Origin of the sequence: Frigidibacter sp. MR17.14 (assembly GCF_037095735.1) — a bacterium.
GTDB lineage: Bacteria > Pseudomonadota > Alphaproteobacteria > Rhodobacterales > Rhodobacteraceae > Frigidibacter.
In genome coordinates, this window is the sequence record NZ_JBAWKD010000002.1 from 1 (window position 1) to 55,235 (window position 55,235).

At 64.6% G+C, this 55,235-nt stretch carries 58 protein-coding genes and 1 tRNA gene (1 of these 59 running past the window's edge); 13 read left to right on the forward strand and 46 right to left on the reverse strand.

What is annotated here, in order from left to right:
* From V8J36_RS05120 to V8J36_RS05155, 8 genes are all read left to right on the forward strand, one after another.
* Positions 1-308: hypothetical protein (locus V8J36_RS05120; RefSeq protein ID WP_336466198.1), on the forward strand; the 308-nt coding region annotated here is incomplete at its 5' end.
* The gene (locus tag V8J36_RS05125; RefSeq protein ID WP_336466199.1) at positions 305-760 is read left to right on the forward strand and encodes a DUF2924 domain-containing protein; all 456 of its coding nucleotides are present in this window, start codon (positions 305-307) and stop codon (positions 758-760) included. The genes V8J36_RS05120 and V8J36_RS05125, both read left to right, overlap by 4 nt.
* A complete protein-coding gene (locus V8J36_RS05130) occupies positions 757-2,067 on the forward strand; it encodes a recombinase family protein (protein ID WP_336466200.1) in 1,311 nt (436 codons plus the stop codon). The genes V8J36_RS05125 and V8J36_RS05130 overlap by 4 nt, the downstream gene beginning before the upstream one ends.
* Positions 2,064-2,459, forward strand: coding sequence for a hypothetical protein (locus V8J36_RS05135; RefSeq protein WP_336466201.1), 396 nt, complete (start codon positions 2,064-2,066; stop codon positions 2,457-2,459). The genes V8J36_RS05130 and V8J36_RS05135 overlap by 4 nt, the downstream gene beginning before the upstream one ends.
* A 141-nt stretch (positions 2,460-2,600) precedes the next feature.
* Positions 2,601-4,235, forward strand: coding sequence for a DUF262 domain-containing protein (locus V8J36_RS05140; RefSeq protein ID WP_336466202.1), 1,635 nt, complete (start codon positions 2,601-2,603; stop codon positions 4,233-4,235).
* Between the two features lie 96 nt (positions 4,236-4,331).
* Positions 4,332-6,743 carry a DEAD/DEAH box helicase family protein gene (locus V8J36_RS05145; protein ID WP_336466203.1) on the forward strand — a complete coding sequence of 804 codons (2,412 nt, stop codon included), beginning with the start codon at positions 4,332-4,334 and terminating at the stop codon, positions 6,741-6,743.
* Entirely contained in the window at positions 6,740-7,882 is a 1,143-nt protein-coding gene (locus tag V8J36_RS05150; RefSeq protein ID WP_336466204.1) for a hypothetical protein, read from the forward strand. Before V8J36_RS05145 ends, V8J36_RS05150 begins: the two co-directional genes overlap by 4 nt.
* 2 nt (positions 7,883-7,884) lie before the next feature.
* Positions 7,885-9,834, forward strand: coding sequence for a class I SAM-dependent DNA methyltransferase (locus tag V8J36_RS05155; protein ID WP_336466205.1), 1,950 nt, complete (start codon positions 7,885-7,887; stop codon positions 9,832-9,834).
* A 39-nt stretch (positions 9,835-9,873) separates the two neighbouring features.
* Here V8J36_RS05155 and tcmP read toward each other — a convergent pair whose 3' ends face one another.
* The 4 genes from tcmP to V8J36_RS05175 form a co-directional block, all read right to left on the reverse strand.
* Entirely contained in the window at positions 9,874-11,025 is a 1,152-nt protein-coding gene (tcmP, locus tag V8J36_RS05160; protein WP_336466206.1) for a three-Cys-motif partner protein TcmP, read from the reverse strand.
* Positions 11,025-11,792 carry a DUF5131 family protein gene (locus V8J36_RS05165; RefSeq protein ID WP_336466207.1) on the reverse strand — a complete coding sequence of 256 codons (768 nt, stop codon included), beginning with the start codon at positions 11,790-11,792 and terminating at the stop codon, positions 11,025-11,027. Before V8J36_RS05165 ends, tcmP begins: the two co-directional genes overlap by 1 nt.
* Before the next feature lie 383 nt (positions 11,793-12,175).
* Positions 12,176-12,265 (reverse strand) — tRNA-Ser (locus V8J36_RS05170).
* 618 nt (positions 12,266-12,883) lie between these two features.
* Complete coding sequence (locus V8J36_RS05175) at positions 12,884-13,078, reverse strand: hypothetical protein (protein ID WP_336466208.1); 195 nt, start codon at positions 13,076-13,078, stop codon at positions 12,884-12,886.
* A 454-nt stretch (positions 13,079-13,532) separates the two neighbouring features.
* Here V8J36_RS05175 and V8J36_RS05180 point away from each other — a divergent pair, with 454 nt between their 5' ends.
* Positions 13,533-14,321, forward strand: coding sequence for an NF038132 family protein (locus V8J36_RS05180; protein ID WP_336466209.1), 789 nt, complete (start codon positions 13,533-13,535; stop codon positions 14,319-14,321).
* A 122-nt stretch (positions 14,322-14,443) separates the two neighbouring features.
* On the opposite strand, the gene V8J36_RS05185 is transcribed toward V8J36_RS05180, so the two are convergent.
* Positions 14,444-15,109 (reverse strand): hypothetical protein, encoded by a 666-nt coding sequence (locus V8J36_RS05185; protein ID WP_336466210.1) that lies wholly within the window; start codon positions 15,107-15,109, stop codon positions 14,444-14,446.
* 742 nt (positions 15,110-15,851) lie between these two features.
* The gene (locus tag V8J36_RS05190; protein WP_336466211.1) at positions 15,852-16,073 is read right to left on the reverse strand and encodes a hypothetical protein; all 222 of its coding nucleotides are present in this window, start codon (positions 16,071-16,073) and stop codon (positions 15,852-15,854) included.
* 449 nt (positions 16,074-16,522) lie between these two features.
* Between V8J36_RS05190 and V8J36_RS05195 the strand changes: the two genes are divergently transcribed.
* The 3 genes from V8J36_RS05195 (at position 16,523) to V8J36_RS05205 (ending at position 19,561) form a co-directional block, all read left to right on the forward strand.
* Entirely contained in the window at positions 16,523-16,645 is a 123-nt protein-coding gene (locus tag V8J36_RS05195; protein WP_336466212.1) for a hypothetical protein, read from the forward strand.
* A 2,136-nt stretch (positions 16,646-18,781) separates the two neighbouring features.
* Positions 18,782-18,904 carry a hypothetical protein gene (locus V8J36_RS05200; RefSeq protein ID WP_336466213.1) on the forward strand — a complete coding sequence of 41 codons (123 nt, stop codon included), beginning with the start codon at positions 18,782-18,784 and terminating at the stop codon, positions 18,902-18,904.
* Between the two features lie 519 nt (positions 18,905-19,423).
* Positions 19,424-19,561 (forward strand): hypothetical protein, encoded by a 138-nt coding sequence (locus tag V8J36_RS05205; RefSeq protein ID WP_336466214.1) that lies wholly within the window; start codon positions 19,424-19,426, stop codon positions 19,559-19,561.
* Between the two features lie 736 nt (positions 19,562-20,297).
* On the opposite strand, the gene V8J36_RS05210 is transcribed toward V8J36_RS05205, so the two are convergent.
* The 7 genes from V8J36_RS05210 to V8J36_RS05240 form a co-directional block, all read right to left on the reverse strand.
* Positions 20,298-24,245: a glycosyltransferase gene (locus V8J36_RS05210; protein WP_336466215.1), complete on the reverse strand. Its 3,948-nt coding sequence runs from the start codon at positions 24,243-24,245 to the stop codon at positions 20,298-20,300.
* Positions 24,246-24,629: 384 nt separating this feature from the next.
* Positions 24,630-25,253, reverse strand: coding sequence for a hypothetical protein (locus V8J36_RS05215; RefSeq protein WP_336466216.1), 624 nt, complete (start codon positions 25,251-25,253; stop codon positions 24,630-24,632).
* Complete coding sequence (locus tag V8J36_RS05220) at positions 25,250-27,634, reverse strand: hypothetical protein (protein WP_336466217.1); 2,385 nt, start codon at positions 27,632-27,634, stop codon at positions 25,250-25,252. The genes V8J36_RS05215 and V8J36_RS05220 overlap by 4 nt, the downstream gene beginning before the upstream one ends.
* Positions 27,634-27,867: a hypothetical protein gene (locus V8J36_RS05225; protein WP_336466218.1), complete on the reverse strand. Its 234-nt coding sequence runs from the start codon at positions 27,865-27,867 to the stop codon at positions 27,634-27,636. The genes V8J36_RS05220 and V8J36_RS05225 overlap by 1 nt, the downstream gene beginning before the upstream one ends.
* A 250-nt stretch (positions 27,868-28,117) precedes the next feature.
* Positions 28,118-28,435 (reverse strand): hypothetical protein, encoded by a 318-nt coding sequence (locus V8J36_RS05230; protein ID WP_336466219.1) that lies wholly within the window; start codon positions 28,433-28,435, stop codon positions 28,118-28,120.
* Complete coding sequence (locus V8J36_RS05235) at positions 28,435-28,743, reverse strand: DUF6527 family protein (protein WP_336466220.1); 309 nt, start codon at positions 28,741-28,743, stop codon at positions 28,435-28,437. Before V8J36_RS05235 ends, V8J36_RS05230 begins: the two co-directional genes overlap by 1 nt.
* Positions 28,740-29,465 carry a lysozyme gene (locus V8J36_RS05240; RefSeq protein WP_336466221.1) on the reverse strand — a complete coding sequence of 242 codons (726 nt, stop codon included), beginning with the start codon at positions 29,463-29,465 and terminating at the stop codon, positions 28,740-28,742. The genes V8J36_RS05235 and V8J36_RS05240 overlap by 4 nt, the downstream gene beginning before the upstream one ends.
* Before the next feature lie 676 nt (positions 29,466-30,141).
* Here V8J36_RS05240 and V8J36_RS05245 point away from each other — a divergent pair.
* On the forward strand, positions 30,142-30,345 hold the full coding sequence (locus V8J36_RS05245) for a hypothetical protein (protein ID WP_336466222.1): 204 nt from the start codon (positions 30,142-30,144) through the stop codon (positions 30,343-30,345).
* Positions 30,346-30,453: 108 nt separating this feature from the next.
* Here the strand turns inward: V8J36_RS05245 and V8J36_RS05250 are convergent, their stop codons facing one another.
* The 33 genes from V8J36_RS05250 to V8J36_RS05410 form a co-directional block, all read right to left on the reverse strand.
* A complete protein-coding gene (locus tag V8J36_RS05250; RefSeq protein WP_336466223.1) occupies positions 30,454-31,056 on the reverse strand; it encodes a hypothetical protein in 603 nt (200 codons plus the stop codon).
* Positions 31,053-31,346, reverse strand: a complete 294-nt coding sequence (locus V8J36_RS05255) for a hypothetical protein (protein ID WP_336466224.1) — start codon at positions 31,344-31,346, stop codon at positions 31,053-31,055. The genes V8J36_RS05250 and V8J36_RS05255 overlap by 4 nt, the downstream gene beginning before the upstream one ends.
* A gap of 98 nt (positions 31,347-31,444) precedes the next feature.
* Complete coding sequence (locus V8J36_RS05260) at positions 31,445-31,918, reverse strand: hypothetical protein (protein ID WP_336466225.1); 474 nt, start codon at positions 31,916-31,918, stop codon at positions 31,445-31,447.
* Positions 31,918-32,706 (reverse strand): hypothetical protein, encoded by a 789-nt coding sequence (locus tag V8J36_RS05265; RefSeq protein ID WP_336466226.1) that lies wholly within the window; start codon positions 32,704-32,706, stop codon positions 31,918-31,920. The genes V8J36_RS05260 and V8J36_RS05265 overlap by 1 nt, the downstream gene beginning before the upstream one ends.
* Complete coding sequence (locus tag V8J36_RS05270; RefSeq protein ID WP_336466227.1) at positions 32,703-35,867, reverse strand: phage tail protein; 3,165 nt, start codon at positions 35,865-35,867, stop codon at positions 32,703-32,705. The genes V8J36_RS05265 and V8J36_RS05270 overlap by 4 nt, the downstream gene beginning before the upstream one ends.
* Positions 35,864-36,283, reverse strand: coding sequence for a DUF6950 family protein (locus V8J36_RS05275; RefSeq protein WP_336466228.1), 420 nt, complete (start codon positions 36,281-36,283; stop codon positions 35,864-35,866). The genes V8J36_RS05270 and V8J36_RS05275 overlap by 4 nt, the downstream gene beginning before the upstream one ends.
* Positions 36,280-36,828: a hypothetical protein gene (locus V8J36_RS05280; protein WP_336466229.1), complete on the reverse strand. Its 549-nt coding sequence runs from the start codon at positions 36,826-36,828 to the stop codon at positions 36,280-36,282. The genes V8J36_RS05275 and V8J36_RS05280 overlap by 4 nt, the downstream gene beginning before the upstream one ends.
* Complete coding sequence (locus V8J36_RS05285; protein ID WP_336466230.1) at positions 36,828-37,412, reverse strand: hypothetical protein; 585 nt, start codon at positions 37,410-37,412, stop codon at positions 36,828-36,830. Before V8J36_RS05285 ends, V8J36_RS05280 begins: the two co-directional genes overlap by 1 nt.
* The gene (locus V8J36_RS05290; protein WP_336466231.1) at positions 37,412-39,307 is read right to left on the reverse strand and encodes a hypothetical protein; all 1,896 of its coding nucleotides are present in this window, start codon (positions 39,305-39,307) and stop codon (positions 37,412-37,414) included. Before V8J36_RS05290 ends, V8J36_RS05285 begins: the two co-directional genes overlap by 1 nt.
* The gene (locus V8J36_RS05295; protein WP_336466232.1) at positions 39,300-39,524 is read right to left on the reverse strand and encodes a DUF7697 family protein; all 225 of its coding nucleotides are present in this window, start codon (positions 39,522-39,524) and stop codon (positions 39,300-39,302) included. The genes V8J36_RS05290 and V8J36_RS05295 overlap by 8 nt, the downstream gene beginning before the upstream one ends.
* Before the next feature lie 83 nt (positions 39,525-39,607).
* Positions 39,608-40,000, reverse strand: a complete 393-nt coding sequence (locus V8J36_RS05300) for a hypothetical protein (RefSeq protein ID WP_336466233.1) — start codon at positions 39,998-40,000, stop codon at positions 39,608-39,610.
* Positions 39,997-40,935, reverse strand: coding sequence for a phage tail tube protein (locus V8J36_RS05305; protein WP_336466234.1), 939 nt, complete (start codon positions 40,933-40,935; stop codon positions 39,997-39,999). Before V8J36_RS05305 ends, V8J36_RS05300 begins: the two co-directional genes overlap by 4 nt.
* Positions 40,936-40,957: 22 nt before the next feature.
* Positions 40,958-41,377, reverse strand: coding sequence for an acyl-CoA transferase (locus tag V8J36_RS05310; protein ID WP_336466235.1), 420 nt, complete (start codon positions 41,375-41,377; stop codon positions 40,958-40,960).
* Positions 41,374-42,030, reverse strand: coding sequence for a DUF6441 family protein (locus tag V8J36_RS05315; RefSeq protein ID WP_336466236.1), 657 nt, complete (start codon positions 42,028-42,030; stop codon positions 41,374-41,376). Before V8J36_RS05315 ends, V8J36_RS05310 begins: the two co-directional genes overlap by 4 nt.
* Positions 42,030-42,341, reverse strand: coding sequence for a head-tail joining protein (locus V8J36_RS05320; RefSeq protein ID WP_336466237.1), 312 nt, complete (start codon positions 42,339-42,341; stop codon positions 42,030-42,032). Before V8J36_RS05320 ends, V8J36_RS05315 begins: the two co-directional genes overlap by 1 nt.
* On the reverse strand, positions 42,338-42,541 hold the full coding sequence (locus tag V8J36_RS05325) for a hypothetical protein (protein ID WP_336466238.1): 204 nt from the start codon (positions 42,539-42,541) through the stop codon (positions 42,338-42,340). Before V8J36_RS05325 ends, V8J36_RS05320 begins: the two co-directional genes overlap by 4 nt.
* A gap of 65 nt (positions 42,542-42,606) precedes the next feature.
* Positions 42,607-43,620 carry a major capsid protein gene (locus tag V8J36_RS05330; protein WP_336466239.1) on the reverse strand — a complete coding sequence of 338 codons (1,014 nt, stop codon included), beginning with the start codon at positions 43,618-43,620 and terminating at the stop codon, positions 42,607-42,609.
* A gap of 62 nt (positions 43,621-43,682) precedes the next feature.
* The gene (locus tag V8J36_RS05335; RefSeq protein ID WP_336466240.1) at positions 43,683-44,063 is read right to left on the reverse strand and encodes a head decoration protein; all 381 of its coding nucleotides are present in this window, start codon (positions 44,061-44,063) and stop codon (positions 43,683-43,685) included.
* Positions 44,064-44,155: 92 nt separating this feature from the next.
* Positions 44,156-45,484 carry a S49 family peptidase gene (locus tag V8J36_RS05340; RefSeq protein WP_336466241.1) on the reverse strand — a complete coding sequence of 443 codons (1,329 nt, stop codon included), beginning with the start codon at positions 45,482-45,484 and terminating at the stop codon, positions 44,156-44,158.
* Positions 45,481-47,097 (reverse strand): phage portal protein, encoded by a 1,617-nt coding sequence (locus V8J36_RS05345; protein WP_336466242.1) that lies wholly within the window; start codon positions 47,095-47,097, stop codon positions 45,481-45,483. The genes V8J36_RS05340 and V8J36_RS05345 overlap by 4 nt, the downstream gene beginning before the upstream one ends.
* Entirely contained in the window at positions 47,094-47,312 is a 219-nt protein-coding gene (gpW, locus tag V8J36_RS05350; RefSeq protein WP_336466243.1) for a gpW family head-tail joining protein, read from the reverse strand. Before gpW ends, V8J36_RS05345 begins: the two co-directional genes overlap by 4 nt.
* Positions 47,305-49,299: a phage terminase large subunit family protein gene (locus V8J36_RS05355; protein WP_336466244.1), complete on the reverse strand. Its 1,995-nt coding sequence runs from the start codon at positions 49,297-49,299 to the stop codon at positions 47,305-47,307. Before V8J36_RS05355 ends, gpW begins: the two co-directional genes overlap by 8 nt.
* A complete protein-coding gene (locus tag V8J36_RS05360) occupies positions 49,299-49,934 on the reverse strand; it encodes a hypothetical protein (RefSeq protein WP_336466245.1) in 636 nt (211 codons plus the stop codon). The genes V8J36_RS05355 and V8J36_RS05360 overlap by 1 nt, the downstream gene beginning before the upstream one ends.
* Before the next feature lie 401 nt (positions 49,935-50,335).
* Entirely contained in the window at positions 50,336-51,073 is a 738-nt protein-coding gene (locus V8J36_RS05365; RefSeq protein WP_336466246.1) for a hypothetical protein, read from the reverse strand.
* On the reverse strand, positions 51,070-51,666 hold the full coding sequence (locus V8J36_RS05370; protein WP_336466247.1) for a hypothetical protein: 597 nt from the start codon (positions 51,664-51,666) through the stop codon (positions 51,070-51,072). Before V8J36_RS05370 ends, V8J36_RS05365 begins: the two co-directional genes overlap by 4 nt.
* Positions 51,667-51,861: 195 nt before the next feature.
* Complete coding sequence (locus V8J36_RS05375) at positions 51,862-52,509, reverse strand: DUF1376 domain-containing protein (protein WP_336466248.1); 648 nt, start codon at positions 52,507-52,509, stop codon at positions 51,862-51,864.
* Positions 52,509-53,117, reverse strand: a complete 609-nt coding sequence (locus tag V8J36_RS05380) for a GapR family DNA-binding domain-containing protein (protein ID WP_336466249.1) — start codon at positions 53,115-53,117, stop codon at positions 52,509-52,511. The genes V8J36_RS05375 and V8J36_RS05380 overlap by 1 nt, the downstream gene beginning before the upstream one ends.
* Positions 53,089-53,454 (reverse strand): helix-turn-helix domain-containing protein, encoded by a 366-nt coding sequence (locus V8J36_RS05385; protein WP_336466250.1) that lies wholly within the window; start codon positions 53,452-53,454, stop codon positions 53,089-53,091. Before V8J36_RS05385 ends, V8J36_RS05380 begins: the two co-directional genes overlap by 29 nt.
* Entirely contained in the window at positions 53,451-53,660 is a 210-nt protein-coding gene (locus V8J36_RS05390) for a hypothetical protein (RefSeq protein ID WP_336466251.1), read from the reverse strand. The genes V8J36_RS05385 and V8J36_RS05390 overlap by 4 nt, the downstream gene beginning before the upstream one ends.
* Entirely contained in the window at positions 53,657-53,887 is a 231-nt protein-coding gene (locus V8J36_RS05395) for a hypothetical protein (protein ID WP_336466252.1), read from the reverse strand. The genes V8J36_RS05390 and V8J36_RS05395 overlap by 4 nt, the downstream gene beginning before the upstream one ends.
* The gene (locus V8J36_RS05400; RefSeq protein WP_336466253.1) at positions 53,887-54,381 is read right to left on the reverse strand and encodes a YfbR-like 5'-deoxynucleotidase; all 495 of its coding nucleotides are present in this window, start codon (positions 54,379-54,381) and stop codon (positions 53,887-53,889) included. The genes V8J36_RS05395 and V8J36_RS05400 overlap by 1 nt, the downstream gene beginning before the upstream one ends.
* Positions 54,378-54,677: a hypothetical protein gene (locus V8J36_RS05405; protein WP_336466254.1), complete on the reverse strand. Its 300-nt coding sequence runs from the start codon at positions 54,675-54,677 to the stop codon at positions 54,378-54,380. The genes V8J36_RS05400 and V8J36_RS05405 overlap by 4 nt, the downstream gene beginning before the upstream one ends.
* 286 nt (positions 54,678-54,963) lie before the next feature.
* Positions 54,964-55,235 carry the 3' portion of a hypothetical protein gene (locus V8J36_RS05410; protein ID WP_336466255.1) on the reverse strand. The gene runs 121 nt beyond the window's last position, so only the last 272 of its 393 coding nucleotides appear in the window; the start codon falls outside the window, past its right edge — the gene reads right to left on this strand; the stop codon is at positions 54,964-54,966.

The following is a 55,235-nucleotide window of genomic DNA, read 5'->3' on the forward strand; positions in this document are numbered from 1 at the left end:
ACAATCTCTTCCGGCTTGTGCTTCTTCTGTCCCATATTCCGTCCTCCATCTGGCTTGAAAGCCTACTTCAGGGAGGACCACTTTTCAGGGGGCAGACCACCCGCATGAAACGCCCCAATCCACTGCCACCCGATCAGATGACGCCCGCCGAACGCCGCGCCGAATTGTGCGGGCTGCTCGCCCTCGGGCTGGTCCGCCTGACGCGGCGCAATCGGAGCGAACCTTCTGACGATACTGGAGAAATTCGCCTACACTATCAGGCCGACCAATGCCGTCATGCAACCCGGAAGCCAACGGAGAAAGCATGACGACGCACGACCACATCCCCGCGCGCCTGGCCGCGCTGAAGACCACACCGACGCCTGACCTGAAAAAGCAGTGGCGCGATCTGTTCGACAGCGAACCGCCGCCGTTTAACCGGCGCTATCTCGAAAGCCGTATCGCCTACCGCATCCAGGAACTCGCTTATGGGGGCTTGAAGCCCGAGACGATCCGGCGGCTGGAACGGCTGGGCGAAGAACTGGACGGCGGCGACAAGAAGAAGCGCGGAATGCGCCTCGACCGCGATCGCCCCATCACCGGAACGAGGCTCCTGCGCGAATGGCAGGGCGTCGAACAGGTCGTCACGGTCACAGCCGATGGCTTCGAATGGCAGGGGCGGCCCTACAAGTCGCTGTCGGCGATCGCCCGCGCCATCACCGGCACGCGCTGGAATGGCTGGGTCTTCTTCGGTCTCAAGAACCATAGGGGGCGGACATGACGAAACCCGTCGTCCGCAAGCTCCGCTGCGCGGTCTACACGCGGAAATCTTCCGAGGAGGGGCTCGAGCAGGAGTTCAACAGCCTCCACGCCCAGCGCGAGGCTTGCGAGGCGTACATCGCCAGCCAGCGGTCCGAGGGCTGGGTGCTGGTTCGCGATCAGTATGACGACGGCGGCATCTCCGGCGGCACGCTGGAACGCCCCGGTCTGAAGCGACTGACGGCCGACATCGAGGACGGACTGGTCGATGTGGTGGTGGTCTACAAGATCGATCGCCTCAGCCGCTCGCTGGCGGACTTCGCCAAGTTGGTCGAGGTGTTCGACCGGAACGGCGTGACCTTCGTCTCGGTGACGCAGTCCTTCAACACGACTACCTCGATGGGCCGGCTGACGCTGAACATCCTGCTCAGCTTCGCCCAGTTCGAGCGCGAGGTGACGGCCGAGCGCATCCGTGACAAGGTCGCCGCCAGCCGCAAGAAGGGCATGTGGATGGGCGGCGTCCCGCCCTACGGCTACCGGGTGGAAAACCGGAAGCTGGTGGTCGACGAAGAAGCCGCTGCGCATGTGCGCTGGATATTCGACCGCTTTCTCGAGATCGGGTCCTGCACGGAACTGGCGCGGGAAGTCGGCATGCGCGGCATCCGGACGCCGCGCGGCAACTGGATCGACAAGAAATATATCTACCGCATGCTCAGCAACCGCGCCTACATCGGCGAGGCGGTCCACAAGGGCGATAGCTACCCCGGCGAGCACGACGCGATCATCGATCCCGAGATTTGGGACCGCGTCCACGCCATCCTGCAGGAGAGCCCGCGCAAGCGTGCCGCGCGCACCCGCGCGGAGACACCAGCGCTGCTGAAGGGGCTGCTGTTCGGGCCGGACGGCGCCGCGTTCTCTCCAACGCATACCCGCAAGGGCGACAGGCTCTACCGCTACTATGTCAGTCAGACCGTGCTGAAGCATGGTGCTGGTTCGTGTCCGGTCGGCCGCGTGCCCGCGGGGGAGATCGAGGGCGCCGTGCTCGATCAGTTGCGCGCCGTGTTCCGCCAGCCCGAGATCGTTGCGGGGACGTGGAAGGCGGCGCGGGCCCACGCCGACGACATCTCCGAGGCCGAGGCCCGCGCGGCCCTGCAGCAGCTCGACGCGCTATGGGGCGAACTCTTCCCCGCCGAGCAGGCGCGCATCGTCACGTTGCTTGTCGAGCGTGTCGACATCGGCACAGACGGCCTGAAGGTGCGGCTCCGGGTCGACGGCCTCGGGAGCCTCTCTCGCGAAATGCGGGCTGCCAGTATCGGAGAGGCAGCATGACCCGCAGCACGCCGATCCCCAACACTGTGACGTTGCACCTCCCGTTTCGTATCGTGAGGCGCGGCGGACGAAAGGAGATGCAACTGCCGGAGGGCGCCGCACAACTGCGGCGGATGGACAACACGCTGGTCAAGGCGCTGGCGCGCGCCTTCCGCTGGAAGCGCATGCTGGAGACCGGCGAGTTCGCCACCATCGCCGATCTGGCCAAGCGTGAAGGGATCGCCGCCCCATACCTGACGAGGACCATGCGCCTCACTCAACTGGCTCCCGACTTGGTTGAAAGTATACTTGACGGCAGTCAGCCGTCCGGTCTCAACCTGGAGGCGCTGCGGAGCACCCTGCCAATGGCGTGGTCCGAACAGCGAACCGCTCTGAGTACCCCTCTCGATTGAAGATGCTATCGGCGTGCAGCGGGCTTCATGCTTGCATCGTCCTAGGGCGGCAGCATAGTCTAGCACCGTAAACGGCGGTAATGTCAGCTCAAAATCGGGGCGCCCGGCAATCCCGTCGCCGTCCGATAATTGAGAGCGACGATGGAAGCGGCCGAGCGCACGATAAGTCAGATTCTGACGGAGCAGATTAGATACGAAATACCCGCGTATCAACGCCCATATTCTTGGGAGAAGGGTAACGTCGAGCAATTACTCGATGATGTTTGGGAGGCGTTTGCGGCCAATGATGAGGAATATTTTATTGGCTCGCTGATCACGATCGAGCGTGAGAAGGGTCGTCTTTATGATGTCGTGGACGGTCAGCAGCGTCTAACAACGCTCAACTTGATCTTTTCACGCCTGCGCGATGGCGTCGATGAACCGGCGAAATCCGAACTCGGTCGGCGCGTCTTGCCACGCAATGCCCTGACCGGTGAGGAGGAGACGCCACGCCTGACCCTGCGCCAGCGAGATCAGAACTTCTTCCGACGTCATGTGCTGGCCGGGGAAAAGGTGCCCGAGGTGGTCCGAAAAGAAGTTGCCAAGGAGCAGGACGCCCCAAAGCAGCGCATCATCGAGAACCTAGAAGCCATCGACAGCTTCATCGCTCAGCATGACCAGAAGACGCTGAAGCTGTTCGCGAACTACCTTCTCAGCAGGGTCTATGTGGTGTTTGTCACCACTGCTTCCTGGCAGTCGGCATATCGGTTGTTCAATGTTCTGAATGCCCGCGGCATGGCGCTGTCAAATGCTGACCTGATCAAGAACATGCTGTTCGCGCGGCTTGGCGGCAACGCAGCCCGTAGCAGTGATCTGGACGAGGCATGGCTCGAACTAGAGGAGCAGATCGGTATCGAGCGGCTTGACCAGTTCATGGCGCATCATCGCAGCTCGATTGTCGCGACAAAAGCTCGGAAGGCACTGCACGAGGAGTTTGAACCCCTTATCGAGACTGCAGCGTCGCCGTTCACTTTCCTCGACGAGGTGAATACCTCCGCTCGCAATTATCTGCGCGTTCTCAGGAATGAGTTCGAGGCGCCTGCAGCTCGTCGCGCGGTCAGATCGCTCAAGCGGGTAGCGTTCGAGGAGTGGATCCCGCCGCTGCTTGCCTTCTTGAACAGGCCGGTAGCTGACATGCCAGAAGGGGAGTTCATCGATCTACTCGAACGGATCACCTACCAGAACTGGATTCGGCGGCTCGCGTTCACTGCTCGTTTAACAGCGTACTTTCAGCTCATTACCGCGATCCGTGCCGGGAAAAACGCGGATGACATCCGCGCGATTTTCCGCGCCAATGCCAACGACGATGAGTTCCGTTCCCTGCTTGACGGCGAGGTTTATGGGCGGCCCTTTGCGCAGGCCGTCCTGCTGCGGCTTGAAGAGGCCGATCAGGACGAGTCGGTCACCAAGGACTTCGGCGGAAAAATCACCATCGAGCATGTTCTGCCTCAGGCGCTCAAGGACGCCTACTGGCGTGAGCGTTTCACCGATGACGAACACCGCCTCTGGCTGCACCGCCTTGGGAATCTTGCGCTGCTTGCTGGCATCAAGAATTACAAGGCGCAGTACTTCCCATTCGATCGCAAGAAGAAGATCTACGCAGAGCGGAACAACCGGGTTTCCTTCGACACCACAAAGCCGATTCTGTCGGCCGACCATTGGACGAAGGACCTGCTGGCTGCACGTCAGGCTGATCTGGTCGATAGAGCGCAACGGATATGGTCAGTCAATGCATAGTGGTTTGTCGCTTCGGGGTATTATCGGCACTGGATGCCGACCCGAGTCATGTTTCCGTTCTCCGATAGTATTTTCCAGCTGGGCGGGAGGGTGACGATGAGCATGAATGAAGCCGACACGCGGTATCACCTCATCGACCCAGTCCTCCGGGCAAAAGGCTATGTAAGCCGGGACCAGGTTACGCTCGAAACCGTTCTGACGCCGCCGCCGGTGGAGCCCACAGGACCAAAAGGGCGCAGGCGGAAGGGCCCCGGTCGCACGGACTATCTGCTCTGCGTGCAGCTCGACGGAATGCCCAAGTCGATGCCGATCGCCGTGCTCGAGGCCAAAAAGGAGAGCGACGACCCGCTCAAGGGCATGCAGCAAGCCAAGGCGTACGCCGACTGCGAACGATATGAGGTCAAGTACGTCTTCTCGACCAATGGCCACCGCTATGGGGAGTACGACTGCTTCACAAGCCTGCAGGCTGGGCCATTTCAGTTTCCCGATTTCCCCACGCACCCCGACCTGACGGCACGGTATGCCAAGGACAGCGGGATCAACCTCCACGCCCCCGACGCAGCCATGCTGTTCCAGGCGGACAGCCCCGCATGGGCTCAAAGCCGCTACTATCAGGATGCGGCGATCCGCGCCGCCTTCGAGAAGATCATTCTGGACCGCCAGGCTGGCACGGCGCCCCGGGTGCTGCTGACGCTCGCCACAGGCGCAGGCAAGACGATTATCGCCACGAACTTGCTCTGGCGACTGTCGCAGGCCGGCCAGCTCCCCAAACCAGCGCTCTTCCTGTGTGACCGGGATGAGCTTCGCGAGCAGGCCTACAACAAGCTCAAGGCGGCCTTCGGTGACAACGCCCGCATCGTGAAGACGGAGCGGGGCGGCAACGCCGCGCAGAATGCACGGATCCATATCGCTACCTACCAGACGCTCGGTCTGGACGACGACGACGGGTTCGCCAGCTTCCTGTCCGAGCACTATGGTGAGGACGCGTTCAGTGTCATCATCATCGACGAGTGCCACCGCTCTGCCTGGGGACGGTGGTCCGAGGTGCTTCGCCGCAACCCGAACGCCATCCACATCGGCCTGACCGCTACGCCGCGGAAACTCGAGGAATCGAAGCAGGCCAGCGCCGAGGATCAGGAGATCACCGCAAACAACAGAAAGTACTTCGGCGAACCTGTCTACGAATACACCCTGATCGAGGCGCAGGAGGACGGCTATCTGGCGGCCTGTGAGATCGTCAAGCGCAAGGCCAGCATCGACAATATGGTCTTCACCCGAGAGGAAACCCTCAAGGCGGGTGTCCGAGACATCAAGACGGGCTTGCCGCTGACCGAGGACGACCTGCCCAAGGCGCAATACACCGGCAAGGACTTCGACGACGAGCTGTTCGTCGAATTGCGCACGCCGAAGATGTGTGAGGACCTGTTCCAACTCCTTTGCGCGAATGGCGGGCCTGAGCAGAAGGTGATCATCTTCTGTACGCGCGAAATCCATGCCGACCGGGTCGCGCAGTACATGAACAATCTCTACGTCCGCTGGTGCCGTGAGAACGATCAGGCGCCGAAGGACCACTACGCCTTCAAATGCATGGGAGGAGCGAACAACGGCGCCGACATGATCGAGCCGATGCGCGGGTCCGGCGAACGCGCCTTCATCGCCTGCACGGTCGATCTGCTGGAGGCCGGCGTGGACATCGAACGCCTGAACGCCGTCGTCTTCTTCCGATACCTCCAGTCGCCGATCAAATTCTACCAGATGGTCGGCCGGGGCACGCGCATCCACGAAGAGACGGCCAAGTACAAGTTCTGGCTCTACGACTACACTGGCGTCACCGATCTCTTCGGCACCGAGTTCATCACCAAGCCCCCACGTCCGCGAGGCGATGGAGGCACGGGCAGCGGTGGCGAGGGCGGCGATGACGAGGGAGGGGGCGACGGCCCGCCTGTCGCCGAGATTGGGGGAAAGCAGGTCCTCATCAATCCGCAGGGCCGGTTCATTCTGGTCACCCGTGACGGGCGCGACACCCCGATCCCGGTCGACGAGTACCGCAAGGAGGTGATGGCCCGCGTCCTGGCGGAAGCGCACACACTCGACGAGTTCCGTGCGCTGTGGATAGAGACGACCAAGCGGCGCGACCTGATCGACCACCTTCTCGGCGACAACTTCAGCCCGGAAGTGATCCGTGAAATCGACAGGATGGGCGATTTCGACCTCTACGATTTCTTCGGTCACCACGGCTACCACGCGCGTGCGCTCAAACGCGCCGAGCGGAGCGGGCAGTATATCGACTTGAACACGGTCTGGTTTGACGGCATGGACCCCAAGGCCGCGACCGTGCTGAAAAGCTTCGGGCACCAGTTCGCGCAGGGCGGCACGGATGCGCTCGAGACACCGGCACTTTGGGATGTACCGGAAATCCGGATGGCAGGAGGGCTCGCCGCGCTTCGCGGGCTCGGAAAGCCGTCCGACGTGGTACGGGAGGCGAAGGGAAGGCTATTTGAGGGATGAACGTTTTGCCGAACTTCGGTGACTTTGTATTATCGTACCGCAACGGCTACGGGGTTCGACCTAAAGGCGTCGAGAACGGTCCAATCGTATTAAGAATTGCTGACGTATCCTCCGGTGAAATCGACCTGAGTGATCCTAGAAGGGGAAATGTCTCCCAGAAGATTTTGGAGACTTACCGGCTCTCTTCGGGGGAGTTGCTACTCATTCGCGTTAATGGCGCACGGGAGATCGTTGGGCGCTGCTGCGTTGTTCGAGAAAATGTGCCTTCAGACACGATCTTCAATGACCACCTGATCCGAGTTCGTTTGAAGGAAGGGTTGGATCCTGAGTTTGCTCGCTATTTTCTGTCCGCACCACAGGCACGAAATGTCATTGAGGAAGCAGCCTCAACCTCAGCTGGACAACTCACCATCAATCAACAGGTCATATCGGGGCTGGAAGTACCCGACATAGATATTGGTGAACAAAAGAAGCGCGCTGAGAAAATCTCCCGGCAATTCGGTGAATACGATGTCGCGAAGGAAGCAACCATTTGCCAGCTTCATGATGTCGCCGCACTAACCGACGCGATCATTTTTGACAGCGTCAAGAATCCGGAGTCTCACCCGCGGTTGGGTGCCGTTCTCGACGAAGTCAAACAAGGCATCGGAGAAGACTGGGCGTCTCATCCCGTTCTTGGAGCGACACGCGACGGCCTGGCACCGGCCAAGGAGCCGCCCGGCAAGCAGGCCCACAAGTACAAGCCCGCCGTGCCCGGCACGGTGTTCTACAACCCCATGCGCATCCTGATCGGCTCCATTGCGATGGTGGATGAGGATGATACGCCCGGCATCACCAGCCCGGACTATGTCGTGCTGCGTGGAAAGCCGGGCGTGGTGGATAGCCGCTGGTTCTACTATTGGCTGCGCTCGCCGCTGGGGGCGAACTGTATCCAGTCCCTGGCGCGCGGCGCGGTGCGTGAACGCATGCTGTTCAACCGCCTCGCAGAAGGTGAGATCGCGCTTCCAAGCTTTGCCGACCAGCAACGCGCATCCGCAGCGCTCAAGGAACTGAAACCACTGAAGCGGGCCTTGGAAGCCCGCCTCGCAGAAATCAACTTGCTGCCGCAGAAGATCCTGTCGGCGGCTTTCGAGATGTGACCATGGCCCGCCCCAAGAGAGAAAAGAAACCGAAAGCCATCTCCTCCACACAGTCGCTGGGCGCGTTCGTCAAGGGCATCTGTGACATCATGCGCCGGTCGAACTGCGCCAGCGCCCTGCAGTATGTGCCCGAGCTGACATGGATCCTCTTCTTGCGCCTTCTGGATGCGCAGGAAACCCGGGACAGAGAGGAAGCAGAGGCGTTGGGGCGAACGGACTTCGTTCCCGCCTTGCGCTCGCCCTACAGGTGGCAGGACTGGGCCGCGCCATATTCGGACAAGCCGGGCCATCCGAAAACACCGGAAGGCAAGCCTGTTGGCTGGAAACGTCAGGAGCTGTTCGCAGCGGGCGACGGCAAGCTTTTCGACTTCATCAACAAGGAACTGCTTCCTTCCCTGCATGGGCTGGACCTCGATGCGGCGACGGGATTGCCGCGCGCGGGCGCCACACCCAAACAGCGCATCATCGGCAGAATCATGACAGCGGTGGAGCGTGTACGCGTAGATTCCGAAGCGAACCTGCGGGATATCTTTGATCGAGTCGACGAAATCAGCGTCGACAACATCGACGACACCCACTTCTTCACGCTGAGTCAGGTCTACGAGGATCTGCTGCTGAAGATGGGTGAGAAGAACTCCGACGGCGGTCAGTTCTTCACGCCGCGCGAAGTGATCCGGGCCATGGTTCACACGGTTGACCCGAAGCTGGGCCAGACGATCTACGACCCGTGCTGCGGGACCGGCGGTTTCCTCGCGGTTGCCTACGAGCACATCGCGCGGAAGCTTGGCGCGGCTCCCCTCAGCACGGATCTCGACGCGCTCAAGCATGACACTTTCTTCGGTCGCGAAAAGGAAAACCTCGTCATCCCGATCACGCTGGCCAACCTGGTTCTGCACGGGATCGACCAGCCCAATCTCTGGCATGGCAACTCCCTCACGCGCCGGGCAACCTATGGCGCGCTGTTCGACAAGGCGCCGAAGCAGTTCGATGTCATCCTGACCAACCCGCCGTTCGGCGGAAAGGAAGGCAAGGATGCACAAAAGAACTTCGCCTTCGAAACCAGCTCGACGCAGGTGCTGTTCGTCCAGGACATCCTTGCCGAGCTTGCTCCAAAGGGGACCTGCGCCATCGTTCTCGACGAAGGCATGCTTTTCCGGACCAACGAAAGCTCCTTCGTTGAGACGAAGCGCAAGCTGGTCGACGAATGCGATCTTTGGGCAATCGTGAGCCTGCCGGGAGGGGTCTTCTCGACCGCTGGCGCAGGCGTGAAGACCAACTTGCTGTTTTTCACCAAAGGCAAGAAAACCGAGCGGATCTGGTACTACGACCTGAGCCATGTGAAGGTCGGCAAGAAGACCCCGCTCACGCTGGCGCATTTCGGATTCGACAAGGATGGGAAGCCGCTTGCCGACAGCGCGCTGCCCGCCAACCTGACCGCCGATTGGCTTGAACAGGAAGAGAACGCCGGGAAGCCGTTCCCGTCCTACGCCCGGCTGCTGTCGCTCCGTGGCAAGGCCGAGGCCGACAGCCGTTACTCCTGGACCATCGACTTTTCTGCGCGCCGCGCGAAAGCCCGCGAGGAAATGCAGCCCATCCTGGCGCAGGCAGCCGAAACCAAGGCCGAGGTGATCGACCTCAAGGAGGAGCTCAAGCGCCTGAAGAAGCTGAAGACTTCAGATGCCGAGGTGGCTGCGCTCATCGGAGAAATCAGCGAAAAGGAAAAGGCGGCGCGAGAACTGGAGGCCCAGGCAGCTGCCATTGACGCTGCTGTCTTCGACCTAAAGGCGGTCAATCCAAGCACCGTTGCAAAATTTGACGACCGGTCGCCAGCTGAGATCATCCAGAGCATCCACGATCAGGGCCGCATCGTGGCTGAAGCGCTCGCTCGGCTCGCGGCCTTGGTAGAAAACGACGACGCCAGCTTGCCAATGGTGGATGTTGCGCGTCGATGATGTGCACGCCACTGCTCGTGGTCTTCGCGGCGGGCGCGCCTAGTTTGCCTGCACCTCGCCGGCCCAGAGCTTTGTATCGGGGCTCGGGGTTCGCTTGCCATTCGCAAGGTCGAACCGCAGCAACCCGGCCTTTCGGTTTGCCGCCGCGATCTTGTTCAGATGCGTCGTCCGGACAGGAACCTGCTCCATAACCTCGCCGGCAAGCGTGCTGAACGCAATCCCCGGTCTGTCGGCAACAATACGAAGCACCAGTTCGGTGGCCCAGCCCATGTGGGACGAACAGCCGACCCCGTCACGATCAGTCTCGAAGGCGATGATCTGGTCATCCGGAAAGAGCTGCGACTGGCCGCTCTCCTCGGTCTGGATAGCGTGGCGAGTACGAACCGCCTCCTTTTCCACCTTTTCCTGAACGCTCCTGAACACCTCCACTCCGAAACTACTGTGCGTGCCGAGGATCAAGCGCATCTTAATCCGGTCCTCACGAGGCTTCCGGATGGCCATGTCCGTCAGATACGTCGCGACCCGTGCCTCCTTCATCCTGGCTTTCAAGAGATGCAGGATTTTCGTTTCGTTGGCCCCCTCGGGCAGCGCCTCGAACGCAGCCTTCCAAGCGGGGTCCGCTAGGAAGCGACCGACCGATTGCGCCACACCATCCCAACCTGCGTGTCGGTTCACTTCTTCGGCCATGAAATTGAACAGGAACTCTCCGTTGAGACTCCGAAGAAAATCGAAGATCTTGCTAGACTCAACATTCCAGCCGGTTGGGTCGATGAAAGTGAAAGTGAAGCCATCGCGGCAGGCGGAGCGGATGCCATCGAGATTGTCCTCGAAAGCACCAGAGAACACCTGGATATCGAATTCGGGCTTCTGGCCTGCAAACTGTTGGAGCTTGGCGACCGAAGCCGGGTTTCGCTCGCAGAACCGGAATCGAACCTTCAGCCCCGGGCGCCCCATATCCAGAAGCGACCGGCGGACGGCGTCCAGCGTTTCTATCGCCTGAGAAAACGAAGCGTCTGAGTATTTGTCCGTGTCCGAGACCCGCCAGGGACCCGCAAATGCATCCACGAAATTGAAAACCGGCGATCTGCCCTGGAACAGCTTGTACGCCGCCGACTCAAGGTACTTGTTGAGAAACAGGTGCTTGATGAACGACTGTTCGCGCCCCTGATAGTTTTCGATCCGAGGTGGCATCAAGCATCCTCGGGCTGTAAGCCACGGATGATGGGTTCAGGAACAATCTTCCACGGAAAGCCATTCCACTCTTCACCATCGAGCAGACGCCCGCCCGACTTCGGTCGCGCACCGCCCCATTGCTTGAAGAAGAACGCCACATCGTCACGGTCGCAGATGTCACGAAGCTGGCGGGCCCAGCTTTCGTCCATGGGCCGAGCCCGGGGCCCGCTCTCCCCCCCGACAATGGCCCAAGCGACGCCCTGCAGGTCAACATCCCCGATCGGTCCGAGCAGCGGCTCGAACGAGATGAAGCGCGCGTCGGAGTTGATCTGCTTCAGGTGCTCGATCCGGTTCGCGTGCGCGGCGTCCTCGACGGAAACGCCGAGCCAGATGTGCCGAGGCACCGGCCCCCCATCATACCGCTTCCGAACGTAGTTGCGCATGAGCGAGCTGCGCTTGGTCAGCACCTGGTAGACGTGCCAGTCCGCCTGCTCCATGGCATCGAACACCGCGTCGATGAATGTTCGGTCGATGTCCTTGTGGAAGAGGTCGCTCATCGAGTTGACGAAGATCATGCGCGGCTTCCGCCAGAGAGCTGGCTGCTTCAGCCTAGAAGGCCAGAGCGTCAGGTCGAAGCCTTGCTCATACGGGTGTCCCGCGACGCCACGCCAGCGCTCAGCAAAGCGCTCAGCGTAGCAGTTGTCACATCCTGGACCGACCTTGGTACACCCGGTCACCGGGTTCCAAGTCGCGTCCGTCCATTCGATTTCAGACTTCTGGGCCACCTGCTCGCCTCATCTTTTTTCGGATAGACTAGCATGTGCTGGACTCAGCACAAAGTACGAACGTCCATCGGGACGAGAGTGGTCGCCAACCGCAGCTGACCTGCGGCACAGCATACAGCGTTCGATCCATGTTCCCGCCACCGTCCAGATGATCTTTCCAACTCGCGTGCGTTACGGATTTCAAAAATTCATTTGAAATCAGATGCTTGAGTCTGATAACCGAAACCGGGGCGGTTAACAGGTCCGGAGAATATCGGCCCGGAGAGAACGCCCGTGCGCCTTTCCGGGCGTATGCCGGTTAACAGCCCAACCCGCATAACCCCCGAAAACAACGGAAAAATCCGGCCGCAGCCGGATCGGGAGAACGCTTTCGCTAAGGTAAGTGGCGGAGACGAAGGGATTCGAACCCTCGAGACGGTTTCCCGCCTGCACCCTTAGCAGGGGTGTGCCTTCGACCACTCGGCCACGTCTCCGCTGGCCGGTATATGGTCCAAGCGCACGGGAAACAAGGCATTTTCTTTCGAACGGCCTACGCCCGCGCAAACGGCTGTTTTCGCGGGATTTCGCGGAACTTCCAGCGAACTGCACCTGATTCTGGTGCAAAATCCGTGCAGGCTGTTCACGGGGCGTTCGCATGACCGCGGAGCATCTGTGCCTCGGCATCAGCGTCGCTACCGTTCTCGTTCTGATGATGGCGCTGGTCGTCATTATCCGCCCCGACCCACCTGACGATGATCGATTCTGGCCGTGACGCCTGCCGGTATCCTGCACCCGTCCCGGCCGCCGCTCGCGATAGCTGGCCGGCCGCGCCGCGCGCGTCGCGCGCAACAGCCGCGGGATCACCTCGAGCGCCGGGCGCGTGCCCGACTTTTCGGGTGCAGCGAGGGCGCGAAGCGCGGATGAACCGTCACCCGCTTTCATGTGAACGAAGCCGCCGTGACGCAACCTGCCGTAATCTGGCGAAACGAGCGTTTTGTAGACGGGCCCCGATGTGCGTTTTCGCCATCTGTTCCGGCTATCGCCAGTTCAATGAACTGGGGAGCGCTTCGCTAGGGCAGAGCAGCGGGCGCTTGCAGAGCCAAGGCTGCACGTCATCCCAGCATCTTCTTCAGCGCTTCCAGGCCCCGAATTGTCTCGTCATAGGAGTCGAGCGCCTTCGGGTGCTCGTCGCGCTGGCGCACGTAGAAGCGAAGCCAAGCGTCGATCTGCTGTATCGGATAGGTGTTCGACCAGATCTTGCCGGTCAGGGTGAAGGTGCCGGCCGCGGCATCGTGAGTGACTTGCATGGCGAGAGAGCTAGCCTCTCGGACACGGGCAGGCAACATGCCGAAGTCCGAGGCGCGAGCCATTCAGCGAAGCCACTAGATCCACAAGCTGTGGGATAGCCTGGTAATTCAGTGACTGTGTGAGCGTCGCCAGGCGTCAGGGAGCATGAAGGGCCATCCATGCTCGTTGACCTGTTCACAGGGTTCGAACTGCGCCATCGAAGCCTCACCTTATCCCAAAAGTAGGCTCTGACCGCCGCCCGCATTCGGGCTGCTTCGCTTCTGCCCTCTTTTTGCGCGCCGGAGGCAGTCCGCGCAAGGTCTTGGCGATATGGGAAAACCTCTGCCGTCACCTTATCCCACGACTAGTCGAGTGCTCAGAAAGTGGGGCTCTTCCCCGCATCCAACACGAGCGAGTCGTGCGAATCGAAAATTTCGGTAAAGTTATCGTTATTTTCCACAAGGAGTTCCCGCGATGGCTTTATCGAAATTTCTGTGCAGCGCAGCCGCGATGACTCTTGCGCTGAGCACAGGTGCATCAGCTGCGACCCTGGCAGGCGTAGGGACCTATGAAGGGGTCGCTGGCATCGGCTCGCCCAATGGGGTCGTCACCGCTCCGCCGATCGGTGACAAGTACCTGTACGTCACCACGGCTGGGTCGAGCTTCACCGGAGCCGGCCTCGGCATCGGATCCGAAACGAACGGGTCCTATCTCACCACGAGCGCGTTCTCCGCAAACGAAGGTTCGCTGCTTTCGTACTATTTCAATTACGTCACGTCAGACGGCGCGAGCTTCATTGAATATGCTTATGCGCTGCTGACGAACCTCGACACTGGCATCGAGCAGCTCATCTTCACTGCAAGGACCACACCCTCGGGCGACACGGTGCCAGGCGCCGGGCTTCCGCCGATCGCCGATGGTGTGACCCTGACCCCCAGCTCCACCGAGATTATCCCCGGTGGGCCGGTGTGGGCAGAGCTCGCAGGCTATAGCGGGGCCTGTTATTCGGCCGGCTGCGGCTACACTGGGTGGATCAACTCGGAATTCACGATTGCCGACGCGGGTATGTACTCTCTGACATTCGGTGTCGTGAACTGGGCCGACACGTGGTACGACTCCGGCATGGCGATCGCCGGTATCACCGTCGATGGTGAGGTGATTGTCGATCCGGGCCCTGCACCCGTCCCCCTTCCCGCCGCAGGCTATCTTCTCGCAGCCGCTGTCGGATCGGTCGCCATGATCCGCCGGCGCACGAGGGCGTAAGCTTTCCCTGTGCTCTTTGGATGGGGCCCGCTGTAGGCGGGCCCTTCTTGTTGACATCGCGATCGTACTCTCGGTGAGCGGACGGTCCAACCTTAATCGCCGCAGGCATATAACGGCTTGGTCTATAACGCCGAGCTGCGAGCGACCGTCCGGCGGCGCCGCGTCCAGAGGACCGCCAATCCGGTAGCAAGCGACACCGCCGGCAGGCTCACCGGCACTGGCGCAATTTCGATATTGTCCACCCAGAAATGGCCGCATGGCACGTCGTAGCACTCGGCTCCTTCCGGCAGACCCACCGGGAATAGCGCAGAGATGGTGAAGCCGTCGATCCCAACGAATGCACTGCCCATCGCCACACGCTTCCAAGTAATCGTTCCGCTGGAGCTGTCAGTAGACAGCATGAGCTCGGCAACCTTTGCGCCGCCGAGGAAGCCTTCGATGAGCACATTCTCATACGACAAGGGCATGGCCTGAACGTCCCAGTCCTCAGGGTCAGTAAAGTAGAGCGCTTGGCGCAAGTATGTGAGGTCCATTGCCACGAGGTCGAAGAGCCTGCCGAGGTGAGATACTGACACTTGAGATGCATATCCCGTGCCAGAGTCATCTAAATGGAGCGCGTCGGGGATGGAAAAGGACTCGGCTCCGCCTTGAACTACAAAGCCAGCTTCTTCCCACTCTCCCGCCATGTAGCTCGACCCGCCCAAGTCCGGGAGGCCGGTAAACTCTAGCGTTAGGGCGAGTGCTGAAGTTGGCACGCACGCAAGCGCCAGAGCGAAGATACGAAGCATCGCGGTACTCTCCTCAATGTGTCTTTGAAAATATAGGTTCAACTATGTGCCCAGAATCTCCACACGACAAAGATTCGATGACACCACTGGCGGCGATAAGCAGATCTGCGTCAGCGGCTGGAGAGGCCTACTTGAGATGCCCTAAGGTCCGCCCGGGCGCCGCTCAAAACCGCCGACCGGTCACCTTTGATCGCTAGCCCGGCTCAATGAGGCAAGTCGACGCTGGCGCTCTCAGAGCCGCGATGCAAACCTGGGCCAAGGATAGGTGCTGCGGCGAGGGGCCATGAGACACGGAGTTTTCACTGCCTGCGGGAGGATCATAGGGGGCATCACGTCCCTGATTGGCGTTGTAGCGATCGGAGCCTCGTTCGTGATCGCCCCCGACATAGACGCTGCGGGGGTATCCCGCGCTGACTTCGCTCAATCATCGATGTTCATGCGCCAAGGCGCAGCGCTGATCTTTTGCGGCCTCGTCCTTCATCCTCGCTGAGATCAGCGTCAAGGTCACTGGCAGGCCATGAAGGCAGAGCGACCTGAACTCGCAGCCCTCGTAAGGCGCGCGACGCTCAGCGCTTCCCGGCTCTCGTCTACGTCGGGCCATGCCAGCCACAGGAGGCTACGACCAAACTGCGCCGCAGCGGATTGCAAATCCATGCGCAAGCCACTGAAAACGCCAGATTGTCCGCTGCGAAGATCACCAGACATAGCGTGAACCTTCCGCGAATGTTGCGGGAGCTTCCGCTCACTCACCCTGACGCCGCTCGTCATATCCGCCACCGTCCCAGCCGCCGCTGACAACCGCCGGCCGGCCACGGCGGCCACACCTTAAGCAGACCAGCCGCGGGATGACCTCAAGCGCGAGGTGCGTGCCCGAGCTGTTTCGCACGCCCTCCGGCAGATCCAAGACCCGCCCGGTGACCCGGTGCCCGCAGACGCATTCGAGGTAGTAGTAGTGGTGTCCCATGCCGAGGACCTGGGATCGCCGCGGCATGAGGGCAAGGGACCGGGGCGGCCCATCAGGGGTACTGGCGACCGCCCCGTGGCGCGGAGGGTGCCGGCAAGCACCAGCGCCACGCATTGGTTAGCACAATTCTGGACGAGCTCAATCGGTAGCCAAGGTTGGCGGGGGGCCCCTCGGTTGCGGACGAGGGACCACCCTAACGCCGCTGAGGTTTGCTGGTCAGCGCGCGCTCTCTAAGATGTGGGGATTACCGGCCGCACCTGCAAGCGCGCGTCCGGACTGGCTCGGCCTCCCGTCCCTTGGTCAAAGCAACCGACATCGCGAACGGTAGGTTCGAATACTTTGGAAAAGCACCCGCTTTGGGGACATTGGAACCGGCGACCTCTATCGAAAGTTGCGCTACGCATTGTTCGAGTGCAAACATTCACGCGTAATGATCAGGAGGTGTGCCAGTGAAGCCAAAAACCCCGCAGAGCATCGAGGGCGAGCCGCTGATCTACACCATCGCTTTAGTATTCATGCTCGCGCTGCTTGGGGGCCTTCTGGTCGCTGGCGCAGCGATGGCACTGGTATGATGATGTACTGATACAACAGCGCATTTCGAGCGCCCCGCGTGGAGCATGACCGATTGGATGCTTCGAAAGGCGCGCGGCCTGCCTGAATTAGTCGATCCCTGCCACCTTCGCGCCATTCCGACACCACACTCACCGGCAAGTTTGGCCGCATGACTGGTATGATGATCCTACCGCCATGACGGTTCGAATTATCGCGGATGTGCCGAGCAGGTCTCTCTCAAAGGACGCACGGCCGCTGGTGCTGGCCGCTATACTGGTCTGCTTGGCTGGGACCGCGACCTACGCGGGCTTCGATTGCCTGCTCAGCAGGCACGGGCTTGTCAGCGAAAACACCCCCGGATGGCTGCGACATTCACATTGCGGATCTGCGACCGGGTCGCGCTCGAGGGCGATCTAAAATCAACTACCTCCGCGCAGCCCTCCTATGCCCAGGACTTGGCAACACCGCAGTGTGTTCACGCCGGGAACATGACGCAATCACCTGTGTTTGGCATGCACATCGATGGGAGGAAAACCATGGAAGACCCAAAGCCGGCGCCTGATGAAGAGGGTCCTGACCTAGTGCACCCGAGTTCCAAGGACCCGGATGAAGCAGAGAAGCTGAAGAAGCAGGACAAAGCCCGGCGCGAGCGCGAGCGGCACCAAGCCCGCTAGCTGGCACCCATAGTGATCGAAATCTGGGGGATGCGGAACGACCTTCCCTGGGGAGTTCCAGCCGTTCCGCAGCGCGAGCGGTGTCGGCAGCCTTCGCGCAGGCTGATTTATAGCAGATCAGTCGAACCCGGCAAGGCGAGTCGCCTGCAGGCCCGATAGCGGCTGGCGCAGAGCCTACACATGGAAACGGGGCACTCAGCCCCCACGGCTGGCGCCCCGTACCACCGTCGGCAGTCCAGAACCGGCGGCAACCCACAGATAGAATATTTGAGGGAGTGTGCAACGCTAGTCCGCCGCTGCACGCCCCCGCTCGATCGCATCCGCAGGCTCTGCATCGATCGGCCCGAACACAAGAGCCCCCTCTGTCAGCCCGAGACCCTGCCCCCGCGCGACCAGTGCCAGCAGGGTCCGCCCCGAAGCCTCTTCCTTTGCGGCGGCCAACGCCTTCTCGCGGTAGACGCCCGGTTGCAGCCGGATCACCTGCACGACGCTGGACGGGCCCGCCGTCTCCCACCGCAGCGTGGGACAGATACTCGCCGCCGCTTGCGCGACCCTTCATTCACAATCCGTCGGCCGCGGAGACTACATCGCGCACAGGCCTAACGCCATGTAGCGGGCACGCTGAACCTCCGCTCGCTTCGGTGTAAAGAACGCGCTCCCTCGCCAATCTATTGATGTTTGGCCAAGGGAGCGCCTCGTAAACAGCGCTTGTTCTCGGTTTGGCCAAGGTATCCGGGTCTGCGCAGGTTCAATGGACCAGAGAGCACTTCGTAGATGACGCCAGGTCAACCCCAAGATCCCCGGCCGGCGGCTCACTCCCCCTGACGCCGCCCGTCAGACCCGCCCTCATCCCAGCCGCCACTGACGACCGCCGGCCGGCCACGCCGCCCACATCTCGCACAGACCAGCCGCGGGATGGCCTCGAGCGCTAGATGCGTGCCCGAGCTGTTCCGCAAGCCGTCGGGCAAGTCTAAGACCCGGCCAATGATCCGGTGCCCGCATACGCATTCGAGGTGGTAGTAGTGGTGGCCCATGTCGGAGATCTGGGATCGCCGCAGCAGGAGGGCAAGGGACCGGGGCGGCCCATCAGGGATACTGGCGACCGCCCCGTGGCGCGGACGGTGCCGGCAAGCACCAGCGCCGCACATTGGTTAGCACAATTCTGAACGAGCTCAATCGGTAGCCAAGCTTGGCGGGAGGCCCCTCGGTTGCGGACGAGGGACCACCCTAACGCCGCTGAGGCTTGCTGGTCAGCGCGCGCTCTCTATGAAGGGGGATCATCCGCCGGGCGTGCACGCTCGCGTCCGAACTGGCACGGCCTCCCGTCCCGCGTTCTGAGCAACCGCCATCGCCAACTGTAGGCTCGATTACTCCGGAAAAGCACCCGCCTTGGGGACATTGGAACCGGTGACCTCTATCAAAAGTTGCAGTGCGGATTGTTCGAGTGCAAACATTCACGCGTATTGATCAGGAGGTATGCCAGTGAAGCCGAAAACCCCGCAATGCATCGAGGGCGAGCCGCTGATCTACACCATCGCTTTAGTATTCATGCTCGCGCTGCTTGGGGGCCTTCTAGTCGCTGGCGCAGCGCTGGCACTGGTGTGATGATGTACTGATCAACATCTGCGTATTTCGAGCGCATCACGCGGAGCATAACCGATCGGATGCTTCGAGAGGTGCGCGGCCTGCCTGGGTTAGTCGCTTCCTGCCACCTTCGCGCCATTCCGACGCCACACTCGCCGGCAATTTTGGCTGCATGACTCGTATGATGATCCTACCGCTATGACGCTTCGAACAATCGCGGATGTGGCGAGGAGGTCTCTTGCAAGGGAAGCACGGCCGCTAGTGCTGGCAGCTATACTGGTCTTCTTGGCCGCTACCGCGACCTACGCGGGCTTCGATTGTCTGCTCAGCCGGCACGGGCTTTTCAGCGAAAACACGCCCGAATGGCTGCGACACTTTCACTGCCCATCTGCGACCGGCTCGCGCTCGAGGGCGATCTAAAACCAACTCCCCCCTCGCAGCCCTCCCACGCCCATGCCTAGAAAACACCCGCAGTGTGTTCACGCCGGGAACATGCCGCCATCGCCCGTGTTTGACGCGCACATCGATGGGAGGACAACCATGGAAGATCCGAAGCCCGCACCCGACGAAGAGGGTCCTGTCCTGGTGCATCCGAGTTCCAAGGACCCGGATGAAGGAGAGAAGCTGAAAAAGCAGGACAAAGCCCGGCGCGAGCGCGAGCGGCACCAAGCACGCTAGCTGGCACCGATAGCGATCGAAATCCGGGGGATGCGGAACGAGCTTCCCTGGGGAGTTCCAGCCGTTCCGCAGCGCGAGCGGTGTCGGCAACCTTCGCGCAGACTGATTTCTAGCATATCAGTCGAACCCGGCAAGCCGAGTCGCCAGCGGCCCCGGTAGCGGCTGAAGCAGAGCATACAAACGGAAACGGGGCACTCAGCCCCCACGGCTGGCGCCCCGTACCACCGTCGGCAGTCCAGCACCGGCGGTCAACTAGAGGAGGCAATTCCCTAGCGGTGTTCCAACCCTATTCTAGAACGGTGACCTCGCGTCTAGCACCTCAGCCCGTGTCACGTCCGGCCGCACGAGCGACTCGAATACACTGGTCTCGGTCGAGCGCAGCTTGCCCACAGCTAAGTAATCCTCATGCCCCAGCCCCCCGATGCATCTTAGTAGCCGATTCGGCGCTCGGGACTGCCGGCATCATGCCGAATATATGATGGTGGAGCCCGTAACCCGGACGCCCAAAATAGCAGTGCGTTCAATGATACCACTCCGGAGGCATCCAGCACGCCGCTCAAGCGATCGGCGAAAGGATCAGCATATAAAAGCATCGAGGTCCACATCAGGCGCTTAAGAAAAAGCGCCGATATCGGGACGCGTCTCAGCGGCTTAACTTCAGGGAGTCCTTTCAGCCACCACAAGAACAGGCGGCAGGTCAAAACCTGCCGCGATAGGTCGAACACGAACCGGCCCGTCACGACAGGATCGCGCAGATCCTGCGAAGTCTGGCGCTGAAGCTATGGTTTGCCGCCACCCAGGCAGCAATTTCATCTCTCTCAGCTCTAGTATGGCGACCACGCGCAATCTCAATCCCGCAACTTAGGCTCGCGCCGTCATCAAGAATAGTGCACGCAGCCGAAATTTCTTCAGGAAGAGCTGCAACGCTATCGGTCAGCAATGGCGCTCCTGTTGCCAGGACGTCAAATATTCGATTCGATGCAAAACCATAGCTGCGCATGGCATCCCAGTGATCATTAAGCACAACATCGGCGCCAGCGTAATAACTTGGCAACCGAACGTTCGGCACGTTCTCACCCAAAATCCAACCGGCTGGTGCCAGCCCTTCCCACATCTCACCATAAAGATCTAAGGGAAGGTTCTCAGCGATCGCTTTGGCCACAGTGCTGCGCATCACTTTGCGTGAATTTCCCACATAGAGCCGAGAGTGATGCGGCGCCCCTACTCGAGCGTTAATGTTGAATCTCTCAACTTCCGTGCATTGAAGCAACGTTGATATCGAAGTCCCAAGGCCGCGCTGGATGAGTTGTTTAGACCAATGGTCCGAAGCGACGAAAAGGTGATCGTAGCCATCAATCTCGGGATCCTCAACCTTGTCTGGGTGGCTAATCATCCACATCAGTCGCGGCGCCCTTCCAGCTAGAGGAGCCGTATCTGACGTTCTCTCTGGGAAGACGGACAGCCCTCGCAGCACCAAGTCCGCTTCGCCGAAGGCGGCCGGATCAGCCCAACTTTCCAGAAAATCAATACGTGCGCTCAAGCCAATCCTTGCAGCTGCTTTAGCCAACGCCACGGCGAAATGATAATCGCCCCAGCGGTCCTTCAATGCAGGGCGAGGGCATGGAATCCTCAATCGGAAACCAGTAATTCCGCCGATTATCGCGGGAGATACGCATTGGGCGGCGGGCGACGGATAAATTAGCTTCGGTATCTGTATTGCGAGGCCCTCGGCAACTAGATGCTGTGCATTCGGCATGTATTCTTCGGCGATAACACCGTCTTCGACGTAGTGGATCTGATCATCACCCGCGACCTTACCACCCCAGCGCTCGGCGAAAATTGCACGGTTGGCGGGGATTGCCCTGCCACGCCCCTCCGACTTCCCCTCGTGATGGATCACGACACTGTCTGTAGCACATGTGAAGACCGCATTTCCTTCACCGATCCTAAGGCAAAGATCGACATCTTCTTGGCCATTTACAAAAATGGGATCGAAGCCCTGCGCGTTCGCGAAGTCCTGCGCATGCAATGCAAGACAGGCCGCAGTCAGCGCCTTGAAGCGCCGACGTGGCGACGACAATGGGTCATCGCCAGGCCGACCAGTATAAAGTCCGTAAGCAAACGGAGAATGGTCACTAAATACGAGACCGAGACACTGCACTTTACCATCAGGGTAAATAAGCTGAGGCTGAACGCCGCGAATAGCAGCATCGACTGTCATCGGTTGCAGCAGAGCGGAAAGCCACTCAGGCGTAACCTCTGTGTCATTGTTGAGGAAAACCACGCGAGCACCGCGGCTAGCAGCAAAACCGAGGTTATTTCCGAGCGAAAAATTCATATTCTCTTTGTTCAGGACAAGCTTAATGCGGCTCTCACGTTCTGCCCACGAATAAAGAAGTTCCACTGTTTGATCGTCGCTTTTATTATCGACTAAGATCACCTCAAACGGAAGCCCAGCCTCGTTTCCAAAGATCGATGAGAGACACTTGTCCGTCAAGTCCGGGTTGTTGTAAACGCAGATGATGATCGAAACCAGATCTAGATCGCGTGCACACGCATCTCGTCGCATCGCGTCCCAGTCGATCATATGTTTGTTGCGCACCACGAACTGATAAGAAATCTTTTCCTTTATCGAGATGCGATCTGGGGATCGAGAGTTGTCGTAATCCGCGCCAACCGAATTACAATAAGTCGGAGTGAACACTTCACAGTAACGGATAATCAGGTCCCAGTCGACCATTCGGCGCAGTGACGTATCAAATCCACCGAGCTTCTCGAACACCTCACGGCGGTGAGCAAAGATGTTGAGATCAATGTAATTAGTAAGTTTCAGCCTTTCGAGATCGAAAGCCACACATAGCGTGTTGGCAGCTTCAGGATTGTCAAATCCATCGCGGAGCCGGAGCAGCGCAGAGTAACAACATGCGGCACCTGAACGAAGCATCTCGAGAAGAGTGATTTCGAGATAATCGGCTCGCCAGCGGTTATCATCGTCAAGGTAGGCGAAGATCTCGCCTCGTGCCGCCGCAAGACCAGTATTGCGGGCCGCGCAAACACCGCTGCCGTCGGCAGAGACTATCCTTATTCGTTGATCAGGCCAGCGCGAAGGAACAGCCTCAAAGGTGCCGTCTTCAGATCCGTCATCTATAATTATCAGCTCCCAATTATCATAGCTCTGCGCGAGGACTGAGCCGATCGATGCCTCAAGTCGCGATAGACGATTCTTTGTGGGCATTATGATCGATACCAGCGGGCGCTCGGCTAGCAATCGTGATCTGAACGAACTGCCAAGAAGCTCCCTTTTCCAAGTGTCGGAGGCCTCTGGTGAGAATTTTGGATCGCTGGGCTTGGTGATCGGCATCGGTACGGCTGACGCAGCCGCGGGAGGGACGTCCGCAAGAGGGACAGGGGCAATATCCGACAGCGCGCCTAGGCCCGGTATATCGCGGGACAGGCGGAAGCGGCCTCTACGATCAAGCAAACCAAACATTGTGCGGTATTCGCGCTTGGCCACTGAATCATTCAAGCTCGCAATCTGACTCTCGGAAAGGGCAGGTATCCGCTTGAGTGCAATTTTTGCAAGATTGCGCCTTACTGAAGTCTGGAAGGGACGCTGAATTAGCTTCTGCGCCCGACGCAAGCCCCCCACAAGAGCGACAATATTATGATCTCTGATCTGCAGTTCGACAAGTTGCGCTTTAACCTTCTCGCTAAGTCGTTTGATCTCGGCATCTTTTAATTTTATCGCCCCTGCAGCCTCTGTCACGTTAGCGGTGAGCCGGCATATCTCTGCGTTTTTAGCATTCTCTAGCTTCGCCCGTTCCTCCTCCTTCGCGTGCAATTGCTTGGCATATGCGGCCTCGCGACTTGCGAAGGCCGAAAGTAGCTGATCTGGCAGCGACTGGATCTCGCGCGGTAACATCGCCGAAGCGCCGGAGAGCAGGGCCCCTGCGCCCAGAGAGGCTGTCTGCGCTTTTGCGGCGGCAATCTGACGTTCAAGGAGAAAGCGATCACCCGCGAGGGTAAAGAAGCTCGTGATCATCTCACGCCCCGCATCGCCGCCCAGAAGTTCGATCAACGCGGCAATTTCGTCGGTGAAGTTTTCCCCGAAGAACAAAACCCCGAGCCCATGCTGGTAGGTAAAATTGACGGCGGGAAACTGTCGGACTAACTCGTCCCAGTAGCGGTAGACGCCGAAACCGCGATCGCGAACTTCAGTATCATGGAACAGCACGATGGCACGAGTAGAAAGCTTGGGTATCCAGCTCTCAAAATCCTCCTTCACGTCCTCGTAGAAATGACGTCCATCGACATGCAGCAGATCCACGGATCCGTCCTCAATGTCATCTAGCGCCTCAAAAAAGGTCTTTCGCAGCAGCGTCGAGAAGGCGTAGTGGGAGTTCACTTCCCGGACTAGGTCGAATACCTCTTCGCCATAGAGGCCTGCATGCTCGTCTCCCAGCCAAGTGTCGACAGCGAAGCATTCGGTGCGCAACTCGGCTGCAGCGACTGCCTCGCACATGGCGAAGTAGGAGTACCCATAATGAGTTCCTAGCTCCACGATCCGCCGCGGGCGTGCAGCACGCACCAACCACTGTACGAAGGGTCCATGTCGCAGCCACGCGGACGCTGGAGGCACGAAAGAAGGTTCGCCAACTGCATGGCCAAGGAAGTGCGTATTCATCGAGGTCCGCTAGATTGAGACTTGTTCGGGACATTTAGGTCAATTTGGAGAGCGATTCCCACAACATATTCACCGCCGTCCCAGAACCCCACAGCACGACTGGAACACTCGAGAACAAGCCTATCCCAGTACGAGCAAAGATTGACAACCTGACCGACGAAGAGCTTGGCTATAGCCGCCCCGCTTCGGCTTGGCGAACACCTCGCCGATCCGTGCCAATAGGAGAAGCATGCCATCGAAACTTGTGAACCCGGCGGCTCGGCTTTAGGAATGAACCGCCATGCCACGTCTTGGAACGCCAGTTAGGCAAGCGCATCGAGAAGCTAACCGTGAGCTTTGGTGGTTCAACCAACGGTGCTGTCATGCGCAGCTCTCCGCCGCCCATCAGTCCGCCGTAGCGTTTTCCAAATCAACGGCATCCGCAGGCGTTGCATCGACCGGCTCGAGCACGACAGCCCCCTCCTTCAGCCCGAGACGCTGTCCCCGTGCGATCAGCGCCAGCAGGATCCGCCCCGAGGCCTCGTCCCGCGCGGTGGCCAGCACCTTCTCGTGGTAGACGCCTGATTGCAGCCGGATCACCTGCACGACGCTGGGCGCGCCCGCCTTCTCCCGCCGCAGCATGTAGCCAATGTTCGCCGGCGCCTGGGCGCTCGGGTCATCGTTCGGGACCATGATTTGCGGGATCGCTGCGGTTGCCTTCGCCATGGCTTGTCTCCTGACAGGTTCAGGCAGGCCCGGCCAATCCGGGGCTGCTTCGATGTAGACGCCCAGCAGGGGCGCCGTGGTGATGCGCACTGGCCACCCGCTCGCGCGCCTGCGCAGGCGCTTGAGAGCGGCCGATGTGTCCAGCCCCTCCATGTCCTGCAGGCGGACGGCGCGGCCGCGCAGCCACCCGTCCGGGGCCCTGCCCGAGCTGCCGATCGTCCCGGCGACCAGAGCCGTCAGCACGCGCAGCTCACCGCGCGGGATCGGCCCCAGCGCGGCGATAAGATCGGTGTTCAGATTCACGCGGCGGCCTCGTAGGCACCGGCGTCGTGCAGCGCGCCGGTTCGCGGGGCGCCGGCGAGATCCCATTTCAGGACAGGCTTGACCAAGCCCTTCGCGGGAGATGCCACGCCGATCTGGTAATTGCCCCCACCTGCCCCGGCGGTCAGCGTAGTCCCGTCCGCGCTGTCGGTCCCCTTGTAGTCCGCGAACAGCGGGTCCAAGCGCACGGTGTTGGAGGTGCCGAACTTTGCGCGCAGCCCCTTGTAGGTGGTCTCGTGGGTCGAGGCCTTGGTGAACATCGCGAACTCGCCCTGGCAGCCGGCGCCGTAGTCGTACTGCCAGTTGCCGGTGCGGCTGCCGTCGGCGGCGAAGGTGTCGGTCTTGAAGTTGACCTGATTCCAAAGGTTGCCTGCCATCGCCATCAACTTGTTCGTGCGCGGTGTCGAACCCTCATCGTAGAAGAAGTTGGCCCGGCCGGTGCTGTTGAAGCCCGTGACGGTGTTATGCATCATGAGGACGTGCGACGTGCTGCCCGACGCATCGTCGGCCGAGACGCGGACAGAACGGGTGCCGAGCTGGGTGTATTCCAGCACGCACTGCACCAGCGCCAGACCACCGACATTGTTGTTCTGACCCGACGCGAGCCAGCAGTCCGGGTGGACATCACGGATGAAGCTGAAGGCGCAGATCGATCCCGTGTCGGCCCCGTTCGCCATGGCCCGCTGGGCGCCCGTCGTGCCGGTGCCGACGTAGCCATTGCACCGGCTGCCAAGGATCAGCCAGGCGTCGAAGTTGATGCTGGTTGCCGTCAAACCACGGCTCAGGCGCCACTTCGGTTGCGAGGACGAGGCATTCAGCAAACCGGTGTCACCGTTGTAGATGATGGTCAGCCCCAGCGCCTGAAACTTGTACCAGTCGGCGCTCCCCGAGGCGACCATGCCGCCCGCGGACGCGCTGAGGTCGAGCGTGCAATCCTCCAGGACGATGACGTGCCGCGAACGGTTGCCCGATCCCGGCACCGACCAGGCGGCGCTGGTGCCCATGCCGTAGATGTTCAGGCCGCGCAGGCGGATCTGCACCTCGCCGCCTGAGGGATTGTAGAGATTGGGCTGCGAGGCAGTCGAGCTGCCGAACTCGATGCGAATGTCTGACCGCGGCACCCCGGGCGCGGCCTCGATCACCAGCTCGGAATGGGTCTGCTGCGACTGATCGGAACTGCCGAGCGCTGACATGTAGAAGGTGCCGGCGGTCAGGCGGATCACGCCGTAGTTGGCATTGCCATTGACCGCCTTGAGACGCTTCAGCGCCCCGGTGAGGGTCGCGCACGGGGTCGCCGCGGCGATGGCCGGATCAGCCGAGACCGCGCCGGTAGTGTCGCTGCCGCCCACGGCGACATAGACCAGAAACGGTGCCGTGGCTTTGGCGACCGAGCGGCGGAAGGTGCGGGGGCTGAACTCCCAAGCGTTCGCCGAGACAGCGCTGTCGGCCACAGATGCCGCGACGCCAACGTGCGGATAGACCTTGGCGTTGATGGTCAGGGTCGTTTCATCGGCAAGCGCAGAGATGTCGATGTCCGCGGCAGGACGATAGACGATCACCGGGTATTTGTCGGTCGAGAGGCCCGAGAGCACCGAAGCCGAGGCCTTGGCCGAAATCGTGTTCGTGCCATCACTGATCGTCCACTCCACGCAGGCCACCTGCTCGCCGCCACGAGCCTCGCGATGGAACGCGACGAGCTCGAGGCTTTCCTTGGCAAGGACGTTCCCTACCACCTGGCGCGCGGGCCGTGCCCAGTTGGCGACAGGCTTCGGCGAGGAAACGAGCGAGCCGTTCGTCACGCCAAAGATCTGGTCATCCGCATAGACGACATCCGACATGGACACGCGCGTGGCATGCAGGGTGAGATGGTTCGGATACGGCAGGCGCACGCGGCTGGTGATCGTCAACGTATCGACAAACGTCAGGGCATCACCATTGCCATCGAAACCTGCGCGCTTGACGGTGATGGTCTGCGGAGCGGTGTCGGGCGCAAAACTGGCGGGCGGGCTCGGATAGGTCGCGTCCCAGCCCTCAGCGCCAATGGCTGTCAGCGGTGCGGATGCACCTCCGCCTCCGCCCTCGCCGCCTCCACCTTCGTCGCCACCGCCACTCTCATCCTTCGGCACGTATGCAGGGGTGTGCGAGACAATCGTGGTCTCCACATCGAGCGTGTCGCCAACGGCGCCGGTGATCGTCGCCGGCAGGTTGACCGCGGCCCAGGCTGTGAAAGCGCCCGCGTTGAGGCGATAGCGGAGGTAATGCGGGCCGTTCCCGGGGATGGTGAAGGTGCCGTCGGCATGGGCGATCGCCGTCAGGCCACGTGCGCCACCTCGAGGGTTCAGGATCCATTGAACGCCCGCCATCACAGCACAGCCCAGGCGATCAGGGCGGGACCGTATTGCTCGAGCACCCTGGTGTCGCGGAGATAAATGGTCTTGCCGGCAGCCACGCTGAGGGCTTGGCGATCACGAAGAACGACCCCAAATCGCTCTTCCACATCCTCGGCAGTTTCGATCTCGACTTCGCCACGGCGCACCTGCAGCAGGCAGTCGGCCTCCGGCGTGAACGCGACCCAGTCAGTCGCAGTGAGTTCCATCTTCGGCATAGCTCTTCAGCTCCGAACGGGCGGCACTCCGGCCGCGGGTTGCAATGTCAGGGGTGGTCAGCGGGCTAGCGCCGCGCGGGCCCCGTTGTAGGCATCGACGGCGAGCTGCTTCTGCTCGCCGCAGGCAATCAGGGCGGAGCCGATGCGGCCGAGGCTCACCTCGTCATCCGCCACCGTCCCGCCGCGCGACAGAAGGGTCGCCGGATGCGGGCACGGATCCACGACCGCGGCCGGCAACGGATCAAGGCGAACCCCAGCGCCGCTCCAGCCGCTGCACCCCGGCAGCATCGACGCCAGCGCGAGCGCTGGCAGGATCCGCGAAGGCTTCATTCTCGATCTCCCGTGCAAGCTGGTCGCGCTCTCGGCGCAGGCGCTCGGCCTCGACCGCGCGCCTGGCAATCTCATCGGCGCTGTCCTGGAGGCGGCGCTCGACGCGCTGCCGATCGGCGAGTTGCCGCGCTGCCTCGGCCGTGGCGCCATGCGAGCGGCCGGCGAGATAGGCGGAGCCGGTGGCGGCGATCAGCACTGCCAGCGCGCCGGCGGCGAGCCAGCCCCGCATCAGAAACCTTCCCAGTCCGGCAGCTCGACCGTCTGCCCCGCGAGCGCATGGGTGCAGTCGCCGAGGTACTGGATCCGGCCGTCGGTGACGAAGGAATGGCACGAATGCGCATGGTCGGTGTGATATGGCCCAGGCGCGTTGACGAAGATGGACGGCGTGAAGGTCGGCGCATCGCCCGAACCGTTCCAGCCCCAGCGCGGGCCCGGCCCGTCGCCAACCATGACCATGTGGCCACCGTCGCAGCCGGGGCACCAGAACATGAGCCCTCCACCCTCGACCTTGCGGAGCTTGGAGCCGAAGGCGCTCATAGCGCCGCCCCCTCGAGGCAGAGCTCGCGCTCCTTCTCCCGTCGGATCGTAAGGCCACGTATCCGCTGCATCACGCCATTCACCCGGCCCTTGTCCCAGAGCAGGATGGCGTTGCAGGCCCCCACCCGGTCGCCTGCCCGGGCGCGCTTGGCCATGGTCGAGCTGCAGAATCCGACCTTGCCGATGTTGTAGGCGGTCGAGGTGAAGGCCGCGAGCATCGGCATCGGCAGATCCGGCAGGCAGGCATCGATCGCGAGGTAGAACTCGATCACCCGCTTCGAAAGCATGCTGTCGCACTCGGCGACGGTATAGCTCGCCTTCGGGATGCCCTCGGTTTCGCCCGCGCACCAGGTCAGCACGCCGACAGCGTCGTAGTAAGGCTTCAGTACCACGCCCTCGTAGCCGCGGATCGTCGGCACTGCCAACGCCACGACCATCGCCGCGGTGGTGACAGCTGTGCCCCGGCGGGTCCGCGGCGATCGTATGCCCCCATCTTCGGCGCCACCGAACGCCGGCAGCTTCGCCTGCACGAGGATCCGCGCCACCAGCGCGCCGGCCGAGACCAGCCCGGAGAGCGCGGCGAACAGGCCCGGCTCGACGCCGAGCGCATCAGCGGGAAGCATCTGCACCGCCACCTCCAAGCCGCTCAGCAGCGCCGCCAGCAGAATGAGACGTATCGACCAGGCGTGCCGCAGCACCGCCTGCCAGTCAGGGATCAGCATCGATATCACCTTGAATTTGCGGCGGGCCCTGAGGCATTCAGGACTAGCCGTCATGGACAAGCGGAAGGACACGCTATGAAGAAGAGCAAGGTCATGCTCGCCGCGTTCGTCATCGCCGCGATCGGCCTCTGGGCATACGCCGTCTACGCGATCGCTCAGGTCCTCAGGATCTGAGGCGATGCGGGCATCCATCGCATTTTGCAACTAAGTCGACGCAACAAAGCACGGTTACTTGCGTTGTGAGAAAGGCTGTCCGAACCCTTCGTCACCCTCGGGGGAGGGTTCGTCGGCTTTCGGGTGTGGGGCCGCCCGGAAGCCGGCACGACCTAGGTTATGTGAGGCGCATTTTGCGATGAAGGATTGGATCATCCTCGCGATCTTCGTAGCCGGCGTCGTGCTGCTGTGGGTCTTGGCTATCGCAGCAGCGACAGATGTCTTTGCGCGATAGGCCACTTTCGAGACTCGCCGGCAGGGCGTAGAATTCTCGTCGCTGCCCCCTGCGCCCTAGGTCCAAGGCCCTCAGGCCGAAGATCCGCATGCAGGGAGTAGCACCCCTTACTTCCCCGTCAGCAGCGGGACGATCAAGAACCGCCGCGCCTTCAACAATCAGCGCCGACCGAGTGACTTTTTCTACGCGCGCGCTACTTTCACGCCTGCGCTTGGGAGGGCGTTTCCAATGGAATTCGAAGACGCGATCGAGACGGCACCGTCGCCGGAGACGAAACTTGCTGACAGGCCAGCCACGACGGAAGGGCCGCCATCTCGGTGGCAGCAGAAGCGCGACGCTATCGAGCTTCGCTTGCAGATCATCGAGGCCTATGACGAAGCCCGCAGCTGGCAGGCAGCTTTGGTTAAACAGCGGACTCGAGAGATGGACTGAGCCACTTTAGAGACTCAGCGGCACAGAGTAGACTCCTCATCGCTGCCCCCTGCGCCCCACAGTCCGAGGCCCCCTGCCGGAGATTGCGCGCAGGGGAGCAGCACCCGCTCACCTCCCTGCCACCAGCAACTTGTAGGTCACCGGATCCGAGCGCTCCGGGATCCGCGTGCCGGCGCAGTCGTATTCCATCGACAGATAGACCTCGACACGGCCCGGGATCAGTGTCGGCGGTGGGACGATCTCAATCCGCAGCTTGGTCGGCTCTGCGCCGATCTGGCGGCGTACCGGACCAGCGTTCAGCCGCTCCCCCGGGGTCGGGATGTTGCTCGCGTCGGTGAAGAGCGGGACCCAGTCCGTAAGCCGGCAATCCCGCCCGAGCTTGGTGCGTTCCATCACCAGGATGAGCGTGACGGTCTCGCCGACGTGCACAGGCTCCTCGACATAGGAGAGACCTGCCTTCTGGCGGATCACCCGATCCTCCCCGAGCGCCCGGCTGACGCTCTTCTCGATCTCGGCCAGACGATTGTCGATCTGTGCGAGATGGGCGGTGGTGTCCGCCGGACCGTTCCAGATCAGCACGAGCCGCGTGCCGAGCGGCGTGAAGAGAGCAGCCGCAGCGGCACTCATCCCCCAGAAGAACAGGCCTGCGAGCCAGATCCACAGGCGCTCGCGCAGAAAGCCCTTCTGGGGCAGCAGGTCTCGGGCGGTCATTTTGTCGGATGCCTCTCGGGTGCGGACTCGGCCGGAAAGAAGCGGGACCGGCGCCAGAGACCGATCGCCACGAAGGTCAACAGCAGCGCCTGGCAGGCGCCGGCGGTGATCGGGTCGGGCGCGGCGATCACCCCTGCCCCGCAGGCCACGGCGGCGGTGTCGACGATCCCGTCGCCCAGCGGCGAGCGCTGGACGCGCCATTCCCAGACCCCGGCATAGAGCGCGGCCACGATCGGCGGCACGGCCACCGCCGGCACCGACAGCGCCAACAGGATCATCGCGAGCGTCACGCCTATCGCCGCCGCGTGGGCGAGCGCGACGCATGCCCAGTAAGGCAGGTTGCCCCGCTAATCGTCGGGCACCGCCAGGTCGCGGAGGAAGGCCAGCATCAGAGCGCCGCGCCGTCGATGAAGAGCGCGTCGACCTGCTCGTCAGTCAGGGAGGCCGCCGCCTGCAGCGCCGGGATGAAGGGATCGAGGCGGGCGAGGACCCGCGCCCCGGCAAAGCGGATCCGGGCGTAGGGCTGCTGGTCCTCCGGCAGCGCCGAGATCGCGGCCACGGCGAGCGCCGGGAGTTCGCCCCGCGCCACCCAGGCCTCCGCCTCGGCGAAGGTCATCACACCAGTCGCGGCGGAGACCATCGCGAACTGAAGGTCGGTCAGCACCATGCCGGCGCGCAGGACCTCGGCGGACGGCTCGGGCCATGCGAAGGATCCGTCGCCCTGACGGACCTGCCCCGGCACTGCATCGACCGTCTCGAACTCGGTCCCGCCGAGATCGTACTTGGCCGCGAGCGCGTCGAGGCTGTCGACGTCCAGCCAGGACTGGACCACGACCCCATTCTCGATCCGGACGACGCCCATCAGGAGATCCTCCAGATATCGAGGAAGTTAGCTTGGACCGCGCCTGAGCCCGCGTCCGGCAGCAGCGCCGCGTTCGACACGTAGCTGCCGCCCCGCCCGACGATCCGGATCCGGTCATCGGCGATGCAGGTCATCAGCGCCTCGAGCGGGAGATAGCGGCCTCCGTCGTTGGCGGCGGAACTCGCGACGCGGATCCCGACTTGGCAGCCGAGGTTCGCGGCCGGGTTGCCGTTGTAGAGGCCGAGGCCCAGCGTTTGCGTGGTCGTCGGGATCGCGGTGATCCGCGCGAAGGCCCGCGCCTTCACGAGATACTGTCCGGCGGCGGGGATCACGACTTGCCCGCCGCTGAGGCTCGCCCCCATGACGTTGCGCACGATCGTGTCGAAGGGGATGACGTCGTTATGCGCCCAGGTGCCGGGCAGGCCCACACCGGTCGCGATGAAGTCGGGGATCCGACCGGCAGCGACGGCTGCCCGCGTCGGGACCTTGGCCGGGTCGGTCAGCATGAAGCCCGCCGCCGAGAGGAAGTCGTCCAGCGCGGTCGAGGCAATCGCGGGCGCGCGCAGGACATCACCGTCGACCGTGCCGATGGTGATCCAGCCGTCGTTCGCCGGGCGGCGCATCTTGACCGTGTCGGTCGTCGTGTCGCGCCAGAGCTGGTGCGGATAGGTGGTCTCCGGGGGCGCCGCGCCGGAGTTCATGGTGGCGATGGCCAGCAGGGCGGCGTTGATGTCCGCACGGAAGGCGGCGCCGTACTGGTTCTCGATGTTGTAATCGTGCTGGCTCATGAGACCCGCCCATACCCTTTTGCGATGAAGTCGATGGTGGCGGGGCTGCTGCTGACCGCGCCGGCTGCTGTTCTGACGGTGACGGTGAAGCCCTCGGCCGTGCGCGCGGTGACCCGCGCCACGTCCCCGGGGGCGGTGACGGCGTTGATCGCGACCGCCGGGGCGGCGCGGAATGCGGCGGAGAAGAGGATCGTGGCCGTCCCGGTCACCGCGACATCTTCCCCGGCCTCGACCCTGTCCGGCATGTCCACCCGGGCACTGAGCGCGCGGATGATCGGCGTCGCCGAGGCGTCGCGGCTGGTAAGGATCGCCCGGAAGCGGAAGGCCCGCGCGGTCAGGTCGGCCGCCACGAAGTCCTGCCAGCCCGCCCAGCTCGCCGCGCCCCCCGGATCGTCCTGCGTGTAGTCGACCTGCAGGCGCACCGAGGTGCTGTCGAAGGCGGTCGGGTCGCCGTCGATCGGCGCCGGCAGATCGTCCCAGAGGCCGATCATCTCGTCGATCGTGCCGCCACTGATGTTGAGGTACTGCACCTCGGCCGTGGCAGAGACCCGGCTCGTGAACACCTCGCCGAGGTCGATCATGCCCGCGAACTCGTAGGTACCCGCGCCCTGCAACCCGCCGCCGAAGTCCCAGAGCCCCTGCAGGTCATCGACGAGCTCGTCCATGTCGTCGACCATTCCCTGCGTCGCGAGCTGGAGATAGCTGCCGACGCCATCGCTCGAGGCGACGACGCCCTCCGCGGTGCCGGTGAAGGATGGCCCCTCCTCGATCGTCTCCACGACGTTCAGGGCCGAGACCGCCGCCAGATCGACGACCACCGCCCGGGCTGCTGCCTGCTCGCTGACCCGGCCGCCCTTGTCGACGGCCTTGACCCAATAAGTCCCGGTCGCCGCCGGCACGGACACCGATGTGGCGGGACGCGCGATCTTCGGGACCAGGTCGACCGCATCCTGATAGCTCGCGCCGACGATCAGCGGCGAGAAGCGGATCTTGTAATGGCTGAGGTCGAGGTCCGGGACGGCCGACCACGAGAGCTGCAGCATGCCGCCGACCACGTTGGCGGCGAAGTTCGTGACGTCCGCCGGCGGCTCCGAGAAGGCGGTCGATGTCCAGTCGAGGATCTCGGTCCAGTCCGAAGCGAGGCCGAGAGCATTGCGCGCCTTCGCCCGCACGTCATAGGCCCCGTCACCGGCCAGCGGGATCTCGAAGCGCCGGGCCACGCTCGTGCCGGCGGCGATGTATTCTTCGGTCGCCGCCGGCCGATGCTGGACCTCGTAGGTCAGGGCCTGGTCGCCGGTATTGCTGAGATCGACGATCAGGACGCTCGTCACCTGCTCGGCGACGATGCGCAGTTCGCTGTCAAGCTGAACCCCCGGTGCCTCGGGCGCGCCGAAGCTCAGCGTCGTGTTGTTGGACACGATCTCCCGTTCGTCCGCGTTCCAGAGGAAGACCTCTTCGCTGATCTCGCGCAGCGTGAGGGCGACGCGCAGGTCGCCCGCGTCCCCGTTGACGAAGAAGCGCCAGGCCTGCACCTCGAACTCCTTCGCCGCCCAGCCGTAACGCGCCACGGTCAGGCTCACGGTATCGCCGACCTGGCACTCGAGCGCCCGAAGACCGAAGTCGGCCGAGACCGTCATCTGTTCTCGCGCCCGGTAGAGCGTGATCTTGGCGAGGCGCTGCGCGGCCGCGGCCGACGTCGTGAACGGCAGATCGAGGTTCAAAGGCGCCTCGACCCCACCATCCTCTGCGGTGAAGCGGGCGGACCGGATCGCGGGATAGTCGGCGGTCACGTAGCCCTGCGCGGCATCGTTGAACGTGCCCTGCACCACGTTGACCGCATCCGCCATCGACGCCCGGGTCTGCAGGCTGATCCACGAGCGCAGATCGTCGAGGCCTAGATCGAGCACCGGCGGGCTGTAGTAGGCCGGCCGGAGCTGCCACTCCCCGCCGCCGTAGAAGAGCGTGCCCGCGCAGGAGGTGACCATCCGCTGGAGCACATCACCGATCGTCGCATCGGCGGAGATCACGCCGTTGCACTGGTAGCGATCCTCGGCACCGCCGCTGGCGAGGCTCACGTCTTCGGTCGAGACGAGCGCCGCGACCCCGAAGGAGGCATCGTTGACGCTCGGATCGCCCAGCCCCCGATCGGAGGTCAGGTAGTCGCGGATCGCGAGCGCGGCATTCGCAGACCACCTGGTCAGCCCGGCGTTCGGATCGTGGACCTTCGCGCCGCGGATCCGCGCGGTGATCAGCGGCAGGCCATTCGGGAATACGTCCGGATCGTACTCGAAGCGGGCGTAGAGATAGGCAATGCCCCTGCCCCGGAAGTTGGCGTCGAGGCCCGCCACGCTGCTGATCAGCACCGGGTCCGCCGCCTGCGTCGGGCTCCCGAGGTTCTTGGTGATGCGGATCCGGTGCTTCCACTTGCCGCCGGCCATGCCGTCGGCCGGGATCCTCTGGGTGACCCGTGCGAAGCTACCATCCCCCAGTCCCAGGAAACCACCGCCCGGCAGTCCCGTGAATGCACGATCTCCCGTCGCGGTCATCGGGTTACTCTTGGCCGTCACGTCGGTGCCCACCGCAAGGTAGGCCGTCGTGATCCTCGACTTCCGGCTTTCGACGAAGACCACCTCGCGCGTGACGGTGGCGTCCTCTCCCCGGCCGGAGGTCGTCGTCTTCTGCCGATAGATGTCGTACCGGTACTGCCACGCCGAGCCATCGGTCAAAGCCACCGGCTCGTCGTCGATGTAGATCTGCTCGACCGCGTCGATCTCGTGGCCGGCGAGGCAGATCACCTGGTGCAGGTAGCGGTTGTCGTCGCCATTCACCGCCATGAAGGTGACGGTCCCGCCCTTGCGGACCCGGCCATAGACATAGTCGTGCGGAGCGTCGGCGGCGCGCTCGTTGACGAGCAGCCCCTGCGACCCCGCGCTTCCGAGGCCCGCCACCTTGGGTTTCGGTGTCAGCGCCGAGAGCGCCCAGCTGGTGACGGCGCCCACGGCAAGGGAAACGCCCGCGGAGATCAGGGCGGCGGCGAAGCCGGTGGAGCTGACGCCCAGAGCGGTGACGATTGCCCCCGAGATCGGGTCGAACACCGGCTGAGGCGGCCGGCACGGCGACAGCATCGTCGTGCGGCGGTAGTGACTCGTCCAAGCGCTCATTCTGCCACCCAGGCTGCGGTGATGTCGGTGATGGGCAGGAAGGCCAGCCCGTGGTGGCCCGGGTGGGCCGCGTGTGTGCCGAGGCAGATTCCGAAGGAAGCGCCGAGGATCCAGCGCGCCTCGACCGCGCCCGGCGACAGCACCAGCGCCCCCCGCGGCGGGAGGCCCGCGACGCGGGTGAGCCGCGCGTCGACCGCCGCCTCGGCGCTGTCGAAGCCGTATTCGGCGCGCAGCTCATGCGCGGCCCGGATCAGCCCGGCGCGGCCGAGGTAGCGGCCGAGCCAATCGTCGGCCCAGCCGACCCCGTGCATTCGCCGCCAGGCCTCATTCGCAAAGATCAGGCAGTCGTGCTCTCCCGCGCAGAACGGCCGCTGCCGAACCTCGCGAAGGTAGGCCTGCAGGGCGTCGAGGTTCACCCCGTCCTGCCCCAGTTGAAGCTCTTGTCCTGCAGGTCGGTGACGTAGCTGAAGAACGTGTCGCCGGGATACCGCGCCTGCTGGCTCTCGTGCGTGTAGCGCCGCTCCTTCGCGCGCTGCAGCTCGACGAGCTTGCTGTCGACCAAGAGGCTGATCGTGCTGGACTCGCCGGCATCCTCGATCGTCATCGTGTTCATCAGCCCCGAGAACAGGGTCACCACCGGCGCCACCGTCATCTCGCCGAACATGATCCGGCAGGGACGGCGCTGGTAGGGCTCGGCCAGGGCCAGCGCCACGATCTCGGAGCTGATCCCCGAGAGCGTCAGCGTGACCGACTGCGCGGAGAGGTCGCTTGCCTCCTGCATGTCGCCGAGCGAGAGCAATTGGCCCGTGCCGGTGTAGGTCTCGCCGTTGATCGTCTTCTCACCGTAGCCGGTCCAGAAGCGCACCGGGGCCGCGTCGAAGAGCATCTCGACCGCATGGAAGATCCGGACCGCCGGCTGCGTCAGGGCATCGAGCAGAACGGGGTCGATCGCACGCGCCATTAGATGACTTCCATCGCAGAGAATGATCGTCCGGCCGAGAGATTTGCAGGGCGCATGGTCCACTCGACGAGGTTGCTGGAAAGCCGAAAGACCCCTTTGGGGGATGTCAGAATCAAGGCCTCGCCTTCCACGGTACGGCGCAGGTAGGGCCATACCTGAAGCGTCCCATCTCCACCCTGATCGGCGAGCACCTGGTGCAACCGAGCCCCCGCCCCGGCGCCGATCTGGATGTGATCACCGGCGAGCAGCGAGCCGGACATTGCGACGGAGAGCTCACCGGTCCCGGATACGCCGCTCACCACAGCCGAGGTTGCCGTGCCGCGCTTGATGATAGCGGGATCGCCGAGCAGGAATGTACCGACCATGCCCCGCAGCGACGTCATCCACGCCGCCCATTGCTGTGCATCCACGCGCGTGAGCCGCGGCAGCTCGATATCCGCCTCCCAGCGCTGACCCGGCCAGGCATGAACCTGATGAGCCAGCGTGAACTGGGAAGAACTGAGGGCGACCACGTTCACCGACCGGATGGTGATCGAGGCGAGCGATCTGAGATCCGGCATTTCGAGGGGATAGGTGATCGACATCAGGAAACCCTGAGCCTGCCGCGCTTGATCGCGTCGGCGAACGTCGCTTCGGCGAGCTGGCGGAAGAAGGGGGCTTCCTGACGGATCATCGCACGCATGCTCTCTGTGCCCCCGGACAGGTTGAAGTGTTGCTCGATCTTCATGTCGCTCGATTGCTTGGTGCTCGTGGAACCGGCGGAGCTGGAGGCCCTGAGCGGCTGCTTCGTGTGATCGACAACGGTCTCGTCAGGATGAAGCATCGCAAGGAAGCCGCCCTTGCCGTCGATCCCGCCGGAGCGCGGACCGGACGGGGTCGAGCCGCCACCGTCGAAGCTTGGCATCGTCATCGCGTCACCAAGCCACGACAGGAATCCGCCGCCACCGGCGGCGCCGAGAAGACCGATGCCGGCTTTTGCCAGTTGAACCTTGGCAATCTGTTCAAGGATCGAGGCAAGGGCACCGCGCACGCCGTCTGCCCCGTCCATGATCGAGGCGAACAAGTCGCCGACAGCGTCGGCACCCTTTCTGGCTTCGGGAGAGAGCCCCCCAAGCTCTTCGCGAACATTCTCGAGGGCGCGCTGGTAGGTGTCCGCTGCCTCGGCACCTCGTCCGAAGTATCCGCCCTCGTAGAGAGCCTTCAGGTCCTGCTCCTCGAGCTTCAGCTTCTCCGCCGCGGTCCTCGTCTCTTCATACCACCGCTTCGCATCCTTCAGCGACGTCTCACGGGCCTTCTCGGCATCCGACTTTCCACCGCCGCCGCCCTTGGCCGACGACTTGCGGACCGCGGGTGCCGTCAGGTCGAGGCCGAGGCTGCTGCCGTAGAGGCCCTGCTCGTAGATGGGCGTGCCCGTGGTCTGACCGAGGATGTCCTTCGGAAGCGAGATGTCGTCTTCGGTCAGCCCGGGACCGGACAGCTTGATCCCCGCCGCGGCATAGAGGTTCTCGGCAAGCCGCACCGCCTCGTCCGCCGCCGTGGTGATCCCGGAAGCGATGTCGATCGCCGAAAGGTCGCTTGCAGCCCCGACCGCTGCGCCGAGACCGTCACCGATCCGGAAGGCCTCGATCGCCGTGCTGGCGGCGGATTTCGCGACCTCGCGCAGGGCGGGATCGATCTTGCCGCTCTCGTCGGCTGTGGCCTCGATCGCCGCGACGATCTCCTGGAGCGCTTGGCCGATGGCGACGGGGCCCTGCGCGCTGTCGAGCGCGGTGATCGCCGCCTCAAGCCGCTCCGCCTCGTCGCGTGTGATTCCGAACTCGCTTTCCAGCTCGCCCAGAGCGGACTGGATCTGGGCCAGCGAGCCCGGCGTCATCATCACCCCGTCGAGGGGCTGCGACGCGCGGATCCGGTCGAGCTGCTCGGTAATCCCCTCGAGCGCACCGCTCATCTTCTCCCGGGCCGCGTCCAGGCTGTCGAGGAAGTCGAGCTCGGCCAGAGACCGCTGCGCCTCGTAGAGCTCCCGCGCCGCGCGGGCCTGGTCACGGAACTCGCGCTGCAGATCGCCGATCGGCGTCAGCGCCTCCTCCTGTGCCTTGATCAGCGCGCGCGAGGACGACACGAGATCGTCGACGGAGTCGCTGAGGCTGTCCGAGCTTTCGCCCGCGCTGATCAGGTAGCCGCCGAGCGGGATGAGGATCGCCGCCGCAGCGCCCAGCACGGCGCCGAACACGCCAAAGCCGCCAAGAAGCTGCGGCAGCTGCTGAGCAAAGGCCCGTGTGGCATCGGTGCCGCCCGCGACCTGCACCGCGAAGTCCCCGACCTGGTAGGACGCGTTCTGGACCTGCGAAGCCAGGCGCGCCGAGCCGTCACCGACCTCGCGCATCGCGCGCTGGCCGGAGCGCCCGACCTCGTCGAGCTGCGTCTTCATCTCGGTGCCGCCGACCACGGCCAGGCGGACGGAAACGCGCTTCTCAGTCATCGTTGCGCTCCCTGAGCTTCCTGACCATCACCGCCTCGATCGCCGGCATCAGCTCGGCCGTGATCACGGGCTCGATCCCGGAGGCGGCCCCCAGGGCCAGCACCGCCGTCATGTCGAGCCCGAGCACCCCGCCCATGCCGGCTGTCCGGACCTGGCCACCGCAGCGCAGGGCCAGTCGCCAGACCTGTTCGCCCTCGAGGGTCTCGGGCGCATTCACCTTGCGCGGGCAGTCCGGGCAGTCGCCCTCGCAGGCCGCGCAGTAGTCACCGCCCCCGCCGAAGTGCCATTCGGCGAGAGCGGTCAGACGTTTTTTTCGCCACCAAGAAGCGTCCAGGTGGCGACATGGCGCGCGAAGGCCGCGTGCTGCAGGTAAATCGCCATCAGGAGCCCGACCGCGACCGGGTCGGGCTTGATCGGATTGCCGTTCTGATCGCCCACCCCGTCCCAGTCGGTGATCGCGAGCTTCGCGACCGCCGTCACCAGACGGTTCCAGGCCTCGTCCTGGCTGAGGGCCTCCGCCGCGCCGTCCTCACCCGCGTCCCCGACCCTCGCCCCCAGCTCGGCGCTGCGCTCCTGGTGCATGAGCGCGCGGGCGGCGGTGACGAGCGCGGTATCGATGGGTTCGACCTGGACGCGCACGCCTCCGGCAAGCGGGATCCAGACGGCGGAGGATTTGAGGCCCAGACGGATCATGCGTAGCTCTCCACGTCGTTCTCGAGCACCACCGTCAGCATCGGCTGGCCGTCGCCCTGCGCCGCCTGCCAGGCGAAGGTGGCCTGCACACCCTGCGGCCCCGGCACCTCGAGGCGCGGACGCGGCAGGAAGACGTTCGGAAGGCTGAAGGTCAGCCGCTTGCCCGCGCCGAGGTCATAGCCGAACTCGAGGTCGCAGGACGCCCCCGAGGTTGCCTGATCGACCAGCAGCGTATCGGCGAAGCGCACGGTGATGTTGCCGCTGAGCGCGGCCATGGTCGGGTCTGCCCCGTCGATCTTGCCATCCGCCCGGATGGTCTCCACCCGGTCGAGGTTGTTGGCATAGGTGATCTCGGCACCGACGATATTGCCGATCTGGGCGCCGTTGCGCTTCACCGAGCCCGCGAAGTGGCCGAAGCGCTGCAGGTCGATGTCGGCCAACGTGCCTGCCGCGCTCGCGGTCGCGACGTCCTCGCCCTGCGAGACGATGGTCACGCCCGCGGTCAGAAGCCCGCTCCGCGCCATCGACCACGTCAGCCGGTCGACCATGCAGCCGGTGTGCATCCCGTAATAGGGGACCTCGGGCATGCCGATCTCGATCGACATGCTGGGCAGCGTCCAAGCACCCGAGGTGAAGGTGTGGGTGTAGGGCCCTGCCCCCGTGGTCACCGGCACGCCGAGGGTGGCCTTGAGCCAGAGCGCGAAGGCCTCGAGGTCGATCGGCACGCGGACCTCGCCACCGGCGGTGATCACGTCGCGCTGCGGCGCGAGCGGGTCGCGCCCGTAGCCCAGGAGCTCGTTGGCGAGGAGCGGTTGTTCCGAGGAAAGCCCCGCGCTCGCGAAGGGCATGCGGGTGAAGCCGCTGGCCGGCGGGGTGCCGTATGTGGTCTCGAACGCGAGCGCCAGCTGCGCCCGCGCTCCCTGTGCGCGTGCCATCATCTTCTCCTTTGTCGTGGGGTCAGGCGAGCGGATCGCTCGCGGCGTAATGCAGGACGATCCCGATCTCGCCGGCCTTCATCGCGGGCGCGCCTTCGATCGGGATCTCCATCGGTGTGGGCGGCTCGCCCTCGATCCAGTCGCAGGACCCACCGAGGGTCCGGTTCGCCTGGATCGCGAGGCCGATGGCGCGGCAGATGGCGTCGAAGGCCGCGTCGCGGTCGGCGGCCTGGTGCACCAGCACTAAGAGCACCGCCCGGTGCTCGTAATGATAGGTCAGCGGCGACATCGTCACCTCGGGCTGGCCCGGTTCGCCGTCGAGCAGGATCACGAGGCCACCCGGCGGGCATTCGACCGGCAGCGGCTCGTTGCGCAGGACCTCGGGCGCCACGCCGCCGAGGGCCGCGAAGAGTGTGGAGAGGATTGTCTCGCGGCGGGTCATTTCACCTCTCGCCAGTTGGCGACGATCGCGCCCGGCAGCGCGCTCTGCGCCGCGACCGCGTCGCGCGTGAAGTCGAGTTTCTTCGGCATGCGGGCCTGCGGCACGAGCACGAAGATCGGAACGGTCTGCTCGCCGGTCATGATCCCGTCGCGCCGGCGCTTGCCACGCTTCGGTCGCGCGTGGCCGCCCTTGTTCACCCGCGCCTCGTCGGCCACCAGGAGCGCGGTCTTTCCCCGGCGGAACACGAAGCGCAGGCGATGCCCGGTCCGACGTTCCCATTCGCCCGGGCTGATCCGGCCCCCGCGCGACGAGCGCCCCGCCGCGGCCGTCGGGATCGCGAGCCAGAAGCCGTCCTTCGAGCGGATGGTCACACCGCGCTCGAAGGCATCGACGATCTGCGGAGCCTTCGACCAGACGAGGGCCGCGGCCCGGGCCGAGACCCCACCCCGGGGATAGACCTCGGAGCGGATCGAGCCCGCAAGGCGATTGCCGAGCCCCGACGCCCGCACCTGGCCGCGCCAGCCTTCCTTGACCCGGGTGCCGGCGGCCGAGATGGCGGCGGTCACCGCGAACTCGCCCGCCCTCACCTCGTCGCGCAGGATCTCGCGGACGTCGCCCTCGATCGTGACCGAGGCCGAAAGCCCCCGCGCCATCACGCCGCCTTCCGGCAGTCGAGGACGAAGACCAGGCGACGCTTGTCCCTGGCCCGCGCCACTTGGACGACGAAGCGCTCATCGCCGACCTGCAGCGCCGCGCCCTTGCCGAAGCCGGTGAAGTCGCTCGCCCGGATCTCGAAGACATCCGTCGCGGTCAGAACCTGCGCCCGCGAATAGGGCACGATCTCGTCGTCCTGCGAGGGCATGACGCGGACAGCCCGCGGTGCGGCGCCGTCCGGATCCAGCACCCCGAGGAGGCCGAGGCGCGTGAAGGTCGCATCCACCACGCGCGCCTCGGGCGACGTCACTGGCCCGCCCCGCGCGCCTTGCGCCGCTTTGCGGGCGCTGCGTCGGGCTCGGGCTGGACAACTTCCCGGCCGGACTTGCGGCCGATCAGGGCCGCGGCGACGTCGTCCTCGACCTCGCCCCGCCAGCCGGCGGGATAGGTCGTGCGCGGTCCGGCCGCGGGATCGAAGCTGAAGCTCCGGTCGACGATCACACGTTTCATGGTGCGGCTCCTGCCGTGGAAGGGAATGAGCCTCGCCGCGCCACCGGCCCGGCGAGGCCGTCTCATCAGGTGCTGGAGTGGCCGCGCACCAGCACGCTCGGGCGCATCGAGAGCGGCAGCGTGTTCATCTGCACCTCGACGTCGACCCAGCGCTTCTTGACGTCGAGCATCGAGTAGAACGGCAGGCCGGGCGTATTCACCGTCTCGATGTAATCCGCCGGGGCGTTGTACTCGCGGAAGGTCTGCCGGGTGCCGACCGGGAAGAAGCGCGCGTCGCCGTCGGGAATGAACGACTGCGTCACCACCGTCCCGTCCTCCTGCGGCACATCACCCTCGGCCAGATATTCCTCCCAGATGATGCCCTTCCACTTGAAGCCGCCCGACACGTCCTCGCGCAGCGGGTCGGCCACCGAGGTGAAGTACTTGTAGGCGTCGCGGAAGTCCGTGTTCGACATCAGCTGGTCCCAATAGGTCGGCGTGCAGAGCGCATGGATGCCGGTCATCACGTCGCCGCGCAGGTTGGTGCGGATGTGGCGCGAGACCTCGGCCACCTTGGCTTCGATCGCCGAGCTCGTCCCGAGCGTGAAGTCGACGACCTTTTCCTCGATGCCGAAGGCGTCGAAGATGTCGAGCAGCACCGTGCCGTCCGCGTCCTTGACCTGGCCCTGCAGCGCGCCGGCGCGAAGATACTCGCGGGTGATGTCGATCGACCCGCGCATCTCGACCTGGCGGTCCATCACCACGTCCTCGACCTGGGCGAGCGTATCGCTCGAGCCGAAGGCGCGGATCCCCTGCACATCGTCGGCGATGATCCGGTCCGACAGGCCGAAGCGCTCTACCTTGAAAGCCTTCAGGTCGCGCTTGCCGCGGCGCGCGCCCGGCAGGCTGGTTCCCCGCTGCGACGAGTTGATGATCTGCAGGACGCCGTTCATCGCCTCGACGCTGAAGAGCACCGTGCGGATCGGCTTCGGCGTGAAGAGCCCGAGCTCTCCGATCCGCCCCCACTGGTTGGGGATGTTGTTGACCGCATCGGTCATTTCCACGACGCCGAAGGCATCGTTGTTGAAGATGTCGAGCATCGTGTTCTCCGGGATGGTTGTGCTTGGGAGGCCGCGCGCGCCGTTCGCCGCGCGGCCGGGGATCAGACGTCGGTGATGATGCCGATCGCGCGCAGCGCCTTCACGCCGGCGGTGCGTTCGGCCTCGGTCGCAACGCCGGCACCCCAGACCAGGGCATGCCGCTTCACGCGGGCATGGCGCTCGATCAGGATTGCGTCGGTCACGGCGGCCGCGGTCGCATCGACGCGCGAGATCAGCACGCCGGCGACCTTCTCGGCGCCGTTGGACGCGTCGGGATCATAGGGGACCAGCGCCTCGGTCGCGGTGACGCGGCCAAGGACGGTGCCGATGTCATGGGTGGCGCCCGCACCTTGGGCGACCGTGCCGGTCCCGCGGCTGTAGAACTGCTGGGCCTCGTAGAGGACGACATCGCCCACCACGCGGCCTTCATCGAAGGTCTGCATGTTCATCTCCGGAACAGATTGGGGTTGGGGTGCCGACCGGGCGGGCGGCGAAGGCACCACCCCGGGCGGGGTGGTGCGGGCTGACCATCAGGTCAGGCGGCGAAGCGCCGCTTCATGCGGTCGGCCATCGAGGCGCGCTGACCGCCACCGGGGGCCGCCGGCGCGATCGCGGTGTCGTCGCTGGCCATCAGGCTGTCGAGACGGCCACCGGTCTTGCCCGACTTCTCGAGGATCTTCACGGCGAGTTCGGCCCCGATGTCGGTGTCGAAGGCGAGGAAGTTGGCGAGATCCGCCCGCCCCTCGGCGTCCTTGCTCTGCATGATCGCAGCGATGCGACGGCGTGCATCGCCGGCGCCGGCCTGCGCGTCCGGCGCCTCGGTCGGCTTCTTCTTCTCGCTCGGGTCGGTGTCGATCTCGTCTTCCCCGACGTCGTCGGTCTTGTTGTCGTCGGCCATGGCGGCACTCCTTTGCGTTTGCGCGCGGCGTCCGCCGCCGCTGGTGGGAACATCGCGGTTCAGCTCCGCCACGAAGGCCGCGAAGGCCTCGCGCGGCTCTGCGACCTCGTCGGCGAGCCCGGCCCGCACCGCGTCCTGGCCCATGAACGTGGCGGCCTCCGTCGTGCGCGCGGCATCGGCGCTGAGCCGGTTGCCGCGGCCCGCGGCGACCGCCTCCACGAAGATCTCGCGCACGGCCGACATCTCGGCTTCGAACTCGGCCTGAACCGCTTCAGGCAGCGGCGCATAGGGGTTGCCGTCGACCTTCTTCGCGCCCGAATGCAGGAGCGTGATCGTCACCCCCGCCTCGTCAAGCGCACGGCTGTAATCCACATGCATCGCGACGACGCCGATCGAGCCGACGCCGCCGGTCCGCGGCAGCACGATCCGATGCGCCTGCGAGGCCAGCGCATAGCCGGCCGAGAAGGCATTCTCCGCGACGAAGGCATGGACCGGCTTGACCGCTGCCAGCCGCCGGATCCGCTCGGCCAGACCGAAGCAGCCCGAGACGGTGCCCCCGAAGGTGTCGATCTCGAGCGCGACGCCGCGCACCCGGTTGTCCTCCTCGGCCACATCGCAGGCAGCCAGGATGCCCTCGTAGGAGGTCTGACCGCTGGACTGTCCGATCCACGCCCCGCGGTGCACGAGAACGCCGGTGATCGGGATCACCGCCACACCGTCGCGCAGCGCGTAGCCGGACCGGAACCCGTCGCGGACGCTTTCCGTCAGCGACTGGTCGAGCAGCGAGGCGAAGGGCTTCGCGCGCCGGTAGACCGCCTCGGGCAACTGATCCTCGCCGCCCCGCACCTCAAGCTGCGATGCCCCGAGGATCCGAGGGCCGAAGCCCGCGGCGAATGCCTGCGCCTTGGCCGGCGCGACCAGGAGCGGCGTGTTGAAGGCCGCGGCGTAGACATGCGCGAAGGTCATCGGTCTGCTCTCCTGTCATCGTAGCTCTCGGGCGCCGCATTGTGACCGAGAAGCCGCGCGAAGCTCTCTTCGGCGGGGTGAAGCGTGCCTTCCGGCATCAGCGCGATCTCGCGCTGGATCTGCTCCATGTTCTCCAGGTGATCGGAGCCGGTCAGCTCCGCCGCCTCGTCCTCGAGCGTCGAGAGCCCGAGGGACACCCGCATCGCCGCAGCCTGGGCTTCCTTCACCGGGTCCACGAAGCCCTTGCCCGGCCCGATCCACTTGGCCCGGGTGTAGGCCGTCCAGTTCTCGCGGAAGTCGGGAGCACCGGGCGGCAGCCGGATGAAGCCGCGGTCGATCTCCTCCTCCATCCAAGCCATGACGAAGGGCTGGCAGAAGCCCTGGCTGAAGGCGATCCGCCGCTGCGTCCAGCTGCGCCAGATCTCGACGAGCGCGGCGCGCGCCGAGGAGTAGTTGGTTTTCGACCAGTCGGCCGCGAGCTGCTCGTAGGAGATCCCGAGACCCGCCGCGACGTGACGCAGCACCGCGCCTTCGAACTCGGCGAACTGCGCCGCCGGGCGCGCCGTCGGCACCACCCCGATCTCGTCGTTCGGATAGAGCTGGGTGATGCGCGCATTGCCCAGACGCACCCCGTCGCGCTCCTTGTAGTAGCCCGAGCGCGCCTCCTGATAGGCAAGGAACCCTGCCCCGTCGCCATCACCGAACATCTCATCCATGGCCTCAGGGCCCATCGGCGAGCGGATGAAGGCCGCGAGCACCGCATTGATCACCGCCGCCTGCAGCTCGACCCGGCCGTAGTGATCCTCCATCTTCAGCTTCTCGAGGATCGGTGCCAGGCGCGAGACGCCCCGCGTCTGCCCGTCCCGCAGCTTGTCGAAGAAGTGCAGCACGACCGGCCGCCCCCAACGCTTCTCCCGCGGCAGGCGCTTCCAGCTGAAGGCATCGAGCGAGGCATAGCCCGGCGTGCGGTGCGTCTCGCGGAAGTGGAAGAACACACCCACCCCATCGCCATCGATCTCGATCCCGCCACGCAGCAGGTCGGTGTCGGCCGCGTCGCCCGGGTTCGACAGCAGGTCCGCATCCATGACGCGCAGAACGGTGCGCGTCGGCCGCTCCGCCATCCACCCCACCACACCGAGCGCGTCGCCGTCGATCAGGTATGACCTGTAGGCCATGCCGAACATCTGCGAGACCGTCTGCGAGCGGGTCCGGTCGGCCATGCGGCGCGGATCGTCGGCATAGTTGCGCCAGCGCCCCTCGGCCTGCACCTTGAACTCGGAGGCCCACTCGACATCGAGGCCGAGCGCCTTCCAGTCCGGCTTGAAGAGCGGCCGGAAGCTGGCGCCGATGACCGCGTCGACTTCCTTGGCGATCCCCCCGGCGGCCCAGCCGTTGTTGCGCACCATGTCGCGGCTGCGGGCGACGATCTTGTTGCGGTTCGGCAGAACCTCTGCGTCCGGCCCGCGCAGCGACGGCTGGAAGTCGATCATCGCGTCCGACGCGTCGCCCCCGGCGACATAGGCCGTGCCACCGAAGCCCGAGTTGCCCATGCGGAAGGCGTCGGCGCCGGCCTTGGGCCGCACGTTGCGGATCCGCGGATAGCTCGTCTTCACGAGTACCGGACCCGGCGCGAGCGCGCGGCGACAGGCTGGCCGAGGTCGCGCTTCAGGCGGTTGATGTAGGCCACCAGCCGTGCCTCGGTCGACATGGTGTATTTCACGCTGTGCCCCTCATACCGGATCTCGACCTCCATCGCGCCGATGGACAGCCGGTGCAGCGCGTCCTCCGCTTCGGAGAGCCGCGCCTCGAGGACCGATCGGTCAGCCATTCAGTGCATCCCGCAGGCGCTCGGCTTTCGAGCGCAGTTTCTGTGTCTGCGCCGGTGCCGCGGCAACCGCCGGCACTGCCGCATCGAAGAGATCGCCCTGCGCCTCCGCCGGCGCACCGCCGCGAAGCTGCTCGAGTTCGTCCCACTGGGCGTCGGTCATCGATGCCCAGCCCTTCCGACGGGCCGCGGCCTCGGAATAGTTCATCGTGTCGAGACCCTCGTTGCGGCGCGACGGCTCGACGAGCTTCCACTGCGCCACCGTGACGCCGGCGCTGTTGCGTCCCAGGACCCGGACCTCTGAGGTCACCTGGCGGAAGTACTCGTCCCCGAGCCCGCGCGCGAAGCTGACATAGCCGCGCGCCGCGGGATCCTCCTTGGCCACGAGCGAGTAGAAGTCGACCTTCAGCTGGCTGACGTTGAGCATGAATGCCCGGCGCTGCGCCCGCTTGGCCTTCCCGTCGTTCCGGCGCTCGAACTGCATCGGCGTCAGGATCGGCCCGGTCTGGCTTCGTGCGCCCTTCACGATGATCACCCGCGACCACGGGTGACGCTTGGCCCAAAGCCAGACGTCGTCGGTATAGGTGCCGCCGTCAATCGCCAGCATGTCCAGCGCGAACACCATCCCGAGCTGCGTGCGCCAGGTCTGCTTCAGCACCGCGTCCAAAGCCTCGCGGCCCTCGTCGCTGCTGATGTGATACGGGATCACCCTGTAATCCACGGCCCAGCGACGACGATTGCGCCCATAGGCGACCACCTGAACCTCGATCCGGTCGTCCTGGCAGTCGACACCCGCCGCGAGGACGAAGCCCGCCGATGGCAGCACACCGCGCGGCAGGATCCCGGCATCCGGATCGGCGTTCTCCGCCCGGTTCCTGAGCCCTTCCCAATCCGGCGCATCGCTCGCGATCGCGAAGGGCAGGCCCAGCACGTCGTTCCAGAACACTTGCTCGGTCCGCGCCTCGACCTCCTTGCGGATCGCGTCTTCTGTCGCACCGGACACCTCGAGCCGCGTCCAGCCCATCACCTGCGCGTATTCGACAGCGATCGAGGCCCAATCCCGCTGCGGCGCATAGGCGCGCCAGAGGTGGAAGCCCGAATGATCGCCACGCGGGTTTTGCGCGACCCACTCGCCCCGTCTGACGATCCGCTCCTTGTCCCCGTGCTCGATCGCGCTGCCGCAGGCCTCGCAGGTGAAGTGCGCCGCGGCGAGCCGCTCGGGATCGAGGCTCGCCACGAAGTTTTCCCAGGTCAGCGGCGCCCGGTTGGCGCAATGTGGACAAGGCACATGAAAGAGCCGCTGGTCGCTCCGATCATAGGCTTGCGTGATCCGACAGGTCCCGCGCAGCAACGCCGTCGACACCCGCAGGATCTTGGCATCCTCGAAGCCGGCCGCCCGGCTCAGCGCCAGCGCCTCGGGATCGCCCTTGTCGGTCGCCTCGTACTTCGAGACGTCGTCCATGATCACCAAGCGCCGCGTGGTCCCGGTGAGATCGGCCGGCGAGCCCGCCGAGGCCACCTTCAGCGAGCCGTTCCGGTTCAGGGTCTCCTGGTTGAACTTCGCATCCTTGTTCTCACCCCGGCCCTCGCCGAAGATCGCGCGCAGGCCGGGCGCCTGCCGGCGCATCGGCAGCCACTTGTTGTCGACCCACTCAGTCGCGGCCGAGGTCGTCGGGTGGACCACGAGGCTGTCGAGCGGCGTGTACTCGTGCCAGGCACCCAGCGTGGGCTGGATGATCGACACCGTCTTGCCCCACTGCGCCGAGCCGCGGATCGTCACCTCGCGGCAGGGATGCTCGGGCGAGAGTACCTCGTGGATCTCCCGCAGGAACGGGAAGCGATCAATGCGGAACGGGCCCGGCATCGGGCTGCGGGCATCGAACTCGATATTGTCCTCGCACCACCGGGTGATGTCCGGCGGCGGCGGCGGGCGCATCGCCGCGGCGGCCGCGCGGGCGACGATCTGCTCGGCCGAGCCTAGGAAACCCATCAGATATCCGCCTCGACCTCGGCCGGCACCATCGCCGCCTCGACCGCGTGGGCATCGAGCGCGGTCGCGCGCTTCGATCGATGCTCGCGCCAGGTCTCGACGAGGATCTGGCGGGCCGTCTTGAAGTCCACACCGAGCCGGTCCGCAATCCGCCGCGCGCCTTCCTTCAACACGGTCTCGAACTCGGCCAGCTCCTGCGCCAACACCTTCCCGATCTGGCGCTCCGCCTCGCTGGCGAGCAGGAAGAGCCCTTCGTCCTGCGCATTCTGCCGCCGCAGACGCCGCGCTTCCTCTTCGGCCTTCTGGGTCCGCGCGATCTCGTAGCGGTCGCTCTCGAGCGGCACGGCTGGCGGCGACGCCTCGACCGGCGCCTGCGGCGCAGCAATCTGCGGCCCGGTCGGCAGCTCACCCTGCCGGATGCCTGCGAGGGCGCGCCTGGTCGCGGCACCGTTCCCGAGCATCTGACCGCGGTCGAGCCGGCGGCCGAGAGCATCGGCGCAGCGCCCGAGATCGAAGACCCGGTGGCGGCCCGCGCCGCTGTAGCAGCCGTCGAGTTTGCCGCTGGACACGAGCTGGCTGATCCGGGCTGGCGTCAGGCTCAGCTCCTTCGCAAGGCCGGTCGCGTTCAGCTGCATGTCGTGCTTGAGCCCCTCCGTGCGAGACCTCCCTTAAGTTTAGGCTTTCCAGTTAGTTAAGCGGCGCAAAATGCATGCGCTTCGCCGCCCCGTATACGGCCCGATGCCCGGAAGGACCCGGAAAGCGGGGGGGTGCGGCGCCCCGACCGGTCCGATCCGGGGTCCGGAGGGGGTCGGCGGGCCTTCCGAGGGGGTCCGACCACCCCTCGGAAGGGGGTGACCGGGGTGTGGCGGCCCCGATCCGGCCGATGCCGGGCAGGTCGAGGGAAATGCGCGGCATGACAGAGGGCCAGAAAGCACGGCGCCCGCTCGATCTGGGGGATCGGCGGGCGCATGTGTAGATGATGGAGATAGAGATGCCTTGGACGGACTTAAGCGTCAAGCCCCTTTCGTAAGCCGACTTACATCCGGCTTAAGATCGCGGCCAACGCAACGCGCAGCGCGTCGCGGTGGTCGCGCTTCTCCGCCCAGCCATGAGCCCGCAGCACCTGGCTCAGGCTGTGATCCCCGAGGCAAACCATGTCCACCAGGTCACGGCAGCGGATGGTGCGAGCACCTGCGCCGCCCCTCTTGGAGGGCCGGACGCGGCGCACCTCCATCGCGAACCCGTCACCAATCCGCTTCCGTATCCCCTCCAGCTCCAGCCCATCCTGGATGAAGGTGTCCATGAACGAACCGCCCCCGCTCGCCCCCCTGCGTCCCTCCATCGAGGCGCACTTGATCCCGGCTCCACCCCGCTTCTCGACCAGTGCTCGATAGTGACGCGCGACCGAGATCTGCCCTGGTGTGAACGGCGGCACGAATGGTTGCTCGATCACCTCGCCCTTGGCCGTGGCATACGACAGCCGATCCGCGCGGTGCCGACGGCGGGCGGCTTCCTCCATCGCATCGAACACGTCGGCCACCGTAAGCGTTCGGCGCGGCGCCGGTTCCCGCGGTTCCCAATGCCCGGCGCGAACCGCCGTCCCACCGACAATCGCACGCTGCATTCCGACGACAAAGCCTGTGGTGCGCGCCGGGGCGAGCGGCACAGGCCCGACGTCATCCGGCACCGCCGCGCGCTCGAGCACGTCCTGGACGCGCCGAGCTTCTTCCTGGAGGCGCCCGGCGCCAGACCCAAAACCTTTTGCCATGATCACGCTGCACTGCCCTCTCGTTTCTTGTTGCCGCCCTCGACGATCTCGAGCGCGACGGCCTCGTCCCGTCGGTGGGCTTCGAGCCAAGCCGTTTCCTCGGCCGAGGGCTGGACCCGCTCGCTGATCAGCTGGATCCGCCGGTTGTTCTGCTCGGACCGCTCGGCGATCCCGCGCTTGTCGATCGGCCCAGGCGGGACGCCGCGATGGATGAGGAACCGGTAGAGCTCTACCAGCGTCCCATCGGCCGCGGCCTTGGGCCCCTCGATCGACGCGAGCCAGCTGTTGAAGATCCGGGACTCGCGCGCCGGCGGCGCCTGCAGGCTTGCCGCCATCTGCCGCACCAGCACCTCCGCCGGCCAATAGCCGTCGCGGCTGGCCCCGATCAGCACCTCGGCAAGCGTCATCAGGTTCTCGGCCAGCATGTACGCGAGCCCCTCGACCAGCCGCTTCTTCGTGGCCTCATGGACGTCGGCAGTCACCTTGCGCGGCCGCTGCAGCCCCGCCTGGTCCAGCCGCTCGATCAGCAGCGCGCGCACCGCCGCCCGGCCCGTCATGGGCTCGACCGCCACCGTCCCTTCTTCCTGCTTCTCAGCCATCCGTCCTCTCCGCTTGCGCCCACGGCGGGCGTGAAGATGTTTCTTGTTCTTTCCGGTTTGGGTGTTGTCCTGTCCTGTAGGGCAATGACACCGAAACCCCCGAAAAATGGGCGCCTGCTGCGCCTCGTCTGACTGTCAGCGTGCTGTCATCTGACTGTCAGATGACTGTCAGGCTGACACCTCCTGACACCTGCTTCACGAGCCACCAGCCTCACCGATCCGGCCCACGACCTTCGGCAGCGCGCCGAGGACGTCGAGCGCTGTCGCCACGTTGTCCGTCGTGCAGAAGCTCTTGTTCCGCGTGAGATAGTCAGCGATCTGCGTGACCAGGTAGTCGTTCTCGGCCAGCTTCTTGCGGTGCAGCTCGGCGAGCTTCTTCCGGATCCTGGTCTTCAGCTGGTAGCGGCTGCTCTCGGCTCGCGCGTCGTCGCGACCGCGCTTGCGCTTGAACATGTCGAACGCGATCTCGGCGACCATGCGGTGCCCAAGGCGCGGTCCGTCGCGGCGAGCGTCCGCGTCCTCGATTTCGACGGGCATCCAGCCGTAGAGCGCGCCTTCCCTTGCCCGGCGCCAAGCGGCGACGTCGGTGCCGTAGCGTGCGAGCTGCGCGAGTTGGACGTCATCATCTGGCAGCGTGCCGGCCGGGTCCTGCTTGAAGCTCTCGGACCAGAGCAGCATTGCGGTGAACCCGTCGCCGCGGCGGTCGTCTGCGCAGACATGGGCCGCAAAGCGCGAGGACAGCAGGCGGTTGATGTAGAGAGGAATCCAGTCGTGGTTCGAGAGCGTGTCGCCGAACCGCATCGGATAGACCCAAAGCTCGAAGTCGTCCCTGCTGCCTTCCATCACGACATCCCCAGTGCGGCTTTGTAGAGCTCGAGGATCGCCTCTTCCTCGTCGATGTCGTTCTGGTCGCGCTTCCGCAGGGCGATGATCTTCTTGATGATCTTGGTGTCGTAGCCGCGGGCCTTGGCCTCGCCCATGACATCCTTCTGCTGCTCGGCAATGTCCTTCTTCTCGACCTCGAGCTGCTCGTACTGCGCGATGAACTGGCGCAGTTCGTCGGCCGTGCCCTGGAAGATCACGTTACTCACGTTGCGGTCCTCCTCGGTCTGCTTGACGGGGATCCGGCCGGCGCAGAGGAGCGAAGTGGTCTCGTCCTCGGGCGGCAGCTCGGAAGAAGGGAAAGCCGGAGAGTCGGCGCCGCCGAGCGGCGACTGCCCCCAGACCTCGCGCTTGCCCTGCTCGTTGGCGGGGCCGACGACGCGCTCGCGCTCGAGGCGCTCGACCAGGGCCGCGGCCTTGTTGTAGCCGATCCCGAACTCCTTCTGGAGCATCCGCGTGCTGCAGCGATCCTCGCTGATCACGAGATAGGCCGCCTTGCGGTAAAGCTCCTCGGCCTCGGCGAAGGCGGCGGCCTTCGGGCTAAGCTGCTGCGTGGTCGCTGTCGTCATCCTGCCCCTGCCCTCTCTGCGCGCGCTCTCTGCGGAGCGTTTCCATGTCGAGGCCGCAGCGCGCGACCTCGGCCCTGATGCCGTTGCTGACCGTGGTGTGGTCGCGGTTCATCGCTTTCGCGATGCAGGCCGGCGAGTAGCCGAGCTGCCAGGCGCGGAACATCGCCCGCTGCCGCACGGCGAGCACGGCATGATCGCGCCGGGATCCCATCAACCAATCGAGCGGAATGCCCGTCTCGGCGACGAAGGCGTCGAGCACCATCCGCACGCCCAGCTCGGGCACCGCTGCGATCAGCGCGGCCCGGTCGTCTTCGGTGAAGATGCCCGGGGCTGTCATGACGCTGCCCCGCGATGGAGGCCCAGCTCGCGCATGCGACGCGAGATCCTCGCCAACTCGGCCGCCATCTGGGGCGGAACCGGCCCGTGGGCGAATGGGCGCGCCGGGCCGCCGGGCACCTCGCGATTGCGCAGGGCGAAGAACATCACGCCCGCGGTCTGGCTGAGTTCGAGGTCGAGAGGGCCGACGCGAAACCGTTCCTTCATGCCGCCACCTTTCGACGCTTCCACCAGCCCGCGGGCATGCCGCCGTCCCGGTTCTCGGGCTTCAGGCAGTGGCAGGGTCGCTCGTCATGTCGGATCCGGTGCAGTGCGCCGAGCACCGCGTTGCGGGACCGGCCGATGCGCTGCCCGATCTCTTGGCCGGTGAACCCAGCATCCCAGAGAGCCAACACGCCGAGAAGGTCCTCATCGGTCATGGGAAGCATCGGCATCACAGCACCCTCCCGATCAGGCCGATCAGCAGGTCGGCGCAACCAAGTTGCCAGGACGCTTCCTCGAGCCGCTTCGCCGCAGCGATCCACTCCGCTTGCTGGAGAAGATGGGGCGCCACGTGACGGACATGCTCATACGCCGCCAGCCGGTCGGCGAACTGCAGCCAGGCACGATCCTCCGAGGACAGCAGCGGCGCCACGCATAGCTCGCGCAGCGCGGCAGCCTCGACCTCGGCATGGGCGGCGGCAACCTCGGGATGGGCATCCTTGAACGGACCCGGCAGATCCCCTGCGTAGGGTTCGCCGCAGTCGTGATGGGCGGCCGCTCGGATCAATTGCATCCCGGGGTTCGGGTGCATCGACAGCAGGATCTGCACGACGCGCCCATGATGTTCGGCCAGCGTCTCGCGGATGTGCGCGAGATCGGGGTTCGCGTGCCACCTAGTGCAGTACCCGCCTCGCAGGATCTCTCGCAAGCGTTCGGCGTGGGTCATCGCGCACCCTCGAAGTTCAGGGCCGCGGGCTCGTTGCCGTGCGTCGCGTGGAAGCCGAGCGGGTCGAGATCTTCGTCAGTCCGCCTGATCTGATCGACCGCCTGCCGGAACGAGGCGCTGTTCTCGAGCTGCACGGACCGAAACCGATCCGACCAACCTTTCGTGACGACGACCGCGCGGACATGGGTCACAGGAAGGTCGAGCGCCCGTGCAGCGTCGGCGATCGTGCAGTTCCAGCCGATCGCGCGGCAATGCACCCAAAGGCGGAACGCGGTGGCCTCGCAACGAGCGTTCATTGGCGGGCCTCCCCGGAAAGCGCGCGCGAGCCGAAGCCCGCGCGCCAGTCCAACAGGGAGGCTCTCGGGGCCCGGTCGGCGCGCCACAACGAGGGTGCGCAGCTGCGCACCGACCGGCTGGCCGCTCGATTATCACCCCGCACGGCCAGTTGGGGAGCCGCAACGCGCGATGGCGTGCAGCAATAAAGGCCCCGGGCGGCAGACGCCGCGCCGGGGGAGTTGGCGCCGAGAGGCTGTCCGAGCAGGACATCGGCGCGATGCAAAAGCTTTTGCGCGGGGTTCGGCATCACGCCTCCCCCATCATGTGCGCCAAGAACTCAGCGCCCCACAGGTCCGCCGCGATCAGCAGCGTGTCGCCCGAGGGCTTGTGCAGGCCCTCGAACCAGTATTTCGCGCACTGGTGCGTGACGCCGAAGGCGACGGCGGCCTCTTCGGCGCGGCGGAAGTGCTTGCGCACCCAGAGTGACCATCGCTCGGGCATCTGCGCCCTGATCGCGAAGGGGTCATAGCCCTCGATCAGCCCCGGCGCGCGGACGAAGCCGTGGGCGGCGCGGACGG

Coding starts and splice junctions, on each gene's coding strand:
- V8J36_RS05125 (WP_336466199.1), top strand. CDS start 305: ATGACGACGCACGACCACATCCCCGCGCGCCTGGCCGCGCTGAAGACC.
- V8J36_RS05130 (WP_336466200.1), top strand. CDS start 757: ATGACGAAACCCGTCGTCCGCAAGCTCCGCTGCGCGGTCTACACGCGG.
- V8J36_RS05135 (WP_336466201.1), top strand. CDS start 2,064: ATGACCCGCAGCACGCCGATCCCCAACACTGTGACGTTGCACCTCCCG.
- V8J36_RS05140 (WP_336466202.1), top strand. CDS start 2,601: ATGGAAGCGGCCGAGCGCACGATAAGTCAGATTCTGACGGAGCAGATT.
- V8J36_RS05145 (WP_336466203.1), top strand. CDS start 4,332: ATGAGCATGAATGAAGCCGACACGCGGTATCACCTCATCGACCCAGTC.
- V8J36_RS05150 (WP_336466204.1), top strand. CDS start 6,740: ATGAACGTTTTGCCGAACTTCGGTGACTTTGTATTATCGTACCGCAAC.
- V8J36_RS05155 (WP_336466205.1), top strand. CDS start 7,885: ATGGCCCGCCCCAAGAGAGAAAAGAAACCGAAAGCCATCTCCTCCACA.
- tcmP (WP_336466206.1), bottom strand. CDS start 11,025: ATGCCACCTCGGATCGAAAACTATCAGGGGCGCGAACAGTCGTTCATC.
- V8J36_RS05175 (WP_336466208.1), bottom strand. CDS start 13,078: ATGCAAGTCACTCACGATGCCGCGGCCGGCACCTTCACCCTGACCGGC.
- V8J36_RS05180 (WP_336466209.1), top strand. CDS start 13,533: ATGGCTTTATCGAAATTTCTGTGCAGCGCAGCCGCGATGACTCTTGCG.
- V8J36_RS05185 (WP_336466210.1), bottom strand. CDS start 15,109: ATGCTTCGTATCTTCGCTCTGGCGCTTGCGTGCGTGCCAACTTCAGCA.
- V8J36_RS05190 (WP_336466211.1), bottom strand. CDS start 16,073: ATGGGACACCACTACTACTACCTCGAATGCGTCTGCGGGCACCGGGTC.
- V8J36_RS05205 (WP_336466214.1), top strand. CDS start 19,424: ATGGAAGATCCGAAGCCCGCACCCGACGAAGAGGGTCCTGTCCTGGTG.
- V8J36_RS05210 (WP_336466215.1), bottom strand. CDS start 24,245: ATGAATACGCACTTCCTTGGCCATGCAGTTGGCGAACCTTCTTTCGTG.
- V8J36_RS05220 (WP_336466217.1), bottom strand. CDS start 27,634: ATGGCGGGCGTTCAATGGATCCTGAACCCTCGAGGTGGCGCACGTGGC.
- V8J36_RS05225 (WP_336466218.1), bottom strand. CDS start 27,867: ATGGAACTCACTGCGACTGACTGGGTCGCGTTCACGCCGGAGGCCGAC.
- V8J36_RS05230 (WP_336466219.1), bottom strand. CDS start 28,435: ATGCGGGGCTGGCTCGCCGCCGGCGCGCTGGCAGTGCTGATCGCCGCC.
- V8J36_RS05235 (WP_336466220.1), bottom strand. CDS start 28,743: ATGAGCGCCTTCGGCTCCAAGCTCCGCAAGGTCGAGGGTGGAGGGCTC.
- V8J36_RS05240 (WP_336466221.1), bottom strand. CDS start 29,465: ATGCTGATCCCTGACTGGCAGGCGGTGCTGCGGCACGCCTGGTCGATA.
- V8J36_RS05245 (WP_336466222.1), top strand. CDS start 30,142: ATGGAATTCGAAGACGCGATCGAGACGGCACCGTCGCCGGAGACGAAA.
- V8J36_RS05250 (WP_336466223.1), bottom strand. CDS start 31,056: ATGACCGCCCGAGACCTGCTGCCCCAGAAGGGCTTTCTGCGCGAGCGC.
- V8J36_RS05260 (WP_336466225.1), bottom strand. CDS start 31,918: ATGGGCGTCGTCCGGATCGAGAATGGGGTCGTGGTCCAGTCCTGGCTG.
- V8J36_RS05265 (WP_336466226.1), bottom strand. CDS start 32,706: ATGAGCCAGCACGATTACAACATCGAGAACCAGTACGGCGCCGCCTTC.
- V8J36_RS05270 (WP_336466227.1), bottom strand. CDS start 35,867: ATGAGCGCTTGGACGAGTCACTACCGCCGCACGACGATGCTGTCGCCG.
- V8J36_RS05280 (WP_336466229.1), bottom strand. CDS start 36,828: ATGGCGCGTGCGATCGACCCCGTTCTGCTCGATGCCCTGACGCAGCCG.
- V8J36_RS05285 (WP_336466230.1), bottom strand. CDS start 37,412: ATGTCGATCACCTATCCCCTCGAAATGCCGGATCTCAGATCGCTCGCC.
- V8J36_RS05290 (WP_336466231.1), bottom strand. CDS start 39,307: ATGACTGAGAAGCGCGTTTCCGTCCGCCTGGCCGTGGTCGGCGGCACC.
- V8J36_RS05300 (WP_336466233.1), bottom strand. CDS start 40,000: ATGATCCGTCTGGGCCTCAAATCCTCCGCCGTCTGGATCCCGCTTGCC.
- V8J36_RS05305 (WP_336466234.1), bottom strand. CDS start 40,935: ATGGCACGCGCACAGGGAGCGCGGGCGCAGCTGGCGCTCGCGTTCGAG.
- V8J36_RS05310 (WP_336466235.1), bottom strand. CDS start 41,377: ATGACCCGCCGCGAGACAATCCTCTCCACACTCTTCGCGGCCCTCGGC.
- V8J36_RS05315 (WP_336466236.1), bottom strand. CDS start 42,030: ATGGCGCGGGGGCTTTCGGCCTCGGTCACGATCGAGGGCGACGTCCGC.
- V8J36_RS05325 (WP_336466238.1), bottom strand. CDS start 42,541: ATGAAACGTGTGATCGTCGACCGGAGCTTCAGCTTCGATCCCGCGGCC.
- V8J36_RS05330 (WP_336466239.1), bottom strand. CDS start 43,620: ATGCTCGACATCTTCAACAACGATGCCTTCGGCGTCGTGGAAATGACC.
- V8J36_RS05335 (WP_336466240.1), bottom strand. CDS start 44,063: ATGCAGACCTTCGATGAAGGCCGCGTGGTGGGCGATGTCGTCCTCTAC.
- V8J36_RS05340 (WP_336466241.1), bottom strand. CDS start 45,484: ATGACCTTCGCGCATGTCTACGCCGCGGCCTTCAACACGCCGCTCCTG.
- gpW (WP_336466243.1), bottom strand. CDS start 47,312: ATGGCTGACCGATCGGTCCTCGAGGCGCGGCTCTCCGAAGCGGAGGAC.
- V8J36_RS05355 (WP_336466244.1), bottom strand. CDS start 49,299: ATGGGTTTCCTAGGCTCGGCCGAGCAGATCGTCGCCCGCGCGGCCGCC.
- V8J36_RS05360 (WP_336466245.1), bottom strand. CDS start 49,934: ATGCAGCTGAACGCGACCGGCCTTGCGAAGGAGCTGAGCCTGACGCCA.
- V8J36_RS05370 (WP_336466247.1), bottom strand. CDS start 51,666: ATGGCTGAGAAGCAGGAAGAAGGGACGGTGGCGGTCGAGCCCATGACG.
- V8J36_RS05375 (WP_336466248.1), bottom strand. CDS start 52,509: ATGGAAGGCAGCAGGGACGACTTCGAGCTTTGGGTCTATCCGATGCGG.
- V8J36_RS05380 (WP_336466249.1), bottom strand. CDS start 53,117: ATGACGACAGCGACCACGCAGCAGCTTAGCCCGAAGGCCGCCGCCTTC.
- V8J36_RS05385 (WP_336466250.1), bottom strand. CDS start 53,454: ATGACAGCCCCGGGCATCTTCACCGAAGACGACCGGGCCGCGCTGATC.
- V8J36_RS05390 (WP_336466251.1), bottom strand. CDS start 53,660: ATGAAGGAACGGTTTCGCGTCGGCCCTCTCGACCTCGAACTCAGCCAG.
- V8J36_RS05395 (WP_336466252.1), bottom strand. CDS start 53,887: ATGCCGATGCTTCCCATGACCGATGAGGACCTTCTCGGCGTGTTGGCT.
- V8J36_RS05400 (WP_336466253.1), bottom strand. CDS start 54,381: ATGACCCACGCCGAACGCTTGCGAGAGATCCTGCGAGGCGGGTACTGC.
- V8J36_RS05405 (WP_336466254.1), bottom strand. CDS start 54,677: ATGAACGCTCGTTGCGAGGCCACCGCGTTCCGCCTTTGGGTGCATTGC.